At 39.1% G+C, this 57,671-nt stretch carries 48 protein-coding genes and 1 riboswitch (1 of these 49 only partly in view); of the genes, 30 read left to right on the top strand and 18 right to left on the bottom strand.

The window, feature by feature from the left end; all coding sequences use genetic code 11:
• Positions 1–300 precede the first annotated feature (300 nt).
• Both GJS40_RS09020 and recU read right to left on the bottom strand, forming a co-directional pair.
• Positions 301–3,000 (bottom strand): PBP1A family penicillin-binding protein, encoded by a 2,700-nt coding sequence (locus GJS40_RS09020; protein ID WP_270897544.1) that lies wholly within the window; start codon positions 2,998–3,000, stop codon positions 301–303.
• 86 nt (positions 3,001–3,086) lie between these two features.
• Positions 3,087–3,692, bottom strand: a complete 606-nt coding sequence (gene recU, locus GJS40_RS09015) for a Holliday junction resolvase RecU (protein ID WP_270897543.1) — start codon at positions 3,690–3,692, stop codon at positions 3,087–3,089.
• Between the two features lie 156 nt (positions 3,693–3,848).
• On the opposite strand from recU, the gene GJS40_RS09010 reads away from it, so the two are divergent.
• The 3 genes from GJS40_RS09010 to GJS40_RS09000 all read left to right on the top strand — a co-directional run bounded on the left by GJS40_RS09010 (position 3,849) and on the right by GJS40_RS09000 (position 5,058).
• A complete protein-coding gene (locus GJS40_RS09010; RefSeq protein ID WP_377901948.1) occupies positions 3,849–4,091 on the top strand; it encodes an extracellular matrix/biofilm biosynthesis regulator RemA family protein in 243 nt (80 codons plus the stop codon).
• Between the two features lie 134 nt (positions 4,092–4,225).
• Positions 4,226–4,684 (top strand): helix-turn-helix domain-containing protein, encoded by a 459-nt coding sequence (locus GJS40_RS09005; protein WP_270897541.1) that lies wholly within the window; start codon positions 4,226–4,228, stop codon positions 4,682–4,684.
• A gap of 23 nt (positions 4,685–4,707) precedes the next feature.
• Entirely contained in the window at positions 4,708–5,058 is a 351-nt protein-coding gene (locus tag GJS40_RS09000; RefSeq protein ID WP_270897540.1) for a YppE family protein, read from the top strand.
• Between the two features lie 50 nt (positions 5,059–5,108).
• Here GJS40_RS09000 and GJS40_RS08995 read toward each other — a convergent pair whose 3' ends face one another.
• The 3 genes from GJS40_RS08995 to GJS40_RS08985 all read right to left on the bottom strand — a co-directional run bounded on the left by GJS40_RS08995 (position 5,109) and on the right by GJS40_RS08985 (position 7,426).
• On the bottom strand, positions 5,109–6,785 hold the full coding sequence (locus tag GJS40_RS08995; RefSeq protein ID WP_270897539.1) for an ABC1 kinase family protein: 1,677 nt from the start codon (positions 6,783–6,785) through the stop codon (positions 5,109–5,111).
• A 29-nt stretch (positions 6,786–6,814) separates the two neighbouring features.
• The gene (locus GJS40_RS08990; protein WP_270897538.1) at positions 6,815–7,126 is read right to left on the bottom strand and encodes a phasin family protein; all 312 of its coding nucleotides are present in this window, start codon (positions 7,124–7,126) and stop codon (positions 6,815–6,817) included.
• A 126-nt stretch (positions 7,127–7,252) separates the two neighbouring features.
• Positions 7,253–7,426, bottom strand: coding sequence for a hypothetical protein (locus tag GJS40_RS08985; protein ID WP_270897537.1), 174 nt, complete (start codon positions 7,424–7,426; stop codon positions 7,253–7,255).
• Between the two features lie 207 nt (positions 7,427–7,633).
• Between GJS40_RS08985 and ilvA the strand changes: the two genes are divergently transcribed.
• Genes ilvA through GJS40_RS08965 form a run of 4 tightly spaced genes read left to right on the top strand, consistent with a single transcriptional unit; the run spans position 7,634 to position 10,436 of the window.
• The gene (gene ilvA, locus GJS40_RS08980; protein WP_270897536.1) at positions 7,634–8,881 is read left to right on the top strand and encodes a threonine ammonia-lyase IlvA; all 1,248 of its coding nucleotides are present in this window, start codon (positions 7,634–7,636) and stop codon (positions 8,879–8,881) included.
• A gap of 15 nt (positions 8,882–8,896) precedes the next feature.
• On the top strand, positions 8,897–9,673 hold the full coding sequence (locus tag GJS40_RS08975; RefSeq protein WP_270897535.1) for a DUF3891 family protein: 777 nt from the start codon (positions 8,897–8,899) through the stop codon (positions 9,671–9,673).
• Positions 9,673–10,026 (top strand): thioredoxin family protein, encoded by a 354-nt coding sequence (locus GJS40_RS08970; RefSeq protein ID WP_270897534.1) that lies wholly within the window; start codon positions 9,673–9,675, stop codon positions 10,024–10,026. The genes GJS40_RS08975 and GJS40_RS08970 overlap by 1 nt, the downstream gene beginning before the upstream one ends.
• Positions 10,014–10,436, top strand: a complete 423-nt coding sequence (locus GJS40_RS08965; protein ID WP_270897533.1) for a TlpA disulfide reductase family protein — start codon at positions 10,014–10,016, stop codon at positions 10,434–10,436. The genes GJS40_RS08970 and GJS40_RS08965 overlap by 13 nt, the downstream gene beginning before the upstream one ends.
• 337 nt (positions 10,437–10,773) lie before the next feature.
• On the opposite strand, the gene GJS40_RS08960 is transcribed toward GJS40_RS08965, so the two are convergent.
• Positions 10,774–11,499: a metallophosphoesterase family protein gene (locus GJS40_RS08960; RefSeq protein ID WP_270897532.1), complete on the bottom strand. Its 726-nt coding sequence runs from the start codon at positions 11,497–11,499 to the stop codon at positions 10,774–10,776.
• A gap of 163 nt (positions 11,500–11,662) precedes the next feature.
• On the opposite strand from GJS40_RS08960, the gene GJS40_RS08955 reads away from it, so the two are divergent.
• Genes GJS40_RS08955 through GJS40_RS08945 form a run of 3 tightly spaced genes read left to right on the top strand, consistent with a single transcriptional unit; the run spans position 11,663 to position 14,689 of the window.
• Positions 11,663–12,802: a conserved virulence factor C family protein gene (locus GJS40_RS08955; protein WP_270897531.1), complete on the top strand. Its 1,140-nt coding sequence runs from the start codon at positions 11,663–11,665 to the stop codon at positions 12,800–12,802.
• Positions 12,799–13,284 carry a PH domain-containing protein gene (locus GJS40_RS08950; RefSeq protein WP_270897530.1) on the top strand — a complete coding sequence of 162 codons (486 nt, stop codon included), beginning with the start codon at positions 12,799–12,801 and terminating at the stop codon, positions 13,282–13,284. The genes GJS40_RS08955 and GJS40_RS08950 overlap by 4 nt, the downstream gene beginning before the upstream one ends.
• Positions 13,277–14,689, top strand: coding sequence for a PH domain-containing protein (locus tag GJS40_RS08945; protein WP_270897529.1), 1,413 nt, complete (start codon positions 13,277–13,279; stop codon positions 14,687–14,689). The genes GJS40_RS08950 and GJS40_RS08945 overlap by 8 nt, the downstream gene beginning before the upstream one ends.
• Before the next feature lie 20 nt (positions 14,690–14,709).
• Here GJS40_RS08945 and GJS40_RS08940 read toward each other — a convergent pair whose 3' ends face one another.
• From GJS40_RS08940 to GJS40_RS08925, 4 genes are all read right to left on the bottom strand, one after another.
• Positions 14,710–15,723, bottom strand: a complete 1,014-nt coding sequence (locus tag GJS40_RS08940; protein WP_270897528.1) for a DUF2777 family protein — start codon at positions 15,721–15,723, stop codon at positions 14,710–14,712.
• A 94-nt stretch (positions 15,724–15,817) separates the two neighbouring features.
• Positions 15,818–16,765, bottom strand: coding sequence for an MBL fold metallo-hydrolase (locus GJS40_RS08935; protein WP_270897527.1), 948 nt, complete (start codon positions 16,763–16,765; stop codon positions 15,818–15,820).
• 19 nt (positions 16,766–16,784) lie between these two features.
• Positions 16,785–17,696 carry a hypothetical protein gene (locus GJS40_RS08930; protein ID WP_270897526.1) on the bottom strand — a complete coding sequence of 304 codons (912 nt, stop codon included), beginning with the start codon at positions 17,694–17,696 and terminating at the stop codon, positions 16,785–16,787.
• 15 nt (positions 17,697–17,711) lie between these two features.
• Complete coding sequence (locus GJS40_RS08925; RefSeq protein ID WP_270897525.1) at positions 17,712–18,737, bottom strand: toxic anion resistance protein; 1,026 nt, start codon at positions 18,735–18,737, stop codon at positions 17,712–17,714.
• Positions 18,738–18,875: 138 nt separating this feature from the next.
• On the opposite strand from GJS40_RS08925, the gene GJS40_RS08920 reads away from it, so the two are divergent.
• Together GJS40_RS08920 and kapB are read left to right on the top strand one after the other, a co-directional pair.
• Entirely contained in the window at positions 18,876–19,652 is a 777-nt protein-coding gene (locus GJS40_RS08920) for an NRDE family protein (RefSeq protein ID WP_270897524.1), read from the top strand.
• Positions 19,653–19,755: 103 nt separating this feature from the next.
• A complete protein-coding gene (gene kapB, locus GJS40_RS08915) occupies positions 19,756–20,127 on the top strand; it encodes a sporulation phosphorelay system protein KapB (RefSeq protein ID WP_270897523.1) in 372 nt (123 codons plus the stop codon).
• Between the two features lie 21 nt (positions 20,128–20,148).
• Here kapB and GJS40_RS08910 read toward each other — a convergent pair whose 3' ends face one another.
• Positions 20,149–21,867 (bottom strand): PucR family transcriptional regulator, encoded by a 1,719-nt coding sequence (locus GJS40_RS08910; protein WP_270897522.1) that lies wholly within the window; start codon positions 21,865–21,867, stop codon positions 20,149–20,151.
• A 208-nt stretch (positions 21,868–22,075) separates the two neighbouring features.
• Between GJS40_RS08910 and GJS40_RS08905 the strand changes: the two genes are divergently transcribed.
• The 5 genes from GJS40_RS08905 (at position 22,076) to GJS40_RS08885 (ending at position 28,772) form a co-directional block, all read left to right on the top strand.
• Positions 22,076–23,275 (top strand): M20 metallopeptidase family protein, encoded by a 1,200-nt coding sequence (locus GJS40_RS08905; RefSeq protein WP_270897521.1) that lies wholly within the window; start codon positions 22,076–22,078, stop codon positions 23,273–23,275.
• A gap of 34 nt (positions 23,276–23,309) precedes the next feature.
• Complete coding sequence (locus GJS40_RS08900) at positions 23,310–24,755, top strand: aldehyde dehydrogenase family protein (protein ID WP_270897520.1); 1,446 nt, start codon at positions 23,310–23,312, stop codon at positions 24,753–24,755.
• 73 nt (positions 24,756–24,828) lie between these two features.
• Entirely contained in the window at positions 24,829–26,046 is a 1,218-nt protein-coding gene (locus tag GJS40_RS08895) for a M24 family metallopeptidase (protein WP_270897600.1), read from the top strand.
• Positions 26,047–26,455: 409 nt separating this feature from the next.
• Entirely contained in the window at positions 26,456–27,814 is a 1,359-nt protein-coding gene (locus GJS40_RS08890; protein WP_270897519.1) for a hypothetical protein, read from the top strand.
• 19 nt (positions 27,815–27,833) lie between these two features.
• The gene (locus tag GJS40_RS08885) at positions 27,834–28,772 is read left to right on the top strand and encodes a DMT family transporter (protein ID WP_270897518.1); all 939 of its coding nucleotides are present in this window, start codon (positions 27,834–27,836) and stop codon (positions 28,770–28,772) included.
• Here the strand turns inward: GJS40_RS08885 and yidD are convergent.
• On the bottom strand, positions 28,763–28,996 hold the full coding sequence (gene yidD, locus GJS40_RS08880; protein ID WP_270897517.1) for a membrane protein insertion efficiency factor YidD: 234 nt from the start codon (positions 28,994–28,996) through the stop codon (positions 28,763–28,765). The genes GJS40_RS08885 and yidD overlap by 10 nt on opposite strands.
• A 78-nt stretch (positions 28,997–29,074) precedes the next feature.
• Positions 29,075–29,962, bottom strand: coding sequence for a 4-hydroxy-tetrahydrodipicolinate synthase (gene dapA, locus GJS40_RS08875; RefSeq protein WP_270897516.1), 888 nt, complete (start codon positions 29,960–29,962; stop codon positions 29,075–29,077).
• A gap of 150 nt (positions 29,963–30,112) precedes the next feature.
• Positions 30,113–30,300, bottom strand: a riboswitch (Lysine riboswitch).
• Between the two features lie 260 nt (positions 30,301–30,560).
• Between dapA and GJS40_RS08870 the strand changes: the two genes are divergently transcribed.
• Together GJS40_RS08870 and GJS40_RS08865 are read left to right on the top strand one after the other, a co-directional pair.
• Complete coding sequence (locus GJS40_RS08870) at positions 30,561–30,827, top strand: hypothetical protein (RefSeq protein WP_270897515.1); 267 nt, start codon at positions 30,561–30,563, stop codon at positions 30,825–30,827.
• Between the two features lie 65 nt (positions 30,828–30,892).
• Positions 30,893–31,276 carry a type II toxin-antitoxin system PemK/MazF family toxin gene (locus tag GJS40_RS08865; protein ID WP_270897514.1) on the top strand — a complete coding sequence of 128 codons (384 nt, stop codon included), beginning with the start codon at positions 30,893–30,895 and terminating at the stop codon, positions 31,274–31,276.
• Positions 31,277–31,436: 160 nt separating this feature from the next.
• On the opposite strand, the gene GJS40_RS08860 is transcribed toward GJS40_RS08865, so the two are convergent.
• The gene (locus tag GJS40_RS08860; RefSeq protein ID WP_270897513.1) at positions 31,437–32,477 is read right to left on the bottom strand and encodes a 2,3-butanediol dehydrogenase; all 1,041 of its coding nucleotides are present in this window, start codon (positions 32,475–32,477) and stop codon (positions 31,437–31,439) included.
• Positions 32,478–32,516: 39 nt separating this feature from the next.
• Positions 32,517–33,632, bottom strand: coding sequence for an LLM class flavin-dependent oxidoreductase (locus GJS40_RS08855; RefSeq protein ID WP_270897512.1), 1,116 nt, complete (start codon positions 33,630–33,632; stop codon positions 32,517–32,519).
• Positions 33,633–33,987: 355 nt separating this feature from the next.
• Between GJS40_RS08855 and GJS40_RS08850 the strand changes: the two genes are divergently transcribed.
• The 3 genes from GJS40_RS08850 (at position 33,988) to GJS40_RS08840 (ending at position 36,724) form a co-directional block, all read left to right on the top strand.
• A complete protein-coding gene (locus GJS40_RS08850; protein ID WP_270897511.1) occupies positions 33,988–35,106 on the top strand; it encodes an alpha/beta hydrolase in 1,119 nt (372 codons plus the stop codon).
• Positions 35,107–35,382: 276 nt separating this feature from the next.
• The gene (locus GJS40_RS08845; protein ID WP_270897510.1) at positions 35,383–36,075 is read left to right on the top strand and encodes a hypothetical protein; all 693 of its coding nucleotides are present in this window, start codon (positions 35,383–35,385) and stop codon (positions 36,073–36,075) included.
• A gap of 340 nt (positions 36,076–36,415) precedes the next feature.
• Positions 36,416–36,724 (top strand): hypothetical protein, encoded by a 309-nt coding sequence (locus GJS40_RS08840; RefSeq protein WP_270897509.1) that lies wholly within the window; start codon positions 36,416–36,418, stop codon positions 36,722–36,724.
• A 391-nt stretch (positions 36,725–37,115) separates the two neighbouring features.
• On the opposite strand, the gene GJS40_RS08835 is transcribed toward GJS40_RS08840, so the two are convergent.
• Complete coding sequence (locus GJS40_RS08835) at positions 37,116–38,432, bottom strand: YjiH family protein (protein ID WP_270897599.1); 1,317 nt, start codon at positions 38,430–38,432, stop codon at positions 37,116–37,118.
• Between the two features lie 160 nt (positions 38,433–38,592).
• Positions 38,593–39,390, bottom strand: coding sequence for an HAD family hydrolase (locus tag GJS40_RS08830; protein WP_270897508.1), 798 nt, complete (start codon positions 39,388–39,390; stop codon positions 38,593–38,595).
• A gap of 398 nt (positions 39,391–39,788) precedes the next feature.
• Here GJS40_RS08830 and GJS40_RS08825 point away from each other — a divergent pair, with 398 nt between their 5' ends.
• The 6 genes from GJS40_RS08825 to GJS40_RS08800 all read left to right on the top strand — a co-directional run bounded on the left by GJS40_RS08825 (position 39,789) and on the right by GJS40_RS08800 (position 55,712).
• On the top strand, positions 39,789–42,614 hold the full coding sequence (locus GJS40_RS08825; RefSeq protein WP_270897507.1) for a 2-oxoglutarate dehydrogenase E1 component: 2,826 nt from the start codon (positions 39,789–39,791) through the stop codon (positions 42,612–42,614).
• 16 nt (positions 42,615–42,630) lie between these two features.
• On the top strand, positions 42,631–43,890 hold the full coding sequence (odhB, locus tag GJS40_RS08820) for a 2-oxoglutarate dehydrogenase complex dihydrolipoyllysine-residue succinyltransferase (RefSeq protein ID WP_270897506.1): 1,260 nt from the start codon (positions 42,631–42,633) through the stop codon (positions 43,888–43,890).
• 144 nt (positions 43,891–44,034) lie between these two features.
• Positions 44,035–47,520, top strand: coding sequence for a helicase-exonuclease AddAB subunit AddB (gene addB / locus GJS40_RS08815; protein WP_270897505.1), 3,486 nt, complete (start codon positions 44,035–44,037; stop codon positions 47,518–47,520).
• A gap of 2 nt (positions 47,521–47,522) precedes the next feature.
• Positions 47,523–51,191 (top strand): helicase-exonuclease AddAB subunit AddA, encoded by a 3,669-nt coding sequence (addA, locus tag GJS40_RS08810; RefSeq protein WP_270897504.1) that lies wholly within the window; start codon positions 47,523–47,525, stop codon positions 51,189–51,191.
• An 11-nt stretch (positions 51,192–51,202) separates the two neighbouring features.
• The gene (locus tag GJS40_RS08805) at positions 51,203–52,396 is read left to right on the top strand and encodes an exonuclease SbcCD subunit D (RefSeq protein ID WP_270897503.1); all 1,194 of its coding nucleotides are present in this window, start codon (positions 51,203–51,205) and stop codon (positions 52,394–52,396) included.
• Positions 52,359–55,712, top strand: coding sequence for an SbcC/MukB-like Walker B domain-containing protein (locus GJS40_RS08800; RefSeq protein ID WP_270897502.1), 3,354 nt, complete (start codon positions 52,359–52,361; stop codon positions 55,710–55,712). Before GJS40_RS08805 ends, GJS40_RS08800 begins: the two co-directional genes overlap by 38 nt.
• Positions 55,713–56,024: 312 nt before the next feature.
• Here GJS40_RS08800 and GJS40_RS08795 read toward each other — a convergent pair whose 3' ends face one another.
• The gene (locus GJS40_RS08795; protein ID WP_270897598.1) at positions 56,025–56,360 is read right to left on the bottom strand and encodes a CHY zinc finger protein; all 336 of its coding nucleotides are present in this window, start codon (positions 56,358–56,360) and stop codon (positions 56,025–56,027) included.
• A 331-nt stretch (positions 56,361–56,691) separates the two neighbouring features.
• On the opposite strand from GJS40_RS08795, the gene GJS40_RS08790 reads away from it, so the two are divergent.
• Entirely contained in the window at positions 56,692–57,126 is a 435-nt protein-coding gene (locus GJS40_RS08790; protein WP_270897501.1) for a hypothetical protein, read from the top strand.
• 164 nt (positions 57,127–57,290) lie between these two features.
• Positions 57,291–57,671, top strand: the 5' portion of a protein-coding gene (locus tag GJS40_RS08785; protein ID WP_270897500.1) for a hypothetical protein. 108 nt of this gene lie beyond the right edge of the window; only the first 381 of its 489 coding nucleotides appear in the window; it begins with the start codon at positions 57,291–57,293; its stop codon lies off the right edge, out of view.

The raw sequence follows: 57,671 nt of genomic DNA, 5'->3' as shown, positions 1-57,671 counted from the left end.
AAGCACTAAAATTTCCTTGGAACCATTTTTGTAGGATGTTTTCCCTTCTTCTATGATTGGATTATTTGTCTAACGGTATATTTCCTTAAGTTTTCCGCCAGAAGTGCATTTCCCTTTTATTTCCAATTCCAATCCTCTTACGACTACTCGTGTTCGGATTGTACGAAAAAAGTGTCGCATGACCAGTTCACACGACACTTTTTTCATCATTTTCTTTTTTAAATGTTCTTTGTACTCAAAAAGAGAGACTCACCAAGTTTTGACGATGAACTGAAGTTTTGTCCCATTCTTGTTCACCGTTTATTCTGTTGGTGCAGCGGCGTCATCAGGTCGAACGGAATTTGCATTTGCTCCATTGTCATTTCCATTTTCGGAACGGTTGTTAGATCCATTGTCATTCGCATTTCCATTGGAAGACGTATCATCATTCGGATCTGGCTGAGTTGGTTGATTGTTCTCTTCATCTTGCGGTTGTTCCGTCTCTTCTGGTGGTGTTGAAGGTTCTTCTTCGTTGTTGCTTTCTTCTGATGTGTCACGACCATTTTCTTTTGTTTCGTCTTGTTCTTCACCAAGATGATTTTCATCCGTTTCTTCGTCTTCCAATTCCTCTTCTGTCTCTTCTTCTTCGATTGCTACTCCGACTTGGACTTCTCTTGAAGTTGATTCTCCATCAGGTCTTGTTGCGGTGACTCGGAAATAATGGGTGGCATTTTTTTCAGGATTTGTCAAAGTAAATTGCATCTCACTTTGACTTTGTATCGTCGTGTAGTTCCCGTCATTTGTTCGATGGTCAATTTGGAAAGTAACGGACTCATTTTCTTCACTTTCATAATTCCAAGAAACGTAGATCGCATCCGCTTCTTCGTCGTATGTTGCTTGTAGCCCTGTAATTTCGTGAAGGGAGGTTTCTTCTTCCATCGAGATTGGTTCCGGACCGGTACCTTTCACGAACAATTCTACTGTCCGTGCACTATCAGGGGTGCCAGCGTGAGCCCGGCGTCCTGTATAACGATCAAGAACAATTTCTACGACGGAATCCGGTTTTTCAAAGTCCGGTGTGTCGATATTTTGAGACACATGACTCATCGTCAAGCGAAAAATTTCTTTGGCGATGTCTCGTTCTTGGCCGATCAAGTAATTTTCCCCTCGTTGACCACTAAATCCAGTCCAAACAGCTGCAGTATATTGGGTCGTATATCCACTAAACCAAACATCCGGTGCTCCACCTTGTGGAATACCAAAACGTTGTCTTTCATTGTCATCAAAGTTTGTCGTTCCTGTTTTTCCTGCCAGTGGAAGATTTGGAATGTTGGCTCCAGTTCCTGTTCCGCGAGTGACGACATCTTTCAACATATCGGTAATCATATACGCAGTATAGTCGCTCATGGCACGTTTCGATTCTGGTTCTAAAGTTAATGTACGCCCGTCCGGGAATTCAATTTTTCGAACGGCATATGGTTTTGTGTACATTCCATTGTTTCCAAAAGCGGCATAGGCACCTGCCATTTCCAAACTTGATACTTCCACTCCTCCACCAAGGGCAGCCGATTCATAAATTTCTCCTTCCATTGGGAGACCTAGCCCGCTAGCAAAGTTTTTTGCTTTCTCTAATCCCGTTGCTTGTAACGCTTTTACCGCTGGAACGTTAATAGAGCGAACAAGGGCTTCGCGCATGCTCACGGAACCTGAATGGGTTCTCGTGTAGTTACGAACCGGTGTCCCATCGGAATAAGTGTGAGGGCTGTCGTCAATTTGATGGAAGGTCGACCACTGATGATGTTCAATCGCCGGACCATAGTCCATAATTGGTTTAATGGTGGAACCAGGACTCGCTTTCGCATTTGCCGCATAATTGAAGCCACGCGCAACGTCTTGATTTTGACGATTCCCTACCATTGCTTTAATTTGTCCGGTTTTCGTATCGAGTAACGTAAAACCGACTTGAAAATCTTCGCTGTCCGGGTAGTAGCTAATATAGTTATTCGTTTGAATCACTTCTTCCGCGAAGTCTTGCGCATCACGATCAAGGGTGGTGTATATTTTTAAACCACCATTATAAAGGTCAGAGGTAGTAATCCCGTCAATTTCTTCAATTTCTTGTTGTACTTGGGTAATGAATGAATCATAGACCACTTCGTCTGGACGAGGATTGTAGTTGATTTGTTCTTCGATCGTGACTTCTTTCGCACGATTGCGATCCTCCTCTGATATAAATCCATGTGTATGCATCAGGTCGATGATCATATTGCGACGCTTTAAAGCGGCTTCCGGATTTTGAATCGGATGATAGTAGCTTGGACGTCTCGGAATAGCCGCAAGCAGTGCAGCATCTTCAATCGTTAATTCGGAAACTTCTTTATTAAAGTAAACACTTGCTGCTTCCCCAATCCCGTAGGATCTTTCATTAAAAAATATCATATTTAAATAGATTTCCAAAATTTGGTCTTTTGTATACATTTGCTCTAGTTTGATTGCTAAATATTGCTCTTGTATTTTCCGCGTTAACGTTTTGTCGAAGGTTAAAAAAGCATTTTTTACAACTTGCTGTGTAATCGTACTTGCACCTTCTGCACCGAAGCCATCGGTGATATTTTTCACAATCGCACCGAAAACTCGCTTAATGTCAATGCCAAAATGATCATAAAAGCGAACATCTTCCACTGCGATAAAGGCATTTTTGACATGATCCGGCACTTCTGTAATATCTACTAAATCTCGATTTTCTTCCGATTGGAGGCGGGTGACGAGCTCATCATTTTCATCATAAATTTCCGCTGCTTGGGATAATACGAGTTCATTTGGGTCAAGCTCAGGTGCTGATTGAATGATGACCGCTGCACTAATCGCACCTCCGGTGACAAGCAACAAACATAAAACAATAAAGGTGATCAGTATTTTTTTCCATAATGGAAATTTGTTTTTTGGAGTCGCTTTTTTACGTTTATTTTGTTTTTCTGCTCGTTTTCTTTTTTCCATTCGTGAACGATATTTTTCGCTCATTGTTTTCTTCCTTTCTTCGCTCTCATCAACAGGAATCATTTTTCAAATGATTAGACGCACGGGGAAGGAAAAGGTTACATATATAGCTATTGGTGAAAGTAGACATCTTCAACTACTTGTAAATAGTGAAGACGCGGAGCATAACTTTCTGGAATCAAATAACCCTCCGATTCAATGGCTTTCAAAGGAATAGATTTTCTCTGATGTTGAAAAAACCACGGTACAAAGTGCGTAACATCATATAAATATGTACGTTGTAACGTGGAAAATCGGACAATAAGAAACGAGATTCCCCCGTGTTCATGAACGGCTTGCATATGTTCTACTTGATGGGTGTGAAAGTTATTGAGCGGAATCGACGTTTTGTTTTTCGTTTCTTTTGCTTCAAAATCGATATATTTTCCTCGATAAATGCCGTTGTAGTCCGTCGTTGATGGTTGTTTAAAATAGGCTTCCGTAATTTTTGCGCTGCTTCTTTGCGGATAATCAACCGAAACGACTTGAATAGGCGTCGGTTTTTTATGAATAATCGCTTGATTCGTTGCGCGATAATATTTGTTCGATTCATTAATGTCTTCTTCTAATGTCATTCCTCTCTTTCCATGGGTAATCGCTGGAAAAGAGGAGCGGTTTTTATTTGCTTTCGTGATATTTGGTGTATATTTTTTTCCGTTTGGATAGTGAAATGTCAACGTATCATTCCCCTTTCTTCCTCTTCTCATCATTTCATATTAACATAAAAAGAGGAAAGATGGTGGATTTATCCCGCGCAGCGATCTCTCAAATCATTGATGACTTTAAAAAAAGGGAAGTGAAATGATATGATAGAAGCTAACAAAGGAGGGGTGATGTTGGCTGAAAAATCGATCAACCTTGGCTTTGGTAATATGATTCCTTCCGGGCGTATTACCACAATTGTAAGTGCCGACTCCTTGCCAACAAAGCGAATCATTCAAGAAGCACGTAAACAAAATAGACTGATTGATGTCACCAATGGGCGAAAAACAAGGAGCATTATTATTATTGATAGTGCACATGTCCTTTTATCAGCGATTCCTCCAGAAACAGTCGCCGAACGATTACATAACTAAAAACGTAGAACGTGTAGAATTGTTGCTAAAATCCTCTTTCTTATTCGATATATCACTAGTTTTGTCAAGTGAGAAGGGCTTTTTCTATATTAGTAAGAAGTGATATATACGATTTGAGAAGGAGGAGTATACACGTGACGACTGAACGGTTAAAAACAAAAGAAGTGGCAAAGGCATTAGGTGTTTCTCCGAGCACTGTGTTAAATTGGGTGAAGAAATATCACATTCCATATGAATTAAATGAAAACGGTCATTATTTATTTACTGAAACAGAACTGTCCCAATTGCGAGACATTCAAAATGAGAAAGCAGCAAAGCCTAAGGAAGAACCTCCCGTATCTGCCCAATATGTGGAAGAAAGACTAGCGAAAATGGAAGAGAAAATAAAAATTTTGGAGGCCATTGTTTCGAATAAAGCTGATGATATTGTCACTTTTCAACTGGTGGAGCATCGGAAAACGGTTCGTGACATTCAATCACGTCTCCAAAAAATAGAAGCACAAATGGTAAAATGGGAAAGTGAAAAGTCAACAAATAAAGAGGCAAAACAACCAAAAGAGAAGCCTTTTCTTGCTAATTTATTTTCGTTGTAACATGAAGAAATGGGGGAGAGACGATGGATGTGGAACGTTTACGTGAAAAAACAAAACAATTACAACAGTTGAATCAAGAAGCATTACAAATCTATGAAGAGACGATGAAGAAAAACCAATCCCCCGACTTTTATACCGAAGTAAAACCTTTTGCTGATGAAGTAAAAAAACATGCAGATGAATGGAAAGAGTTAGCGGAACAATGGATCATTCAATCTCACCCGAAATATTTCTACGTAAAACAAATTCAAGATACGTATGACAATATATTATATGCCTCCGTACTGGCATTTCAAACAGATACAAAAAAGAAACGTTTTCACGAAATGATTCAGTCAATTGACTATATTTTAGAAGGCATCTTGAAAGAATGAAAGACGTGACAAAAAAACAGGGGTGGCTTAAAAAACAGCCATCCCTATGGCTAAAACCTTCCTGATTTAAAAATGGCATAAAGTAGCCATAAAAACATCAAAAACGAAACAATAAAACTTATTTCAATAACAGGAAGACGAACGAGAAGGGAAGTTGAATCGCCAAAGGTAGAACCGATAATTAAACCAACCATAATGATACTGAAAGCAAGTAAGATGACACTAAAAGACAAGCGATTGCTAATTCGATCTAATTTATTTAAGAAAATCGATACTTTCGGCATATTGAGTTCAATGCCAATTCGTTCTTTATTTATTTTGGCAAGCACATCTCGAAGTTCGCGCGGGAGATCTAATAAATATTCTTTCTGTTTATTCCCTTCTTCGATCCATTCTTTTATTTTTGATTTCGGGTGCCATCGTTCTTTTGCAAGAATACGTCCATATGGCTCAGCAATTTCTAAGATGCTAATGTGTGGATCTAAATGTTCAACAACACTTTCTAACGTAATAATCGCTTTTGCAAGCATTGCGTATTCTTTATATATTTGTATGTCATAACGGTGAGCCGTAAAAAAAATATCATTCACGGCTTCCCCGAAACGTACATCTTGAAAAGACCGATCATAATATTTACTTAATAAATATTCTACATCTTCAGCAAATTGCTCATTGTCAATCGTGTCGGGAACGTGAGCCATTTCCCGAATCACTTGGGCTACTTGATAGGCATCATATCTTATTAGCGCAATCACAAAATCGATAAACTGTTTTCGCATCCTTTTATTTAAACGTCCCACTTGCCCAAAATCGATAAACGCCACTTTTCCTTTGTTCACAAATAAGAGATTGCCCGGATGAGGATCGCTATGAAAATAACCATCCATTAATACTTGATGTAAAAAAGCATCAATTAACGTGCGAGCTAATCGTTTCTTTTCTTCCGATGTATATTGTTCTTCGACTTCGGCTATTTTAAGCCCTTCGACAAATGACATCGTTAACACTCGTCGACTGCAATACCCGTCAATCGTTTCAGGAATGAACACATTGGGAACTTCCGTCATATTGTTTCGCATTTTTTCTGTATTTCTTGCTTCAATATAATAATCAATTTCATCGCGAATCGCTTCCACATATTCTTCGACAATGTCTTGTAATTGATAATATTTTGCCCACGAAAACCGTTGCGTGAGCAGCTTGGCTAAATCTCGAAGGATGTCAATATCCCGCTCAACGTCTTCTCTAATATTTGGACGCAACACTTTGACGGCTACTTTGGTATGATCGGGAAGAGTTGCAACGTGGACTTGACCGATGGAGGCAGCAGCTAAAGGTTCTTTATCAAAATGTAAAAAAAGTTCATCGATTGTATCATCTAAATCCGATTCAATCGTTTCTTTGACGATGTCGAATGAAAAAGGTTCTACTTCATCTTGAAGTTTTTCCAACTCTTCAATGATTTGAGGAGGGAACAAATCTTTTCGCGTACTAACTAATTGACCAAGTTTAATATAGGTTGGACCGAGTTCTTCCAAGACTCGTCGGATTCGCTTTCCAATCGAATGAACTTGGAACTCTTCCGTTGCGGTGGCGATGCGTTTAGGTAGTGATAAAATATGAAAGAGTCCCACTTCTTCCAATACGTAGCCAAAACCGTGCCTTGCCAATGTTGTGACGATTTTTCGATAACGATTAGCATGTTTCAACCCTTGTTTAAGTGCCATACTTTATTCCTTTCTTCCTCAAAGACTCTTTAATTTGAAGGTGGTTGTTCCTCTAATTTTCGTTCGATTTCTGCTAATCGCTCTTCAATTCGGTGAATATCTTTTTCGGTAGCAAAACCTAGCTCTTTTAATGTCCGTTCTATTCGCTCTTTCGTTTGTTGGGACCATTCTTCTTCCGTTTCAAGCCCTTTTTGGATGAGTTCTTCTTTCCATTCTTCTGCTTCTCGAGGGGTTATTTTACCGCGTGAAACGAGGTTATCTACATATGTTTGGATTTTTTCCTTACTGTATGCAGCTGCACCAATCCCAAGGAGAAATCCTCTTTTTAACATTTCATTCATTTTTCTTACCTCCTTTATCTTTCTACTCGTTATTTTACCAAAGTATTCTCTGGAACACATCATTTGTTCTTATGCGAGTTGTGTTTCAAAATAAAGAAGGGCCGTCAGAGACAGCCCAAAAATGAATTAATGATTTCGAATCATAGAAAAAATAAAATATATGAGAGACACAATGGAAATGATAGAAAGAACGACAAGGAAAAGCGGCTCTGCATCGCTCCAGGTAGCTTCCGCTGCAAATGCGGTGGAAGGGAAGAGAGCAAAGAGTGCCATCAGTAGAAAGATGCCCCATTTTTTCATCTGAATCCCCCTCTTTTTATGATAGTATGTAACAACAAGAATGGATTGTATTCGTTCCGCCATCATTATATAATTTGTTCTTAAAATAATCAATGCGTGTGAATGGATGACGATTCCTGTGGTATAATGGGTTCCATGAAAACTGTCTTAAAGCGAACTTTTTTCGTGCGAACAGTGGAAGTTTTAGAAATAGAAAGGAAAGTCTAAATGAGTAAGATACCAATTGAGGATATCATAATCGCAAATCAAACGTTAAAAGATGTAGTGACCCATACACCTCTGCAAAAAAATGAAGAGCTTTCAGAAAGATATGAAGCAAATGTGTACTTAAAAAGGGAAGATCTTCAAGTAGTTCGCTCCTTTAAAATTCGGGGTGCTTATCATTTAATGCACAGTTTGGAGGACGATCAGTTAAAAAATGGCGTTGTTTGTGCAAGTGCAGGCAATCATGCCCAAGGGGTGGCATATTCTTGTAAGGCTCTTAAAATATACGGAAAAATTTTTATGCCGACAACGACGCCAAGGCAAAAAGTGAATAAAGTTCGCTCCTTTGGACGAGAGTATGTGGATGTCATTTTAACCGGAGATACTTTTGATGATTCTTATCATGAAGCGATATCTTATTGTGAAAAACACAACATGGCGTTTATCCATCCCTTTGACAATGAGAAAATTATTGCTGGACAAGGGACGGTTGGGTTAGAGATTATGAATGATATTGAAACTCCCATTGATTATCTCTTTTGTTCGATCGGAGGAGGGGGATTGTTATCTGGCGTTGGTACGTATATCAAATCCATCTCTCCATCGACAAAAATTATTGGAGCGGAACCTGCAGGCGCACCGGGAATGAAAGCGTCTCTTGAAAAGAAAGAAGTGGTAGAATTAAAGAAAATTGATAAGTTTGTTGACGGTGCAGCGGTGCAGCGAGTGGGGGATTTAACGTTTGAAGTTTGCCAAACGATTTTGGATGATATATGTCTCGTACCTGAAGGAAAAATATGTACGACAATTTTAGAGTTATATAATGAAAATGCCATTGTGGCGGAACCAGCAGGAGCGATGCCAATCTCTGCTCTTGATTTTTATAAAGAAGAAATAAAGGGGAAGACGGTTGTTTGCGTGATTAGTGGAGGAAATAATGACATCGGTCGCATGGAAGAAATGACGGAGCGGTCTCTACAATATGAAGGCCTTCAACATTATTTTATTGTCGATTTTCCTCAACGGGCAGGAGCATTGCGGGAATTTCTCCATGAAGTGCTTGGACCGAATGATGATATTACGCGCTTTGAATACAATAAAAAGAACAATAAGCCGAATGGCCCTGCTTTAGTTGGAATCGAGCTCATTGATCCAAATGATTATAAACTTTTAATTGAGCGAATGGAGAAAAAAGGATTTCATTATCAAGAAATTAATAAAGAAGAGAGTTTATTTCACTTTCTCATCTAGGGAGGTGAGGTTTGGATGATTGTCAATGACCGTGGTGATTACTTCGAATGGATTGACCAACACGAACACGCTCGAATTAGTGGTCTATTATTTCTCGAATGGAAAGATCCGGAAATAGAAAGCTCATCGCTCAGGGAAGTGTTGTACCATGCCATTCGTTATCATGATCGTGCTTGGATCTCGTTAGACCGAAACCCAAAGTGGAATGAGTTAGAAAATCGGCCTTATTCTTTTATTGACTATCCGGAAAAAGAGAAATTGAAGGCGTACGAACGCGGAATTGATGAATCAACGAAAGAGCATGTTTATTGTGGATTGTTATCGAGCAGACATTATGTGTCTTTTTTTCCACATCCGACCTCCACATTCGCGCAACAATTTGTAAAAAGAGAAAAAGAAAGACAACAGTTATTAAGAAAGAAAGTGCCTATTCCTTTAGAGGAAGAAGAGCAACATTTCAAATTACTGCAATGGATGGATGATATTTCTTTATATATGTGTATGAATCAGCCTGGCGCAACGAAAGAAGAAGAGATTTCTTGGTTTCGACACGGTTTTCGTCATACGTTTCCTTTTTTAAACGAACAAATGATCATTGCGTCATTTGTATCAGCGGATACGATTCAACTAGAACCGTTTCCCTTTCAGAGAAGCGGAATACACGTGACAATAGAAACAGCCCACATCGATAAAAAAACGATACAACAAGATTCCTTTCACAGTGCTTTTCGGGAAAGAAAAAAAGAAAAGCGGGCGTTTCAACTCGTCTCTTCAAGGAAGGAGGCGTTGTAATGGAAGAAAAAAGTGAGGAAGAGTTAAAGGAAGAGATGTCAAGCCAAAACTCTTTCGTTTTGTTTTTATATTCTCCTTTTTGTGGAACGTGTCAATTGGCGGAACGAATGGTGGAGGTACTCGAAAAATTGTATCCATCCATTCCGTTTGTAAAAGGGAATGTAAATCTTTTACCTGCATACGTACACACGTATCAAGTAACAAGTATTCCTGCCTTACACGTGTGCCAGGATGGAAAAGTGGTTAAAAAAATTTACGCTTTTCATTCTGTCCCTTCTCTTATGATGCGACTAGATTCTTTTTTACACCTGAGCGAAGCAGATAGAAAGGAGGGCAATGGATGCAAGCGATGAAATTCTCATTAAAAGAGATGAACAACGATCACATCGTTCATTTGGAAGATTTGAAAGGAACGCCCATTCTTCTCACATTTTGGACTTCTTGGTGTCCGGACTCCGCTTTCGATTTAATGAAAAAACAAGCATTGTACGAGCATATGGATCCAAATCGACTGAAAATGCTCATGATTAATGTGATCGGAAGAGAACGTGAAGCAAACAGTCCACAGAAGTTTATTGAAAAGAACGGTTTTACTTTTCCAGTCGTAATGGATGAAGGGAGAAAAACATACGATGCGTACGGTTGTGAAGGGGTTCCTTCTACGTTTATTTTAAATGAACGACTGGAAATTGTTCATTCCTACGGAGAAAAAGCCACTTTTATAGAAATAATGGAAGGGGTCAATCAGGTCATAAATACGTAAACGTGTGTGAAATGAGGCTGAGACAAAAGTATATGACTCATAAAGAAATCCGAACTATCCATTAGCTCGGATTTTCTTTTTTAGAGCAGTTAACCTATACTAGCGTAGGCAGAATGCGCAGACTTCTGCGTGTAGGGTAAATGGAGACGGACTAAAACCGCGACGTCTTGTCGCAACGTCCGCTACTCACACGTCCTGTGCGTCGGAAGACCCAAAGAGCGGTGGTTTCCCGCGGGAGGCCGTGTCCGCGGAAGCGAAGTATTCTGCCGAAGCGGTAATCATTGTTCGTATTTTGATTGGAATGATTTCGTTATGTCCCAACCACAATCGTTTATTGTTAAGACGGTTGTCTTCCGTTTTGTAAAATGCTTTTCATTTGATCACTATTGGGATAATCGTTTGCTTCATACTGTCGAACCACTTTACTAATATCGTAGGAAACACGCTCAATGGAAGCTGTAACGGATTGTTCTTCAATTGTTAGTAAGGCATAAGAAGGTCGAGGATCTCCATCAAAAGGAAGTCCGACGCTCCCGGTATTAATAAACGTACGTCCATTTACTTTGCGGATAAACGGCGTGTGAATGTGACCGTATACAATGACATTTGCGTCACTGTTCGTTACGAGCTGTTCTAATTCTTCATCGGAGGCAGAAGATAACACTGTTTCAAATAAGCTACGTGGTGTTGCGTGAAAGGCATGCATTGTCACATGATCGGTGAACTTTTCATAAAACGACTCTGGTAAGTTTTCAAGATAGTGAATATCGTCCGAAGTTAATCGCTCTAATGCCCATTCACGTTCTTGTCTCATTAAAGGCAATAAATGTTCTGGCGCTTCTCCTTTTTGGATTCCTCGCACGATCCATTCATCCGCATTTCCTTTTAATACTTTCGCCGGAATCGAACGAATCGTCTCTAAAGTGTTTTTCGGCTCGGGCCCTCGATAACAAAGGTCACCAAGAATATAGACGTGCCGGATATTTTTATCTCGTATATCTTTTAACACGGCTTTTAACGCCCGAGCATTCCCGTGAATATCTGATAGTAACGCAATTTGCACGTTGAATCCCCCCTTTGTCCATTCTCTATTATACAATATTTCAGAAAAGAATGAATGCTTTCTCAATCATTTTCCAGAACTCATCTAACGCGAACTGTTATTGAATATGATACAATCACAAGTAAAAGAAGATCGGAAAAGAGAAAAGGAAGGAGTGATGGCGATGAAAATTGTCGCTATTGAACCGACACCGAGCCCAAATACGATGAAAATCACTTTAGATAAAGTACTTCCTTCAGGAAAAAGAAACAATTACACAATGAAGAATAAAGAGGAAGCACCAGCCCTTATCCAAGCGATTTTAGATATAGAAGGTGTAAAGGGGGTTTATCATGTCGCTGACTTTATGGCCATTGAAAGGCATCCTAAAGCACAGTGGCAGAGCCTCTTACAAGAAGTGCGTTCTTTATTTGGAGAAGAAACGGAAAGTACCAGTAGTCCTATAACAGAAGAAGCTTTTGGAGAAGTACAAGTGTTTATTCAAATGTTTCGCTCCATTCCAATGCAAGTAAAAGTCGTTTCTGGCGAGGAAGAATTTCGCCAAGGATTACCGGAACGATTTCAAACGGCAGTTTTCCAAGCAGAAAAATTTGGTGGAAATATTGTGATGGAACGAAAATGGAAAGAAGCCGGTGTTCGCTATGGTAGTGATTTGAAAGAAATCGGGGAGGAAGTCAAAGAGGAAATTGCTGCAGCTTACCCGGAAGATCGCTTAGAACGTTTAGTGAAACTCGCAGAAAAAGGCGAAGACGCGCGTAAGACAGAGAAACGCTTTAAGAAAGTCACTTTGGAGATGTTCGACCAACCAGATTGGAGAGAACGATACGCGTTGTTAGAACAGTTGGATCCAACAGAAGATGACTTACCGTTACTGGAGAAAGCCCTTGAAGACGAAAAATCGTCGATACGAAGATTAGCAGTTGTTTATTTAGGAATGATTGAAAAACCAGTTGTTCTTCCACTCTTACGAAAAGCATTACAAGATCCGTCGGTCACCGTCCGGAGAACTGCAGGAGATTGTTACTCCGATTTAGGAGATCCACGAGGGATTCCTGATATGATCGAAGCGTTAAACGACAAAAATAAGCTCGTTCGCTGGCGTGCTGCCATGTTTTTATATGAAGTAGGAGATGAATCGGCAATACCTGCTTTAAAGAAAGCCGCAAACGACCCAGAATTTGAAGTGGCCATGCAAGCGAAATTAGCGTTAGAGCGAATAGAACGTGGTGAAGAAGCAAAAGGTTCAGTTTGGAAGCAAATGACAGAGCATTTAGAAGAAAGCAGACAAGGAAAGGAATCGTGACAGTGCGTGACTTACCATCGGAACGGATCTCCAAAAAAGCTCTTTCTGTGTGGAGAATAAAAGCAGCGTTAGAAATATGTGTGTTACTCGTCCTTGTTGTCGTCTTGTTTATCTTCACGCTACGTTTTGCGTGGCCCCTTTATCTTCCGTGGATTGGCGTTATCCTTCTTTTGTTGTTTTCTTTTTGGCATGTCGTTATTTTTCCTCAGTGGAAGTGGAGAAAATGGCGCTATGCCGTGTATGAGAAAGAAATTGAACTGTTGAGAGGAATTTTTATCGAAAAACATACGGTGATCCCGATGAATCGGGTACAACACGTTGACACGGAACAAGGGCCCATTTATAAAAAGTTTGGCTTACGAGCGGTGACGATATCTACCGCAGCCGGCGTCCATGAAATCCCTGCATTAACGGAAGAGACGGCACAATCGTTGCGGGATAAAATTGCAACTTTAGTTGGGATGGATGAAGAGGATGAATGATTGGAGCAGACTTCCTGTAATCGCTCTTTTGTTTATGTTTTTGTCTCGAATCAAAGAATTTATTGTTCCCCTAATCATTAGTTTGTTTGCGGGTGGAACGAATCCAACGATGACATTTACACGCTGGCTGTTTCCGTTTTTGATCACCATTCTTCTTCTTCACAGTGTTTTTTATTGGTTGTTTTTTCGCTATCGCCTTGATGATCACCAATTGATTGTAAAACAAGGTGTGTTTATTAAAAAGAATCGCTATATCAAAAAAGAACGAGTCCAATCGGTTGATATGACCTCCAGTGTGTTACATCGCTTATTTCGCGTCGGAAAATTAAGTATTGAAACCGCTGGAGGAGGATTGGAAGCAGAAGCGGTGTTTCCGGCCATCGGTCAAGGTGAGGCAGAGAAAATTCGTCGCTATTTCCATGACGAAAATTTTTTACAAAAGTCGGAAGAAGACGGTGAAGAAGGAAGAGAGGAGTGGACATATCGGGTACCGACGAAAAACATCTTCCTTGCTGGTCTTACCTCTGGTAAAATCGGAATTGTCGTATCTGCCGGAGCAGCCTTTTTAACCCAAGTGGATCAGTTTATTTCTGATGATTTTTATGAAAGAACGGCTGGAATGATGATGGCTTTAGGGATGACACTGATCCTTGTGATTGCCCTCTTCCTTCTTTTGATTACTTGGCTCGTCTCGGTCTTGTTAACAGTAATAAAATATGGAAATTTTACCATTACGAAACGTGAGAATAAAATAACGATTACGCGAGGTTTATTGGAAAAGCGCGAATTAACGTTGTCTTTGGAGCGAATAACGAGTGTGCGTTACTTGACCCATCCGCTTCGACAAATATTTGGTTGGTGGAGCATTTATGTTGATAGCGCCGGCGGGGGAAAAGAAGAAGAGATGTTATCGACCTTACTTCTTCCTCTTGGGAGTAAAGAAGAAGCACAAACATTGATGAGACAACTCATTCCGGAAGCGACAATGCCAGAAACAATCGTACGACTTCCAAAACGAGCAAGGGAGCGATACATTTTTCGCACCTCGATTATCCCGTGGCTGCTCGTTCCAATTGCTTTCTGGCTTCCAAATGGTTATTTTTATATAGTTGTTCCGTTTTTGTTTATGTATCTTGGATATCGTCGCTATAAGGATTCCGGGTATGAGTTGTTCAATGATCGCGCGGTCGTACAAAATCGCAACTTCCAACTTAGTGTCAGTATATTACCACGTCGTTATATCCAGTCCATGTCCCTTTCGCAAACATTTTTTCAAAAACGAAAGGAATTGTATACGTTAGAGATGAGGATTCTTACTTCCAGTGGAGGACGAATGTTTCGTTTAAAGGATATGGAACGAATGTCAGCAAAAGATCCATTTCAATGGTATAGAAAAAAACAATAGCGAGATGGTTCGCCATTTCGCTATTGTTTTTTATCTTTTGTGTATGAGTTCGTGTAGGTAGCGATGGACCGTTTCCCTGTGTCCGTTGTGCATTCAAAGCGATCGTACACATAATCCTCCCGCTTTGGATACAGAATTCGTTCATAGTGATGTTGTACATGTAACGTTTCCGTTTGGTTTTGTAACGTGATGAAATTCACACCACGGAACGTCGTCGTTCCTTCGGCAGCTAGCAATTCAAGGAGAAGACGATTGTGACAGTAGACAACATGAGAAGGATCGAAACCAAACTTTTTTAACTCATACAGTAAACTTTTCTTTGCGGGTACTTCTAATTCATTTAACATCATCGTAAACGGTTCGAATTGTTTTTGATGGATACGAACCCAATCATTTAGCTCGAGTTCGTAAGTCTTTCCTTTCTTATCAATGAATTGTAAATCGTTTTTATAATGAACACTCACCCATCCTTTGTCTTTATGATAGACTTCAAATTCAAAAGGACAACCTTCCAACACAAGTGTTTCTCCACTTCTAGGTTCCAATAAAAACACGATATCGTCATCTGAGAGAAGGCGGTAATATGTGTATGGCTCTTCAATTTCTTCTCTTTTTTCCGTCATGCTTTGAAGAGTTAGCTCTTGAAAAGGTGATGCAAGCGTTCCGTATTGCATGCTGATTTTTAACCATTCTTCTGCTTCTTCTATTTCATCCATCGTTTGGTCGTACAAATGTTGGATTTTCGTTTCTATTGCTCGTAAAACAGATTCCTCATAGGTGAGATCTTCTAAAAAATGATCTGTTGCATGAATCTGACTACCGCTTACGATCTGATCTGTATGTTTTATCTCTTGTAGTGAATCGACCGCATCAATATGAGGTACATGTACCACTCCTTGAATGTGTACTTTTCCTGTCCAAATTTTTCTAGGAGGGGTATTCACTTCTTCTAAACGTCCATAATATACCCCTTCTTTTCCTTTGTCTACAATGACCGTATGACCGATATGTTTTTTTGCTTCCGTACGATTCATGGAAACCCTCACTTTAAAATATTTTCGCTATTACTTCTAGATGCATTTTAACTCTTTTCATTATAAAGAATGAGAGGATAAAAAAACAATACATTCACGCACGTTGCTTGGCTAAGTAATCAAGAATCCCCATCGAACATATGAGCATATCGCTGGAAATTGCTTTCATTAACAAGTCATCTTCTTCCACGTGGTTTATTTTGTAATAGGCTTTAATTTCTTTGATTAGTTCCTTTGCTAAATCTTCATGGTTGCGACCTTGTTGCTGTATTTCTTTTCCTTTCTCAACGAAAATAGGAAGCCAATAAGATATTTGTTTCCGCACATTTTCCACGTTGCTACTTGCGCTGTAATGTCCGAAAAAAATGCGAGATGGCTTGTAAGACAAAATGGAGGAAAGAGAATTGGTCATTGCTTCTGGATCAAATTGATTGGGGGAAGTGGAAGGAAGATAGATTTCTCTCCCATGTTTCCATGCTTCTACGTAATGAACCCCAATCGTATCTCCAACAAACATCCCGTTGGTTCGTTTATCAAAAATACTAAAATGATGTTTCGCATGACCAGGTGTATCAAGGAAGACAAGGGTGCGTCCGCTAGGTAATGTTAACGTTTCTTCATGGTCTTTTTGAATGACTTTCTCTGCTGGAACAGGTACGACCGGTTCAAACAGATCATCAAATACTTCCCCATACACTGCTCTTGCACCTTGCGTCAAACGGCTTGGATCGATTAAATGTTTTCCACCACGAGGATGCACGACTAGTTTAGCGTTTGGTGCTTCTTGTAAGAGAAGACCTGCACCGCCAGCATGATCAAGATGAACGTGTGTCACAATGACGTATGTAATGTCTTCTAAACTTTTCCCTAAACTAGTGATAGCTTTTTTAATATGAGGGACGGAAATGCTTGGTCCTGTGTCAATGAGAGTGACTTTTTCTTCGTTAAAAATGTACGTACCGGTACGATTTGGCATGTGCAAATCAAAACCATCGGCAATCCAAATATTATCTGTAATAAGTTCTAATTTACTTCCGCTCATATCAATACCTCCAGTTTTACTATTTATCTTTCAAAGCATCTTGGCTGTATCTTTTTTCTGTTAATTTTAGCAATTGGTCCATTTTTTCAACTTTCACGCGTTCACTTTCATGACGAAGCTTTTTTATCGTCACTTCCATATGGACAAGCGCTTCGTATACTTTCTCAAAACGCTCTTGTTGGTGATTTTTGGAAAGAGAAAGATACGTTTCGATCAGAGACGGAATGTCTTGTTGTAGCATTCTTTTTATCATGTAACGTTCTTCAATGTCAAAGTAATGATAGACCGGTTCCACTCGTTTCATTTCTTCCAATAGCTCCGTTAAACGGTTCGTTAACATGTCATCTAATGTTTGCCACTCCATCGTTAGCTTGTTCTCTAATGAGTGAACGAGTGAGAAAGGGTGTTCCCCGTCCTTTGACTCCGTTTTTTTGGCCGGTGTGCTAGATGGAGGAGTGGCACTGATTGCTCTTCCGAATAAGGCATCATCCAATATTTCAAGCTTGTAAAACACGGTTTGAAAGTGAGAAGAATGTTTAATACTACGGATGTACGTTTGTCCATTTTTTAAATATTGAACCGTTGCGTCCTTTAAACGGTTTTTCCTTTTGTTTGCGTCGATTCCTTTCCGCAAATAGTCTATTACAATACGTTTTTTAATGGCTGCTTCGGAAGACGGAGTTTCGTAAGCTAACATTTTCATTCGTTTTCTATTCACTTTCAAACGAAAGCGGAATGTTTTCCCGTTTTTTTTAAATTGTTGGGCATGTTTGACCCGTTCTGCATGTTCAATTAACCGGTCAAGCGCGCTTTCAATTTCCATGACGATATCAAGACCATGTGCCTCGGTGAAAATATGATCTTCTACTGGTCGCAAGTGATCTGGAAGCCATCTTTCAATCCACGGATGTGTGAGCCAGTCTTTAGCCAAAGAGATCACCTATTTTCATTCTAACAATTTTCTTTTCATCTGTTCATTTAATTGATCTAATTCCGCAATGAATTTTTTTCCTGTTTGTACGATTCGTTCATTTGATTCTTCTGTTAATTGGATCGCACTGTAAACATCTTCATATGCTTTTTTAAAGGTCTCAATCGCAACAGCTGGTTCTTCCAATGTTTTCAACGTATCTTCTGTATTGGTTTTCAACATTTCTGCGTTTTTCAAAATCATATTTTCGGTCGTTTCATTGACGTTTTGCACAGCGGTAATCACTTTTCGTTGATTACCGAGAGCAAGCTGAATGGAGGCTGTCACGGTAATAATATTTTTCGTCATGGTGATCGCATTAAAGATAGCTTCTTCTAACTTTTCGTTATTGTCAAGGATTAAATCGACGGATGCAAGGGATTGTTGCAACACCATGACAGCTTGGGTCATGTTTTTAATACGAGAAATTACTTTTTCTTGTCCTTTTTGAAGGGCAGTTGGATGATCGCGCCACTCTTCCTTTGTCATTTCTTGTTCTAACATCTCGTTTAACGTCTTACCCGTTTCAATTTGTACTTCTAAATCTGCAATGCGCTTTTTGGCGGTTTCTTTTAATTGCTCTAACATGATGTTGTCTTCTTGCAATTTATCTTTACCGGCAAGTAACGCTTCAATAATATTTTCGACCTGTGCTTCCACCGTTTCATATTTTTGGGCATATTGCTCGATAGGACTTCGGCGTAAAATTTTATTTAGTGCTTGTCTCCATTTGCTTTCTTCTAAAAAGTCAGGTTCTAACTCGCCAACTACTTCTTTTAATTCGTGCAATTTATTAGGTAACTCATTATCTTTTTGATGAAGCATATCGCGAATGGGTGTCTTTAAAGCGGCTAATGAATCGCCTGCGCGCTCTTGTTCCACTTCACCGAGACTTCCAAGGGCGGACAGAAGCGAATCGGTATCTTTTAACTCTTTAAACTGCTGAAAATAACTTTCAGCTTTTTCTTTCGCCGCTTCCGATTGATTTTGTTCTTCTCTCACATGTCTTCCTCCTTTGGGTCATTTTTCTTTCCATTTCACCGATGGTTCTTTATAATTTACTATTATAGCATTTCTCAACATGATTCGTATTTAACAACACTTTGAAAGTGAGAAAAAAGATAAAGTGAGGGGATAACCATGTGTTTAATTACGTTTGCATATCACGTCCATCCAGATTATCCGCTCATCTTAGTAGCGAATAGAGATGAAGTACGTCATCGACCAACAAAGTCGCTTCATCGTTGGGAAGATGCAGATATCATTGGGGGGAGGGACTTAGAAAAAGGAGGAACGTGGCTAGGAGTCACTTCTACCGGTCGGTTTGCAGCCGTGACGAATGTGAGAAATCCGATGGAAAAAGAAAAAGAACGTTCTCGTGGTGATATCGTCACAGGATTTTTACAAACAGATCAGCCGGACGAATTTTTAGCGAGAATGAACGAAGAAAGAGAACGATACGGAGGTTACAATCTGTTATGTGGCGATGAAAAAGAATTATTTTATGTCACTAATCAAGATCGTATCGAAAAACATCCCCTTGCGCCAGGTGTTTATGGATTAAGTAACGCCACTTTAGATACGCCATGGCCCAAAGTAGTGAAAGCTAAAGAACGATTGTCCTCGCTCATATCCAATCGTGCGCCTTTTCGTGCCGACGATTTTTTCGCTTTTATGTCAGATCGCGAAAAAGCGAAGAAGGAAGAGCTCCCGGATACCGGGGTAGGGGAAGAACTCGAAAAAGAATTGTCTTCTTTGTTTATTCATATGGAATATTATGGCACCCGTTCTCAAACGTTCCTCCTACTTGAAAAAAACGGGACAGTAACGATAGAAGAGCGTACCTTTGAAAAGAATAACGCTTTGGGACCTCGGACGAAAATGACTTGGAATACGCGGGCGGTTCCCGCGGAGTAATGGACGACAGCAGTCGTTCCTCTCCACTATAAAATTTCACGTACCATATTTAATTATTAATAAAATTTTGTTACAATGATAGCCAATAGGGAGGGGCATGAAGATGGAACAACAAATTAAAGTCGCGCCGTATAAATCAGGAAGATATATCGGAAAAGTGTTAGATAATAAAAATGATCGCTCGTTATTTGAAGTGCTATCAGTCTTAAAACATCCGAATCAAGGAGACCTTCATCATCCAAAACAAGTAGAGGGAGTATATTTTCATGAACGAAAAGCTCTTGCTTATCGAGAGAAAGTGTGGATTCCAAATCAATTGTTACAGCCTTATGATAGAGAAATTCCGCCATATGAGGAGTCTTTGAAAGAAGCTGTGAATGCTTTACGAGACGAATTAGAAAAGATGAATAACGATTACGGAAAGAAATCATTAGAAACGTTAGCGAAAGTAGTGGAGAATTATTCTTTCGAATAAAAATCATCCTCACCAACAACGTCAAGTTGGTGAGGATGATGGGTACTTATTTGCATGTTGAAATGAATGAAGACGAATGGCTAATTCCATTAAAAATAAATCATCGGCATGGTCAAGTTTTAATCCAGTTAAACTTTCAATTTTTCTCAGGCGATATGATAATGATTGTCGGTGTAAATTAAGTGCTCGCGCCGTTTTACTTACGTTACAATTATGGTGACTATACACTTGAAACGTATGAATTAAATTAATTTTTCGTTCGACCGAATATTTTAATAATGGTGCAAGCAGCACTTCGGTCATTTTTTTTAACTCATCATTTTCTAATAGCGCAAGCAGCGCGCGGTCGAGCTGGGTATCTTCGTACGTATGAATAAACCCTGCATGATGATGTCTTCTTCCTGATTCTAAAGCGGCCGTCGCTTCTTCATAACTTGTATGGAACGCATATTTTTCGCATGTTTTTGCAATCCCCCAAGAAAGTAAGAGATGGGGATTTTTTTGATGGAGTCGATATTGGAATAACTCGATGAATGGATAGGCAGACTCCATCGGATTATTCGCCATGACTTCCAAAAAAATGATTAACTGGTGATGTTGAAACGTGGACATCGTTTGCATATGGAGTGTTCGTCCGGCTAGATACACTTCTTGTTCGAGCGTTTTACTCCATTGATCGAGCCAATCGTCAAAGGAAAAATATTTTCTTTGTTGCTGTTCGTAAACAGTTTCTCCATTTTCGATCGTGGCGACAATACATAAATACGGGATATTTAATCTGTAACCAAAGGACTTGGCCCGCGTAATTGCTTCTTTATGGGAATGATACTTTCCTTGCGCTAAATTCCATACGAAATCATCTTTGAGCCGTAATTCGGTTTCTTTGGCTGTCTTGTCATGGAGGAAACAAAGCGCAAGAGAGGTAAGCGCGTGTTCAAGTAAGGTAAAAGTTTCTTCTTCGATCCCTCCTTGTTCTTGTTTCGGGTGAGGCCATTCAATGACAAGAAATCCTAAAACTTCCCGAGCGCTTTGAATCGTTAATTGTAATAAAGTGGATTGTTCTCTTGCGATCCAGTGCATGTTCATATGATGAAGGGGAGGAGAAGCAGTATTTTTTTGTTCTTCCACATAATAGAGAGGATCCCCGTATCGCAGTAAGTGAGCATTCCATCGGTCGGCGAAAGAAGGGGAGAGGGCACTTGTTGTCACGATCACCCCTCGGCGATCTGTCACAATGGTCGGTAATTGCAACGATTGTTCTACATAAGAAGCAATTGCCTGAAATCCTTCACCATTTAAAACAAAGTCGAGTAATTTTTTTCTTACCTTATCGGACGATTGAACAATTTTTTTCTCCTTCTCATTTAAAGCAACGGAAATTGCATGACTCACATCAGCAAAGCGCACGTACCATGGAATTGTAATTAACGGAAAGTGATGGCGTTCGCAAAAAGCAATGAGAGAGTTCGGGATGGTTTGCACGTAAAGACCTGTGGCGATGACGAGCGCCGCTGCTCCTGATGCAATGACATCTTTCGTAAAGTCGAGACATTTCTGTTCATCGTGTTGAAAAGCGATACCGAGAGTTAGCACACACTCATTTTTCCGCACAAAATTTTTCCCGGCCGTTTCAACGATAGAGGCCCATTCAACCGGGTTTTGGAAACCGGCCTGTGTGAGACATTGGGCTTCTTTCATGATTGGAAGTTGAAGAACATCTCTCACTGTTAACCCATGCAAGTCCGTTCTCTCCCTTCTATTTTTTTCTATTTATTATATCATATGAGCAATTTTCAAAACTTTACAAACTGTCGTGAAAGATAAGTTCAAGTTCATACAACTTGATGAATGTTTATTTGTGTGGATTTTCATATGATAAGAGTAGTTGTCGTTTGTTTAATGTGAAGGCGGGAAAGGAATAGCATCAATAGGATGAGGAGGTGGTCGCTTGAGATATGAAGTTCCACTAATGACAAAAGCCCGTGCATTACATTCCCACTTAGTCGCATGGAGAAGGTATTTACATCAACATCCGGAGTTAAGTTTTCAAGAAAAAAATACGGCACAATTTGTAAAAGAAAGATTAAACCAAATAGAAGGAATGCGAGTTCTCTCGGGAAAAGAAGCAACAGGGGTAGACACAGGTGTCGTTGGTATCTTAGAAAATGGCCCGGGACCGGTAGTATTACTTCGTGCCGATATGGATGCGCTTCCGATTCAAGAAGAGAACGATATCCCTTACAAGTCCATGTATGATGGCATCATGCATGCTTGTGGTCACGATGCCCATACTGCCATTTTATTAGGATGTGCTTACTTGTTGTCACAACAAAAAGATATTCGGGGAACGATGAAATTTTTGTTTCAACCAGCGGAAGAAGTTACTGATAGGTTTGGAAAGTCTGGTGCTTCCTATGTTGTTGATAGCGGTCTTTTAGATGATGTTGCAATTGCTTTTGCCCTTCATATGGACCCAGATATGACGGTCGGTCACGTAAAATTGCATCCGAAAGAAAGCATGGCAAATGTAGATACTTTCCAGGGAAAAGTGAAAGGAACGGGTGGACACGGTGCATATCCTCATCATGGAACGGATCCGATTTGGATGTCATCCTTTGTCATACAAATGATTCAAGGGATCACAAGTCGCAACATTTCTCCTTTATCCAGAGCAGTGGTGAGCATTGGCGAAATAAAAGGAGGAGCGAGCACAAATGTTATTCCAAAAGAAGTATTTATACAAGGAACGATGAGAAGTTATGATCAAGAAACGAGAAAACAATTGGAAAATGAACTTCGCCGTGCGCTGTCTATTGTTGAAACGATGGGCGGTACGTATGAATTAACGGTCACAAAAGGAGAACCAGCATTATACAACGATGAACAAGCAATTTTTCATCTTCAACAAGCGATTGAAACATTGTATCCAACCTTTACGATTCACGAAGAACCGTATGGACTGGGCGGAGAAGATTTCGGTTATATTGCAGAAAAAGTTCCTGCCGCGATGATGTTTATCGGGGCTGGCTTTCCTGACAAAGAAAAGCGAGGACTGCACATGCCCCGTTTTAATATAGATGAAGAAGTGCTTCCAAAAGCTGTAGCAATCTTATCTCATGCAACTGTAAGTTATCTGAGTCATTTTTAAGCGGACCAACTTATCTGAAAGGTGGCGGATCGAAATGACGATGAAAATTGCAGGGAAAAAAATGCTACTTGGTGGGCAATGGGAAGATAGAGAAAATAAAATAAAAGTGTATAACCCTGAAAACAACGATTGGATTGACTCCGTTCCCGCGGCAACGAAAGAAGACGCAATAAAAGCAATTAAAATTGCTAATCAAGGTCGCAAAATAGCAGAACAATTAACGGTTTATGAGCGAATGAATATATTAAATCAAGCAAGTGATTACATTGAAAAACATCATGAAGAATATAGTTCACTGATCGCGTTAGAAGGGGTAAAAACAATCAAGGAAGCACGCAAAGAAACGACTCGCGCGATTGAAACGTTACGATTAAGCGCAGAAGAAGCAAGAAGACTTACAGGTGAAACGATTCCTTTTGACCAAATGCCCGGGAATAACGGTCGTTTTGGTTATTATTATCGTTTCCCAATCGGTGTGATAGTGGCGATTACTCCTTATAATGATCCATTAAATCTAGTAGCCCATAAGCTTGGACCTGCAATTGCCAGCGGGAATGCAATTATTTTAAAACCTGCAACAGAAACGCCATTGAGCGCTTTAAAAATGGCTGAAGCTTTCGTACATGCAGGTCTTCCAGAAAAAGTATTAACCGTCATTACCGGACGTTCCCGGGATATTGGAGACGTTTTAATAGAAAGTAAGGAAGTACACATGATTAGTTTTACAGGTGGGCTTGCGACTGGAGAAGAAATCTCAAAAAAAGCAGGAATTAAAAAATTATCGATGGAACTCGGTTCAAATTCTCCGGCCATTGTACGAAAAGACGCCGACCTTCCTCACGCTGCACGTGCCATTTGTTCCGGTGCTTTTTCCGCCGCGGGACAAAATTGCCTGAGTGTTCAGCGCATTTATGTTGAAGAAGACGTCTATTCTGTTTTCAAAGAAAAATTACTAAAAGAAACAGCTCAACTTCGGCTAGGAAGTAAATTGTCGGAAGAAACAGATATCGGACCACTCATTAATGAACAAGAAGCAGAAAAAGTGGAAGCGTGGGTGAATGAGGCAGTGGAAAAAGGAGCAAACGTGTTAATCGGTGGGATGAGAGATAAAACGACCTATACGCCGACGATTCTTGAAGACGTACCGAAAGAGGCTACCATTCATGATGAAGAAGTGTTTGGTCCTGTCGCTATGTTATTTCCGGTAAAAAATCTCGAAGAAGCGATTCAACGAGCAAACGATGTAAATTATGGCCTTCATGCGGGAATTTTCACACGGGATATGGAGTCCGCTTTCCAAGCAGCACATTCCTTGCAAGTGGGAGGCGTCATGGTGAACGATAGCAGTGATGTTCGCATTGATGCGATGCCTTTTGGTGGTGTCAAAGGTTCCGGACTCGGCCGGGAAGGGGTTAAATATGCCATGAGAGATATGTCAGAAGAAAAAGTAGTTTCCTTTCAATTATCGAATGAATCATGAATAGTTAAGCATCGCTTCCCTAGGAATGGAAAATGCGCTCTGTTCGGAAAAAGGGGTGATGACATTGGAACGTATTTTTGCGAAAGAAGAGTATTTAATGCGATTAAATAAAACGAAACAAAAAATGATGGAGCATGGAATTGAAGTGTTACTCATAGCGAATCCATCCAATATGTATTATTTGACAGGATATAATGCGTGGTCATTTTACGTCTATCAAATGCTCATTGTAATTATTGATGAAGATCAGCCACTTTGGATTGGAAGAGAAATGGATGCTCCTAGTGCGGTCGCTACGACGTGGTTAGATGAACATCACATTATACCGTATCCGGATGAATTTGTTCAATCGACAATAAAACATCCGATGGATTTTGTCGCAAATATTTTATCAGAAATTGGTCAAGGAAACCGTAAAATAGGGTTAGAAATGGACTCTTTTTATTTCACGGCGATGTCTTATGAACGAATCATACAAGGACTTCCTTATGCAGAGTTTAAAAACTTAAGCACTCTCGTTAATTGGGTCCGTCTTATTAAGTCGGAAAAAGAAATTCAATGTATGAAAAAAGCGGCCAAAATTTTAGAAAATGCAATGAATGCTGCGTATCATTCCGTCGATATTGGGGTACGAGAAAATGACGTCGTCGCTGCGATTAACCAAGCGCAAATTAGCGGAACAATGGATTATGGTGGAGATTACACATCGATTGTACCGATGATTCCAACAAACGAAAATACAGCAAGTCCTCATTTAACTTGGACAGACAGACGCTACCGATACGGGGATTTTATGACGATTGAAATCGCTGGATGTTATCGTCGTTATCATACTCCGATGGCACGAACAATGGCAATCGGGAAAGCACCAAAAAAAGTGACAGACTTAGCTAAAGTCGTGATTGAAGGGATCGAAACAACATTAGAAGCGATCAAACCAGGGATGACCGCAGAAGAAGTTGAAAATATTTGGGCGAAAACTATCGCAAAACATGGATATTATAAAGATTCCCGACTCGGTTATTCTATCGGATTAAGCTATCCACCTGATTGGGGAGAGCACACCGTTAGCTTTCGTAAAGGAGATCGTACCATTTTACAACCAAATATGACCTTTCATTTAATGCCAGGCATATGGATGGATGATTACGGAGTAGAAATTACCGAATCCATTCGAGTGACTGAAAAAGGATGCGAAGTATTTGCCAATGTCCCCCGCGATGTGTTTATTAAAAAACCGTCAAACATTTCAACAATGACACTGCAAAACGAAGATCAAGTTGGTTCATAACGACTTACTTCCGAAGCTGGCAAAAGTATATTAATCATAAAAATCCGAACTATCCATTAGCTCGGATTTTTCTTTTTAGAGTGATTCTAGCGTAGGCAGAATACGTAGACTCCGGCGTAGGGTAAATGGAGACGGACTAAAACCGCGACGTCCTGTCGCAACGTCCGCTACTTACACGTCCTGTGCGTCGGAAGACCCAAGAGCGGTGTTTTTCCCGCGAGGAGGCTGAGGCCGTGCCTGCGGAAAGCGAAGTATTCTGACGAAGCGGTAATTATTGTTCGTGTTTTATTGAGTCTTCGTTTTTCTTGTCATTGGCTGATTCGTTCATGTTGTTCATATCTTTTGCAAGATTTTTCACAAACATGATAGCATAATAATATTAATGGTCTTCAGAAGGAAGGCGACAGGAATGAAGGAAACATTATTCGGAAGACTTACTTTCCTGACAGTGTTACTTTATTTAACGAGTTTATTTTATGACAGTGCCTTTATCACGTCCCTTTATAGTGGATTAGCATTTTTGTTATTAATCGCTGCTTTAGTAAAAACAAATCGAGCGAATCGCATGGTGTTAACCCTTCTTCTCGTTGGAGGAGGTGTTCTTTTTTTCTGTTATCGTGTTGACTGGCTCACTGTGTTACATAGTTTTGGATCGAACTTAAACTTAATCACTTTATTTGCCTTAATTCCGCTATTTGGTACGTTTTTATCAAAAGCAGGATATTTAGAATCGTTGCAACACGTGTTATTCAAAAGAGAAAAAGCAAAAAAGGGACATCCTTATCGATTAGGTTTTATTTTGACCGCTTCGATTGGATCGCTTTTAAATTTAGGGTCCATGCCGCTTGTACACAAAATTGGCACCGAAAGTTTTTCTTCTTTTCATAACAAAAGATTTAGCATGATGATTTTTAGAACTTTTGGCTTTTGTATGCTTTGGTCGCCGTATTTTGTTAACGTAGGACTTGTGTTATCTTTATATGATTTATCTTGGCAACAGATCGGAGTCTACGGTATCGGAGCTGCAACTCTTTACGCATTCGCAATTTGGTTCTTTTTCCCAAAAACGACATTTGAGACAGATGAAAAAATTGTAAATACGAGAATGAAGCATGATCACAATGAAAAAGTGACATTGCGTCCTTTTATTTTATATGCTTTCTTGCTCATTATTCTCTCTGTCATCTTAGAATTCACGTTACCATTTTCCATGTTAACGATTGTCTCACTTCTTGCGATTATCTATCCACTGGCTTGGGCAATTTTCATACGGATCAGTCATTCTTATCTCCAAGAAGTGAAAGAGTATGTCACAACTTCTTTTCGTCATTTATTCAATGAAATTGGTATTTTCGTGACGGCAGGTTTTTTTGGAGAAGCACTGGTTCAAAGTGGCTTAGGGGTAAATTTGGCGGAAATGGTCGTTTCATTTTCCAAAGGCATTCTTCTTCTCGTTATTTCGTTATTTATGATGATGATTATTCTTTCTTTTATCGGAATTCATCCAGTCATCATTGTTTCGGTATTAGGAACTTCTTTTGTTCCCGAGTCGATAGGAGTGACTCCAGAGTTTATGGCTATTTTTCTATTATGTGGCTGGGTATTATCCACGCAATCAACGCCATTTTCTGGTTCTGTCTTAATGGGGTCGCATTTAATGAAAGATTCCCCGTGGAAAGTATCAAAGAAAAATATACCGTTTGTTATAGGCATTTTTGTCTTGTTTACTTTGTACTTAACATTTGTGCATACATTCTTCATGTCATAACAAATAGAAAGGGAGTAGTATGAATCGTAATCAACTATTATTTAATTATTTCCTTGTTTTTGTTGTCATGATGATTTGGGGGCTGAATGTCGTTTTATTAAAAGTGCTAGTGGAACATATGCCACCAGCAACGATGCAAGCCTTGCGAATTTTTACGGCAGGTGTTGTCCTCATTCTTCTGATTGCAGTGAAGCGAGAATGGACTCGTTTTCAAAAACAAGAAATGAAAAACATGCTACTTGCTTCCATTTTTGGTGTGGTAGGACATCATTTCTTTCTCGCGTTCGGTCTCATGCATACGACAGCGGTGAATGCCTCATTAATTTTAGCATTAGTTCCATTAGCAACGTCGCTATTTGCGATGATATTGCTCGGTGACCGCATCACGAAATGGCGTTTATTCGGTATTTTTCTCGGATTGATCGGTGTGTTTTTTATTACAGCTACAGGAGAAGAAGTAGAGTGGGGACGGTTAAGTTTAGGAGATACATTCATTTTTTTAGCAGTCATTACCCAAGCCATTAGCTTTATTTATATACGGAAAGGGACGAAAACCATTTCAACTCGAGTATTTACCGGTTACATGTTTATCATCGGTTCTGTCATCTTATTTTTGATTAGTCTCATCATGGAACCAGGAAGAGTAAATGAAGTCTTTCAAGTGCCTTGGGAAGTGTGGAGCGTGTTTCTTTTATCGGCAGTGTTTGCCACTGCCATTGGACATCAAGTGTTTAATCGTTCCATTCAAATTATCGGTGCGGGAGAGACCGCTGTCTTTAATAATATCGTTCCTTTTTTTGGGTTAGTCAGCGCAGCCATTTTTTTAAAAGAATCCATTTATCCCTTCCAATGGCTCGGTTTTCTCATTGTCGTTATCGGAGTTTTATTTGGAACGGGTTATGTGGAAGAAAAAATGTTGCAAAACCGTCAAATGAAACAAAAACGAACTCATTCATGATGAGATTCTTTTTTAGGAGGAACTTTATCCACTCCTCCTGGATGAAAAGGATGGCATTTCACGATTCGTTTCACAGTGAGCCATAACCCTTTCCATACCCCAAAGCGTTCAATTGCCTCTAAACCGTATTGGGAACAAGTAGGATAAAAACGACAAGTAGGGGGAGTGAGAGGAGAGATCCATTGACGATAAAATCGAATCAGCGCTAGAAAAATACCTTTCATTGGAGACTCCTTTCAATCCAAGCAACAAAATGAAGAGACTGTCGCTTGAATGACAGTCTCTTTTTATTATACGACACATTAGCTAATGAAAAAAGTTTGTTTTGTTTGCAGTTGCGTTCGTAATGTATTCGTTTCTTCTTCATTTAAGCGCACCATTGGTAAGCGAACATTTCCAGAGATGATCCCTTGTAACTCCAGGGCTGCTTTGACAGGTACTGGATTTGCCGCCATAAACATTGCTTTCATTGTTGACAGTAAGTGACGATGAAGTTTTGCTGCATAATCATGATGACCGTTTAAAAAGCTTTGAATCATGTCTTGCATTTCTCGCCCAATAACGTGAGAAGCAACAGAAACGACTCCTTTTCCACCAATAGAAAGAACTGGAAGCGTTAAGCTATCGTCTCCTGAATATAAATGGAAATTATCTGGTGTATGTTCAATGATGGTGGCCATCGCATCTAAGTCACCACTTGCTTCTTTTACTGCCGTAATATTTTCCACTTGAGATAGACGAATAATGGTTTCCGGTGTCAGTCCAACGGCTGAACGGCCTGGTATGTTGTAAAGCATCACAGGAAGATCGGTCGATTCAGCTACTTTCTTAAAATGTTGATACATTCCTTCTTGAGAAGGCTTGCTGTAATATGGAGTAACAAGCATAATACCGTTAACACCGGTTTTTTCCGCTCGTTTTGTTAACTCGATGGAAGCTCTTGTGTTATTGCACCCTGTTCCTGCAATGACAGGAACACGTCCATCGACAGTTTCAACTACATGTTCAAACAATCGTATCTTTTCATCCACAGATAACGTTGGAGATTCACCAGTTGTTCCAGCAACAACAAGACTATCCGTTCCATTGGAAATTAAATGATTTACGAGCTTTGTCACTGATGTAAAATCTACTTCTTCCATTTCATTAAATGGAGTCACCATCGCTGTACTAATTCTACCTAAATTCATGATTCATCACCCTCTTAAAAAATTTCGACACTCGTCAACGATCGACAAATGAGGGCTGGTTCAAGCTGGAATGCTGTTTTTTCTTTAAAAAAAGCAATGAGGAAAGGGCCTCATTGCTGCTTAACGCTCCAGTAACTTATAGAACCGATTAAGCGTGCTAGCCCTCCATATAGTAAAGTTCCTTTACTATATGACAGTTCCGTACCTATTCGATACGAAACCAGCTTCCAACTTATGAGGAGTTGAAAGCTTCGGCAAATCCCCCTTTCAGCAATGTTCAACGGATCTCATAACTCCTCGCATTGCTTACTCATGGTCATTGCACCTCTAACCACACTTCTCAAAAGAAGTAGGATATTTCAATTGTTCGCTACTGTAACCATATCAAACAAGCTAAAAAAATGCAATGAAAAGACAATAAAAAGTATAAAAAGTGAACGAGTTGAAAGTGATGTTATTTTCGAAATACAAGAACGGTTACTACCATGGACAAAAAACGTCGAAAAATAGAGAGATAAATCTACAAATGGAAGTTATTTGTGTTACAATCAAATCAATAAGTATAAGAAAACATGGTTTTGGAGGGGGCCGTCCAAGTATGTCTCAACTACAACAAATTGAGTTGACATTACCGAAACATTTGTACTCGGAGATTGAACATTTATCCGAACAAGAAAAAAATTCTTTTTTTCATAAAGTCGTTCAAGAACAGATTCATAAGCAAAAAAAGCAATATATCCGTAATCAAATGAAAGAAGGATATTTGGAAATGGCTCAATTAAATATAGAGATTTGCAGGGAATTTGCCTTCGTTGAAGAAGAAGCTTTATGTATAGGAGAGCGTACAATTTATTCGAACAAATAAGAATATACGCCTCCTTTTTGACATACCTTATGAATAGGGACCGAGAAAGGAGGTGAATAGATGAGTTGAGTGATTCGAACCACAATCATCAATCAAAAAAAGTAGTAAAACGGGGGGATGTTTTTTTTGCTGATCTTTCACCGGTCGTCGGGTCAGAGCAAGGTGGAGTGAGACCCGTGTTAGTGATTCAAAACGACATAGGAAACCGCTTTAGTCCGACAGTTGTCGTCGCAGCTATCACTGCTCAGATTAAAAAGGCGAAACTGCCCACCCACGTTGAAATCGATGCAAAAAAACATCATTTTGACCGCGATAGCGTCATTTTATTGGAACAAATTCGTACGATTGACAAACAACGCTTGACAGATAAGATTACTCATTTGGATGAAGAGACGATGGAACGGGTTAAAGAAGGCTTGGAAATTAGTTTAGGGTTAAAAGAAGTGTAATAGCTACGAGATGATACATAATTATTTCTCATCAAGTGGTGAGAAGGGAAAATTGGCTTTAGCATACGTGCATGATGCTAAAGCCAATTCATTTTTTTAAGGAAATTTAATTGTTGACTTTGGAGTGGATAGAGTGGAATGGAAAAGAGGTCATTGGATATTAGTTAGGACGAACCAATATTTTTGATTGGCTTTTATCCTTGACTAAAAACTCTAATCCGTCTTCCACAAGATTGTTGAGGTTAATTTCTTTCGTTATGATTTGTTTCGCATCGATGAATTGATGTGCAATGAGTTCTATTACTTCTTGATATTCATTTGCATAACCACGGCTAAAAAAGATTTTACCTTCTTTTTCAAATAAAATATTAGGGTCAAAAGGAACCATACTTTCATAGATGGCAATCACGGAAACTGTGCCACCAGGTTTAATACTCGTTATCGCATTAGTGAAAGTTTCTGAAACACCTGCTGCTTCAAATGCGATGTCTACACCATTTCCAGTGATTGATACAATTTTTTGCACCGCATCTTCGTTCATAGGATGAATGATGTAGCCAGCTCCTAACTCCTTTGCTTTATTTAAACGCTCTTGAGAGATATCGACCACAAAAGTTTTTGTAGCTCCAGTTGCTTTTGCTGCCAATAAAGTGAGAAGACCGATTGGACCTGCTCCAAATATAGCTACAGATTCTCCAACTTTTAAACCACTTTGCCTTACTGCGTGTACCGCTACTGCGACAGGCTCTACCAGCGCCCCTTCTTTCAAAGACATGTTCTCGGGCAACTTATGAAGATAACGAGCGTCGGTGACACAGTACTCAGCAAATCCACCATCGTCGTTCACACCTAAAGAGCCAAAAAATTCGCAAAAATTATAATTCCCTTTTTTACAATATTCACAAGTACCACAGTAAATAAAGGGTTCAACTGTAACTTTATCTCCTGGGGAAACATTTGTTACGCCTTTACCGATTTCAACTACTGTACCTGAAAATTCATGACCAAGAATAATTGGTGGTTTTTTCTTTGATAAGGGATGTTCTTCTTCCAGCATAGCTCCGTCATGATAAATGTGAAGATCACTTCCGCATATTCCAGCGTACGCGATTTCAATTTTTGCTTTTCCTTTCGTTACTTCAGGAACGGGAACACTCTCAATTCGGAGGTCTTTTTTACCATAAATTAAGCCGGCTTTCATAGATTAACAACCCCTCATTTCATCATCATAATGAACTGTTTAGGAAGTGACTTTTATTCTTTTTTGCAATGCTTGTTCTAAGGACGCTTTTCTTACTCCGGTGTTTTTAAACGCAGGCATTACTTTTCTAGCAAATAGCTCGATGGAGCGGTACCATTTATCTTCCGGCACCCAATCTCGACTGTTAATAAAGAAATAGCCAAATCCACCCGTTTCTTTTTCCAACTGTTTTATTTGTTCAATGCAGTCTTCTGGACTTCCGATAATCCATGGCATCGCTTCAATCATGTATTCCATCGTAACGTCTTCATCTCTCATTTTGTCGTTCACTTTAAAATAAGGAGTGAAGCCCATTTCGTGAAGGTATTGATAGGAGTCGTGAACCCCTTCACGAATATCTTCAATGGCTTGCTCTCTACTTTCCGCAACGTACACTTCTCGAATAATGCGCCATTCTTTTCTCACTTCTTTTGGATCGCGACCAGCGCGAATCGCTCCTCGGTCTAAAGCAGCTGCTTGATCTTTCAAGCTAGGGAGGGTATTTTTTCCTTCTGAGTGGATAGGAGTATGGAAAATACTAATTGGATAAAATCCTTTTTCAGCCGCTAGTTCAAAGCTGCTGACAGAAGTTACTGCTGCCATCCCAATCGGAACATTTTCTTGATAAGGACGAACTTGAATGGAACGTTCGTTATATTTCCAGAATTCACCCTCATGTGCAATTGGCTCTTCGGTGTTCCAATATTTTTCCAAAATTTCAATTCCTTCTAACATTCGTGGCTTTGACTCAGCTGGATTGACCTCATACAATTTACCATCTGCAGGCATCCCAATCGCCCCTATTCCGGCAATGAGACGACCGTGTGTTAATTGGTCTAAAAATGCAAGTCGTTCTGCCACTTGAAAGGGATCGTGAATTGGCATACTTACAACCCCTGTTCCAAGTCTAATCTTATGTGTTGAGGCAGAAGCTTTTGCAATCATGTATTCAGGAACAGGAACATTTTCGTAATCTCCGGTATGGTGTTCGTCAATCCAAAATTCGTCAAATCCCATTTTTCCAGCATAAACGATTCTGTCAATATCTCTGTCATAAGAGAGAGTCCAGTTTTCCCAAGGATAATGTTCTGGCATGGCAAAAAAACCAAACTTCACAAAAATTAACTCATTTTTTAATTTTTAAATACAAATATAGATTATGTGAATTAAAATTAAAAGTCAAATATATTATAATATTTAAAAAATTAAATAAATGGATGAAAATATTGTTCATTTACACATTTATTTTTGAAATATAAGTAATTGGATCATTCAAAAAGATGAAATCTCCAATATTTTTTAATAATCCATCATTGCACATGGCCAATCCAATTATGTAAAAATGTCAAAACAATATGTGTAAAATAGTAAAAATGTATAAAAGTTTTTGATATACTAAAAGAAAAGGAAGTTTCATAGGTGAGGAGAGAACACAATGTGGCGGAAAATAGGCAAAATCGTGGTAATATGTTTGAGCATCTTAACAATTGTGATTGTTTGGTCAATGGAAAGTTGGTCCAGAACTGTACATGGTAAACTTCCTTCTAAAACAGCAGTCATCTTACATGCAGTGAACAATAATTTAGTCCCTTTAAATTCCGATATTCAACCTCCGCGTTTCTTACTTTCAAATGAACATGCCCCGAAAAGAGCGTTACAAGAAAAAGATATCATCATAGAGATGAAGGATGGAGCCGGTATTCCAGCGAGAATTTATCGTTATGAAGATGCAACTGATGTGCCCGTCATTTTATATTATCATGGTGGAGCGTTTTTAGAAGGATATGGAAATATAGATACTCATCGGAATATTACGAGAGCGTTAGCGAAAAGAACGGGAGCGGTGGTCATTAGTCCGGGATATCGATTGGCGCCAAAACATGTTTTTCCAACGGCAGTGGAAGATAGTTATCGTGCGTTAGAGTGGGCATATGAGAATGCGAAAAAATATGGGGGAGATCCGAATCAAATTGCAGTCATGGGTGACAGCGCCGGAGGGAATTTAGCAACAGTCATGGCGCTAAAAGCTCGTGATCAAAATGGACCGCCTCTATTTGCTCAAGTGTTATTTTACCCACTGACGACGTTTCAAGATATAAAACTGGAGTCCCGAGAAACTTATGATAGTGGTTACTATTTTTTATCTCGTGATGTCATGCTAAAGGCGAGAGAAGCATATGCTCCGGAAGAGGAAATGTGGAGTAGTCCTTATGCTTCGCCCCTGCATGTGGATGATTTGTCAGGTTTACCTCCTACACTCATCATTACGGCCCAGTTTGATCCATTAAGAGATGAAGGGGAATTATATGGAGAAAGGTTGCATGAAGCAGGTGTTCCGGTAGAAACCGTTCGCTATAACGGTGTAATGCATGGCTTCGTTTCATTGTTTGAGATGATGGAAAGTGGGGAAATGGCGCTTGCGCAAGCGACTCAGTTTTTAATGAATGAAAATAAAAAACAAGTGCCGGATGATTACCAATGGAAAGTTCAACATGCACCTCAAGGAATCGTCCGTTTAAAAGAAGAAGCAGAATCATTTTTCATTGCAGCATTTTTACTTTATCAAAGCTTACGAATCTCATCGTCCTAATGAAACGTGCTTTCATTTCAATTACGTATTGTAGCTGTCTCAAGAGTTCATTGATGATGACTTTTGAGACAGCTTTTTTTCAGAAAATAATAAAATTTATCGTGATATTACTCCATTATTACGGATATGAGCTGATATAACTCCGTATGACTCTCTCAGAATCTAATAGTTCTTAAATATTCCAAAAAACTTTCATATGCTCTATTTTCATTTTTGAAACGATATGATACACTCTATGTGAATCAGACAAAAAAATGGATGGAGGGAGGCTTTCCAATGTTAAATAAAATCAAATCTGCATTTGATCAACAACGGGAAAGATGGTCCAGAGAAACGAGAGAGCGAATAAAAGCATATGAAGAAGAAGAAAAAATGAAGTCGATTCAGCGAATGAAAAAAGAAGAAGCAATGAATCAGCTCCTTCATCGAGAAACAGAGAAATATTTAGAAACGATTCATCCATCTTATTTGCTTCATCCTGATGCAGAGAAAATTCTTCGTCAAAAGTTGATTGCTTATGGGGAAGGCCGTTCATACTTTACTTTTTCTCTAAATAGTGAAGTACGATTAACCCAAGATTTCTACAAATCAGATTTAATTTATTTTATTCGTTTACTAGAGAAAAAAGGTTTTGTGATGAAAGGAAATGAAGAACGTTTTGTAACGACGCTTTTAAATAAATTGAGTGAAAATAATTATTTAATGTATTTAGATCGTTATGGAAATTTCGTCAAAGAAAACGATACGCTTCAAAATGCATTATACAAATATTTAGAGCTCGTAGAAGAAGGTCATACGTATGATAGTGGCAGACTGGACTTTTTAAACAAATATCTCATTTACAAAGGTTTGCTTACACCTGATTTTACGAAGAAAAAATTAAAGAAAATGATAAAACAGCTTGAGAAACAATATCATGACCAATACAAGTTAACGCGACTAGAAAAACGAATAAATGATATTAGTTAGAATACAAATTCGAGGAGATATATATGATGACTCTACGAAAAGTGTGAAACCGTTTCTTTTCTTCCACATTGAAGAAAAGGAAACGGTTTCTTTTTTAAATAGGTATCATCATAAAAACAAAAGTTTTTATCATACTATGTTACATAGTAAGTTCTCTTCCATCTGTTTTTAGCGGCCAAAGATTCATGTATAAAGACGCGCTTCAATACTTGGATGGAATATTAAAAATATTCGATATCATGAAATTTTTATTAAACTTTTATAAAGTAAAATCATATTTCTTTTCCAATGGAAGATTATATGGCACAATGGTTATTAAATAATAAAGGGAGGGAGAAGCATGAGAGATATCCCTGAGTTTTTTAAGGAGAAACTGCAAGAAGCAAAAGTACAATTCGAGCGTACCATTGACTGTAAGCACACGGAATTTGACGATCTTTACCCATATATGAGTGAACAGCCGCAATTCTTTTGGTATAAAAGATATGTTGCGTGGCAAGAACTTCTTACAATCGTAAAACTGGCGGATGAGTTAGGTCTTTCATGGAAAGATCAGTTTGAAGAGTCTCAACTGGCGTTTATCGAGAAGAAAGTATTAGATGCAAAAGTCCTTGACGAGTGGTATGGAAAAAAACGAACAGAGGCATAAGAAACGGAGCTGTCCAAAAAGTCATGATTGGTGACTTTTTGGACATTTTTTGTGACCGCTTCATCAAAAATTGCTTCTGGAAACGCGTCTCTTGGCCGAATAGGCATGTTTCCAACACCAAATGGTTGATGGAAGTAAGCCATGGATAGTCATGCCATCGTTTCATCAAAGTATTGCTTGTGGAAGCAACCCATAGATGGGTCATGCTATCGTTTCATATAAAAATAGCGAATGGAAGCAAGTCATGAATGACTCATAACACTGTTTCATTCAAAAATGTCTGATGAAAGCAAGTCATGGATCGCTCATGGCACCGTTTCAGCGCTAAATGATTGTTGAAAGGAACGCTCGATTTATTTTTCAGAACTTATTAGACAGCCTCGTTTCTTCATCAAAAAATAAAGTGGGCACATAAAATAATGATTGGCAGTGTAATAATCGTACGCTCGAGAAAAATAATGACTAAATCTAAAAAAGTAACTGGTAATTTTGAAGCAAGTAGAATTCCACCAACTTCTGACATGTATATCAGTTGCGTAACTGATAAAGCAGCAATGACAAACCTCGTTAATTCACTTTCAATTCCTAATCCTAAAATGGCAGGTAAAAACATATCCGCAAAACCAACTAACATCGTTTCTGAAGCTGCTTTTGCTTCTGGAACATTCATCCATTCTAACAGCGGCACAAATGGTGTGCCAAGGTAAGAAAAGAGAGGGGTTGTTTCAGCAACGACAACAGCTACTGTTCCAAGCGCCATGACGACCGGAATGACTCCAATCCACATATCTAAGACATTTTTAAACCCACCGCGAAAAACTGTAGAAAGCTTTGTTTCCTTCGCGCGTTCCGAAGCTTGTATGATCCCCCAATGGAAACTATTCATTCCTTTTGGTGGCGTTGTCGTTAAAGGGAGGATGTCATCACGTACGTATTCATCTTTCTTACGGGAGAGGGGGGGAATACGAGGCATAATCACGGCAGCGACGAAACCAGCGAGTAAGATCGTTAAATAATAAGGAACGAAATAAGAGGTTAATTCCATTTCCTCCAAAATAACGATACTAAATGTAATGGACACAACAGAAAAAGTCGTTCCAATGACTGCTGCTTCTCGCTTCGTGTAATAGCCTTGTTCATATTGTTGGTTCGTTAATACTACACCAATGGTTCCATCTCCCATCCAGGAAGCGGCGCAATCGATCGATGAGCGACCGGGCAAAGTAAAAAGAGGCCTCATAATCGGTGTGAAAATCGCTCCGACAAACTCCAACAGCCCGAAACTTAATAAAAACGGTAAAAAGAAACCAGCAAATAAAAAGACTGTTAGTAAAAGCGGAATGAGATCATAGAGTAATAGCCCGCCTGTTTCTTCTGCAATTAACCATTCTGGCCCAAAATCAAATAGTACTAAAAAAGAAAAAACGAGTCCTAAAAGACGTACAAAGAACCAAGCCCAACCTACGTCAAATAAAGAACGCAGAAAGGAATGAAGATTCGCATTGGATATTCGCACAAATAATGTGCCAAATGTGGCTAGAAGCATCATGAACGCTGCAAGTTCAGGTAACGCTTCCACGGTTAATTGCTCTAGCCAGTTTGCGAGTAGAGCAACCGGAATGGTCCATTCTCCGTTCGATTGAATCGGAATCATAAAAAGCACAATACCTATCATAGAAGGGATTACAAATTTCAACAAATCCCGCATCTCAATATGAAGTCGTTTCAATTCATTCACCCCATCATTAACAAAACCACCAACATTGCAAAAAATACTTGCCAAAGTGGTTACACTCGTTTAAAAATAACATTCATTTTGACTTTTGGAAAGGGGGAACGCAAGAAAAATAGAAATTTCACGTACCGTACTATTTGCTTCTTTGAATTTCCTTTAACAAAGGGGGGATTTCTGAAAGAGATTCTACTTCCCAATGATAAGGGATGTCACTGTTTGTTTGGCCGTCTCGGTTAATCCAAATATTTTTCATCCCCACTCGATTGGAACCTAAAATATCAGTATTTAAATTATCGCCAATCATAATTGCTTCTTCTTTTGTCACAGAAAGTAACCGCAGCGCATGTTCAAAAATGGAAGGATCCGGTTTACCAACTCCAAAAGCACCGGAGACGAGTATGTATTCAAAAAATGGAACGAGCTGTGGTGACATTTCCAATTTTTCATTTTGTAATGTCGGTGAACCATTCGTAAGTAAAAATAAGCGATAATCCTTTTTCAGTTCTATCAAAACGTCCATCGTATCTTCATATAAAAAAGGGAGCTTTTTGCGAAAGTATCGAAACCGTTCTGCTAAATATTTTCCATATGATTCATCAAATATGTCATGCTTTCTTAACGCATTTGTCCAAGCATTCTGTTGATAATCAAAAATAACCGCATTCATTTGACGGAATCCTATATCCGTTTTGTCTGTAAATGTTCCCCAAAGACCTTCAAATGGATTAATTCCAATTTTTTTAGTGAAGGGAAAAATATCTAATTTCGAGTATAACTGCCTCGCTTCTTCTCTTACGGTCTCTTCAAATACTTCGTGGAAAACCCCTGTTTTCTCTTCCGCTTCTAAACAGACTGCTCGAAAAGATTCTTTTACACTTTTCTTATCCCAAAGTAACGTGTCGTCAAGATCAAATATAATTGCTTTTATCATCATCATCTTCTCCTTTCATCGGTATTATAACTGTAATGGAAAAATAAATCATCGAATTTTTTTCTTCCTCTTTTAATCTTCAATAATTGTTGTACAATAAGGAGTAGTGTCACAATATCGACACATTCTGACACTTATATTTTTACTCTTTATAGAAAATATTTCTATCCTCTACATCCCTTTGTTGTATTTGTGAAGATTTTGTTGCAATTTTTTTGAGAACATGCGACGAACATGTTAAGATAATATTCGGGGAAAGATAGGATGTAAGAAGGGATAAACAGCTTGAGAGGAGTGGTTGAAACGAACGCATCGATGAATCGTTGATTTAAATATAGATGTACATAACTGTTTTCAACCTTAACAAATATTAATTATGCAGTTGGAGGTATTCCTAGATGGAAAAAAATGCAGCCAATCATGGCGCACCTTGGGAAGAATTTTATGGGCCAAACTTAGGTTATATGATGGACCTGTATGATCAATACAAAGAAGATCCAGAATCCGTCTCTTCGGAAATGAGAGAATGGTTTGATCGCTATGGTTCACCAGAACAAGTTGTTGCGAATGGACAAGCACAAACAAGCGACGTTGCTATACCAATCGGACAATCAGTGAACAAAATAGCAGCTGCTGTGAAGCTGGCGGAAAATATTCGTATCCATGGTCACTTATCTGCAGATATTAATCCATTACAAAAACCGACCGGAGAAACTTCCTTTTTAAAAATTAGTGAATACGGTCTAACGGAAGAAGATTTAAAACAATTACCGGCGGAGATTATTTCACCTGATGCGCCTGCGGAAGTAACCAATGGACTTGAAGCCATTAATCATTTGAAAAAAATGCATACACAATCGATTGCGTTCGAATTTGATCATGTTCATGATGTAGAAGAACATAGATGGTTAAATCAACAAGTAGAATCCGGTCGTCTTTTTCGCTCCTTATCCAAAGAGAAAAAAAGAGGGATTTTAAAAAGTTTAACCGAGGTAGAAAGTTTCGAACAATTTCTGCATAAAACTTTTGTCGGTCAAAAACGTTTTTCCATTGAAGGAGTCGATGTCCTCGTACCAATGATGGATGAGTTTACGCAAAATTCCATTCAAAATGGTGCGCAAAATGTGCTTATTGGAATGGCACATCGCGGGCGGTTAAGTGTACTCGCCCACGTTCTTGGAAAACCGTATGATCTTATTTTCTCTGAATTTCAACATTCACCGAATAAAGACTTGGTTCCTTCTGAAGGGTCTATCGGTATTAACTATGGTTGGACCGGTGACGTAAAATATCACTTAGGTGCTGATAAAAAAGTACCACAGGAAGCGTTTGAGGCGCGGATTACACTTGCCAATAACCCAAGCCATTTAGAGTTTGTGAACCCTGTCGTGGAAGGATATGCAAGAGCTTCTCAAGAAGAGAGAACGCAACCTGGTTTCCCGCGACAAGACACTTCAAAAGCAGTTGCTCTTTTAATTCACGGAGACGCTGCTTTCCCAGGAGAAGGGGTCGTCACCGAGACATTAAATATGAGTCGGATTAAAGGGTATCAAACAGGTGGTACACTGCATATTATTGCCAATAACCAAATTGGTTTTACGACGGATTCATCCGATTCGCGTTCTACTACTTATGCAAGTGATCCGGCCAAAGGATATGAAATTCCGATTGTGCATGTGAATGCGGATGATCCGGAAGCTTGTATGGCGGCGGTGAAACTTGCTTATGAGTACCGCAACAAATTCAACAAAGACTTCGTGATTGATTTGATTGGATACCGTCGTTACGGTCACAATGAAATGGACGAACCGTCTGCGACACAACCACAATTATATGAAATCATTCGTAAGCATCCGACGGTGAAAGAGATTTATGCGGAAAAACTGATGAAAGAAAATGTCATTACAGAAGAAGAAATAAAAGCATTGAAAGAAGAAGCAGAAAAGAAATTATCCGAACAATATCAAAAAGTATCGAAGTTTAAAATCGATGAACCAGAAGAAATTGAAATTCCGGAAGAGGTAGAAAAACCACTCCCGCAAATAGATACAGGCTATCCTTTAGATGATTTAAAACAAATTAATAAAGAGTTAATTACTTGGCCTGACAATTTTAATGTCTTTCCAAAATTAAAACGGATTTTAGAGCGTCGGGCAGACGTATTTGATAAAAATAGTAAAATAGACTGGGCCCATGCAGAAACGTTGGCTTTTGCGACCATTATTTCGGACGGAACGCCAGTGCGAATTACGGGACAAGACTCTGAACGTGGAACGTTTGCTCAACGCCATATCGTTTTACACGATTATAAAAACGGAGATATTTATTCACCGCTTCATACGCTCTCAAAAGCAAAAGCATCTTTTTCTGTTCATAATAGCCCGTTGTCTGAAACGGCCATTGTCGGATTTGAATATGGATATAACGTCCATGCACCAGAGACACTTGTTCTTTGGGAAGCACAATTCGGTGACTTTGCTAACGTGGCTCAAGTCATTTTTGACCAATTTATTTCTGCCGGAAGAGCGAAATGGGGACAAAAATCCGGGATTGTTCTACTTTTACCGCACGGTTATGAAGGACAAGGTCCAGAGCACTCTAGCGCAAGATTGGAACGTTACTTAACCCTTGCTGCTGAAAATAACTGGAACGTTGCGAACCTTACGAGCTCAGCGCAATATTTCCATATTTTACGTCGTCAAGCTGCCATCTTAAACACTGAAGAGATGCGTCCGCTTGTGCTCATGTCACCAAAAAGCTTGTTACGTAATCAAAACGTTGCCTCTTTACCAGAAGAATTTACAAATGGACAGTTTAAACCAGTTTTAGAAGATCCTAAAACCGGGAAAGAAGAAGATAAAGTCACACGTCTTATCTTCGCCACTGGTAAAGTTGCCATTGACTTACACGAAGCATTAGAAGAAAAAGATACAGATTGGTTGCATATCGTCCGAGTGGAAGAGCTCTATCCATTCCCAGGAGAAGAGTTAAAAGCCATCATTAAGCGGTTTAAAAATGTAAAAGAATTCAAATGGGTACAAGAAGAACCGAAAAACATGGGTGCTTGGAATTACATTGAACCACTCTTGTGGGACATTGCGCCAGAAAACGTGGAAGTCGGTTACATCGGTCGACGTCGTATGTCTAGTACGTCAGAAGGTGACCCTACTACACACAAGAAAGAACAAAATCGTATCATTCATGAAGCTTTAACAGGAAAATAATAAGGAGGACTCATCCATGGCCGAAATTAAAGTGCCGGAACTTGCGGAATCTATTACAGAAGGTACGATCGCAGAATGGTTAAAACAACCAGGAGATACGATCGAACAAGGAGAAACAATTGCAGAACTTGAAACAGATAAAGTGAACGTAGAAATCAATTCAGAAGAATCAGGGGTCATTCAAGAGCTTCTTAAGGAACCTGGAGATACGGTAGAAGTGGGTGAAGTAATTGCCATTATCGGGGAAGGAAGCGGAGCCCCAGCCAAAAAAGAAACACCATCAGAAGAAAAAGAAGAACCAAAACAAGCAGAAAGCGCACCTGAACCGGCGCAAGCAGAAGATCAAGAAGCAGAAACAGATCCGACAAATCGTCCAATCGCTTCGCCTGCAGCTCGCAAGCTTGCTCGTGAAAAGGGACTTGATCTTTCTCAAATTCCAACACGAGATCCGCTTGGAAGAATAAGAAAAGAAGATGTAGAGAATTACGAACAAAATGCACAAAAAGCAACAACAGCGGCTCCAAAAGCGGAAACAAGTCAACCAAAAGCGACTTCATCAGATGAATTTAACGGAAAACCAGTGGAGCGCATTCGCATGAGCCGTCGTCGTCAAACCATCGCCAATCGACTTGTGGATGTACAACATACAGCTGCAATGCTCACTACTTTCAACGAAGTAGATATGACCGCAATTATGGAAATAAGAAAAAGAAGAAAAGAAAGTTTCCAAGAAGCTCATGATGTCCGTCTCGGATTTATGTCTTTCTTTACAAAAGCAGTCATTGGCGCATTGAAACAGTATCCACTTCTTAATGCAGAAATTCAAGGGAATGAAATTATTAAGAAAGAGTTTTACGATATCGGGGTGGCCGTTTCTACAGACGAAGGACTTGTTGTTCCTGTTGTTAGAGATGCCGACAAAAAGACCTTTGCTGAAATCGAACAAGAAATTGTTGATTTATCGACAAAAGCACGGGAAAATAAATTATCTTTGAACGACTTAACTGGTGGTACGTTCACAATTACAAACGGCGGAATCTTTGGTTCGCTCTTATCCACTCCAATTTTAAACGGACCACAAGTTGGTATATTAGGAATGCATAAAATCCAATGGCGTCCTGTAGCTATCGATGAAGAAAGAATGGAAAATCGCCCAATGATGTACTTAGCGCTTTCCTACGACCACCGAATTGTGGACGGAAAAGAAGCAGTAAGTTTCCTTGTGAAAGTAAAAGAATTGTTAGAGGACCCGGAAGCACTTCTGTTAGAAGGTTAATCGCAGCAAAACTTCCTCCATTTTTTGGGGGGAGTTTTTCTTATGGAAAGTCTTTTCCTTTTTCAATGAGTTCGATACAATATGAGTAATAAGGGAACATATGATTCTTATTCGGAATGAATACATAAGAAAAGGATGAAAATCATGGGGGTTCATTTTTTTATTGGTAGATCAAAAACCGGAAAAACAACGGCTATATATCGAGAAATTGTGACTGAATTGCATCACGAAATGGATCACCGATCGATTGTTTATTTAGTTCCTGATCAAATGACATTCCAAGCAGAACATGCTCTCGTTTCTCTATGTGGTGGGACGAGTCGAGCGCAAGTACTCAGTTTTTCTCGGTTAGCATGGCGAGTATTAAAAGAAGTAGGCGGCATTGCAAAAACAGTACTACAAAAAAGTGGTTTTCATATGCTACTTCGCAAAGTCATTGAAAAGGAAAAAGACAATTTTCGCCTTTATACAAGAACATCAGATAAACAAGGCTTTATCGAACAAATAGAGCGTATGTTAGTCGAATTCAAACGTCATCAAGTGTTTCCATCCCTATTAGAAGATAAGCTACGGGAATTGGAAGGGAAAGACAATAAAACGTCCCAAGAAGAAATATTGTCTGATAAACTTCACGACCTTATTCATATTTGGGATCAAATTGAAATGGAAATGGCGAATCAATATATAGGCAGCGAAGATTATTTACATTTATTAACTGAAGCAATTCCTCATTCTCGCTATCTGCAAGATGCCGTTATTTACGTTGATGGCTTCCATTCATTTACGCCACAAGAATTAGAAGTTCTTCAACAGTTGATGAAAATATCTTCTCATATCACATTTGCGTTGACATTAGATCAACCGTACGATCATGAGCCACCTCATCCTTTAGATTTATTTTATCAAACAGGAATGACATATCGAAAATTAGTCTCCCTTTGTGAGAAGACTACATGTGAGATAGAGGAAATAAGGACATTTACTCACCAAGGAGAAATGACTACCCTCCGTCATTTAGAACAACATTTTGAGAAACGACCTGCTCCGTCTGTCCATTCACATGATAATATTTTTCTATTTGCCGGGGTGAATCGACGAGCGGAAGTGGATGGGATAATGAGACAAATATTAAAACTTGTTCAAGAAAAAGCCTATCGCTTTCGAGATATCGCAATTGTAACAAGAAAAATAGAAACATATAATGAACTCCTTCAGACGACCGCAAAAGACTATAATATCCCTTTATTTATGGACGAAGCGCGTCCAATGCTGCATCATCCTGTGATGGAATGTATCCGTTCTACACTCGAAGCATTAACGGAAAATTGGCGATACGAATCGTTATTCCGTACTTGGAAAACGGACATGTTTTTTTCTATCGAAGAAGATTGGACAAAAGCGAGAGAAGAAGTAGATATATTAGAAAATTACGTACTTGCTTATGGAATAAAAGAAAAACATTGGAAACAGCGAAAACGATGGACGTTGAAACCTCGAACTGCAATAGATAAAGACAAAAAAGCCGATACAACAGAAGAAGAACAACAGATTCATCGATTAAGAATGAAACTATCCCAACCGTTATTAACACTTGAAAAACAGTTTACAAATGCCCAAACTATTCGTGATTACGCCGCGGTACTTTATCAATTTTTGGAAGACCTTCGAATTCCCCAAAAGATTGAGAAGCTCATCGATGAGGCAAAAGAACAGAACGATTTTGCCAGCGTGCGTGAGCATGAACAAGTGTGGGGAGCCATCGTCGAGTTACTAGACCAAGTGGTGCGTGTTGCAGGAGAAGAAGAAGTGTCGCTCACGATGTTTCGTCAAATGGTGGAAGCGGGATTATTATCCATGACTTTTAACATCGTACCTCCTGCCATCGATCAAGTCACTGTTGCGGACATGGAAAGATCTCGTTTATCTTCCGTCAAAGTTGTTTTTCTCTTAGGAGTAAATGAAGGAATCTTGCCGGCAACTTTTGAAGAAGATGGTCTATTAAACGACGAAGATCGCGAGTGGTTCGAAGAAGAAGGAATTGAATTAGCAGATAACTCCAGAAAAGCAATTTTAAATGAGCCTTTTTTGATTTATCGAGTGTTAAGTACCCCACAAAAAGAATTGTATTTGAGTTATGCATTAGCAGATGAAGAAGGTAACGCAATGCAACCGTCCATTTTGTTGCATCAGTTAAAAGAAATGTTTCCGAATATGGAAGAAAAGCTATTATTTAATGAGCCTCATGAATACGACGAAGAAGAACAATTGGAATTTATTGGCAATCATCAAAAAACATTATCATTTTTAACGACGCAGATGGAGCAATGGCAAAAAGGATACCCTATTTCATCCATTTGGTGGGATGTGTACAATTGGTATGTCGCGCAACAGACGGATGCGCCTATCGCTACTGTATTGCGTAGTTTATTTTATGACAATAAAGCAATGTCTCTTTCGCCGTCGTTAAGTAAACAACTATATGGAAAAAAATTAAAAACAAGTGTTTCTAGGGCAGAACAATTTGAAACTTGTCCTTTTTCGCACTTTATCACGTACGGCTTGCGGTTAAAAGAAAGAGACATTTATCAATTAGAAGCACCGGATATCGGTCAACTTTTTCACGCAGCGTTAAAAGATATCGCCCAAAAAATTCAATCGATAGGAAAACAATGGGGCGAATTAAGTGAAAAGGAATGTCATGATATCGCGCGAGCAAGTAGCCGCTCTTTTACACCATTTATTCAACGAAATATTTTCCAAAGCTCATTTCGTTATCAGTATCTCGAAAAAAAATTAGAACAAATCATTATTCGGGCGGCTCAAGTTTTACGAAAACAAGCTCATATTTCAGGTTTTGCACCAGTGGGATTAGAGTTAGCTTTTGGGGAAAGAGAAGAGTTACCGCCTCTTCGCTTTACGTTAAATGATGGGACAATCATGGAGATTGGCGGAAGAATTGATCGCGTTGATAAAGCCGAAAACAAACATGGCGTCTATGTGAGAATCATTGACTATAAATCTAGTGACAAAAATATTAATTTTGAAGAGGTATATTTTGGACTTTCTTTACAAATGCTCGTTTATCTAGATGTCATTCTTACATTTTCGGAAGAATGGTTGGGAGAAAAAGCGAAACCAGCAGGAATGTTATATTTTCACGTTCATGATCCAATCATTCAAAGCAGCAACAAATTAACAATGGATCAATTAGAAAAAGAGTTGTTAAAAAAGTTTAAAATGAAAGGGCTACTGTTAGAAGACGAAGAAGCGATTCGATTGATGGATCAATCGTTACAACCAGGAAAAGGAAGCTCTCTTTACATTCCAGCTGCATTTAAAAAAGATGGAACTTTTGATAAGCGCTCTCAAGTGTTATCTTCGGAACAGTTTGAGGCATTGCGTGCATTTATCCGAAAAAAATTAAAAGAAATTGGCGAAAAAATTGTACACGGGGAAACCGAGATTCAACCGATTAAACAGAAGCAACAGACAGCATGTACGTACTGTCCGTTTCTATCGATTTGTCAATTTGATACAAACTTTTCCGGGAATGAATACCGCCATTTACACGCAACCAAAGAAGAATTAAAAAAAGAATTGTTCGAAAGAAATGCAGGAGAGAGGGAATAACGATGACAATTCTGCGGAAAGAAAAACCGAAAGAAGTACAATGGACAGATAGTCAGTGGGAAGCCATCGCTTCATCCGGACACAATATCCTCGTTTCCGCTGCAGCAGGAAGTGGTAAAACGGCTGTACTAATTGAACGTATTATTGAAAAGATTACCGATGAAACAAATCCCGTAGATATCGATCAATTGCTTATTGTCACATTTACAAATGCCGCAGCAATGGAAATGAAAAATCGCCTAGCAGAAAAACTGGAAGAAAAAATGCAACAACATCCCGGTTCTTTACGATTAAGAAGACAAATTGCGCTTTTAAATCGCGCGAATATCTCTACACTACATTCTTTCTGCATGAAACTTGTACGCAAATATTACTATAAAATAAACGTAGATCCTCATTTTCGCATGTTAGATAACACAGAAGGAGAATTATTGAAAGAAGAAGTATTGGAAGAAGTGTTAGAAGCAAATTATGGTAAAGAAAACAATGAAGCTTTTCTCGATGCGGTTGACCGTTTTAGTAATGACCGTAATGACAATGGTTGGAAAGAAGTCGTTTTAAAGTTGTACGATTTTTCTCGTTCCCATCCCGATCCTACACGTTGGTTGGATGAGGTGAAAGACATGTATCATCTCTCGACGGATACTCCCATTGAAGAGCAACTGTGGGGAAAAATCGTGTTCACTGAAGCAAAAGCAACTCTTACAGAAGCGATTCAATCCTTGGAACAAGCAAAAGCGATCGGAGAGGAAGAAGGAGGACCTTATCCTTATATCGAGACGATAGAAAATGATTTATTTCAGCTCCAAGAAGCCCAATCGTTGGAAAGATGGGAAGATTTATATCATAAATTAAAAAACATTTCCTTTGGCCGTCTCAAAGCAATTCGTTCAAAAGACGACGTGGATGACTCATTAAAAGAAAAAGCGAAACAATTACGAAATAAAGCAAAAGAGTCTGTCACAAAGATGGTGCAAGAAACTTTTTCTGAATCACCGGATACGCTTTTACAAGACTTAAAACAGATGTATCCGGCCATTAAAGTGCTTACTGAAACAGTAAAAGAGTTTTCAAATGCCTTTCAATCATTAAAAGAGGAAAGGGGAGTCGCTGACTTCTCTGACTTGGAACATTACGCGTTACGCATTTTACAAGAAGACGCGGAAGTCCGTGAGACGTATCGTTCCCAATTAAAAGAGATATTAGTGGATGAATACCAAGACGTGAATTTGACGCAAGAGACATTATTACAACAACTATCTCGTGGCGATAACTGTTTTTTTGTCGGAGACGTAAAACAAAGCATTTATCGCTTTCGTCTCGCCGAACCAACGTTGTTTCTCGATAAATATAAACGGTTTAATAGAACAGACGGAACACCAGGTTGGAAAATACAGTTAGATAAAAATTTTCGCAGTCGTAAACAAGTGTTGGATGCGGTGAATTTTTTATTCAAACAAATTATGGACGAAAAAATTGGTGACATTCATTATGATGACCAGGAAACATTAAAAGCAGGAAATGAACAATATCCAGAAGTAGAGAAAGAATATACAAACACAGAGATTGTTATTATTAATAAAGGGAACCCATTATCCGGAGAAGATGAAGATGACCCGGAGAAAGATCTTGAAACAGGGCAACTAGAAGCAAGATGGATGGCACGACAAATTAAAAAAATGATTCAATCAAAACACCCAATCTATGATAAACAAATAAAACAAATGCGACCGATTACGTATCGTGACATTGTTATTTTAATGCGTTCGATGTCTTGGGCGAACGTGATCATGGAAGAATTCAAAAATGAAGGTGTTCCGCTCTATGCAGAATTAAACGAAGGGTACTTTGAAGCAATGGAAATCAATGTGATGTTGTCATTACTTAAAACGATTGACAACCCGTATCAAGATATCCCTTTAGTTGCTGTCCTTCGTTCTCCAATTGTCGGTATGAATGAAGAAGAGCTTGCCCATATTCGCATTCAGAAGAAACAAGCCCCTTTTTTTGAAGCATTAAAGGAGGCAGTGAATGCGCCAACGAATGCATCTTGGCAACAAAAAGCAACCAAGTTTTACGAACAACTCCTTCTTTGGAGAGGACAAGCACGTCGTGAAATTCTATCCGAATTTATTTGGAAGCTATTCCGTGAAACAGGGTACTACGATTTTGTTGGTGGTTTGCCTAATGGAAATCAACGCCAAGCGAATTTACTCTCTCTCTATGATAAAGCAAGAGCTTATGAAAAAACATCGTTTCGCGGCTTATTTCGATTTTTGCGCTTTATCGAAAGAGTGCAAAGTCGAAAGGATGATTTTGGTTTGGCAAGAGCATTAAGTGAACAAGAAGATGTCGTACGAATGATGACGATTCATAAAAGTAAAGGACTTGAGTTTCCGGTTGTTTTTCTTGCTGGACTAAATAAACAGTTTAATTTTAATGATATCCGAGAAAAAGTTCTTTTGCATAAAGAGCTTGGTATAGGAGTTAAACATGTAGATGTCGAGAAAAGAATCCAAAAACCTACCTTATCTTATCGGGCAGTGAAACGTCGCATTTTAGAAGAGAATCTATCAGAAGAGATGAGAGTCTTATATGTCGCCATGACGCGAGCGAAAGAAAAATTGTTTCTTATTGGAACTGTCAATGACGCTGAAAAATCCATCGAGACATGGAGAGAAAATAGCAACGCTTCTGAGTGGATACTACCAGAAAGCGAGCGTCTTCAAGCGCTGTCTTACCTTGATTGGATTGGCAGAGCGATTTTTCGTCATCGCGCTCTTCAAAATTGGGTTGAAGAAAAAAGAGAAGATGAGCGATTCTATGACGATTCCGAATGGAACATTACTTTTGTGGAGAAAGGATCGTTAAAAGAGAATGAACCATCGCCATCTAAAGCAAATAACGACATACTTGCTCAAGTGTCTCGTTTAGAGCCAGTGGATATGAGAAGTCCATTTCAACAAGATATTCATCAAAAGCTTGGATGGCGTTACCAACACGAAGAAGCGGTGAATACCCGTTCCAAACAGACAGTCAGTGAATATAAGCGGACCTTTATGGACGCTTATAGCGAACCATTGTATAAGCCATCATTTCGTGCCGATGATTACGAACAACCAACTTTTTTAGAACAAACAAAAAAACCTTCCAGTGCAGCAAGGGGAACGGTTGTTCACACCGTCTTAGAACACCTTCCGCTTCAGCGAGAAATGTCGGCAGAAGACATTCACCGTTTTGTTCATGCACTTGTAGAGAGAGAAATCTTGACGGAAGAAGAAGGGAAACTGGTTGATAGCAATGAAATTTACACGTTTTTACAATCAAAGCTTGGAATGCAATTAAGAACATCCAATGAAGTATATCGGGAGATTCCTTTCAGTTATGCGAAAAAAGAAGAAGGACTGGCTGATTTTATCTTATTACAAGGAACGGTGGACTGCTTGTTTAAGGATGAAAAAAACCAACTCGTATTAGTAGATTATAAAACGGACGCTTTTATGCGACGCTATCCTACAAATCCGGAGAAAGCAACGGAAGTGATGAAAAATAGGTATCAAACGCAAATTGATTTATATAGAGAAGCGATTTCTCATATTTGGAAAGAAGAAATTAAACAAGCTTATTTATACATGTTTGACGGACATGTCATGATAAATATGATGGAGTAAGGGGGGAGAACGTGAGAATTCTTCATACAGCCGATTGGCATTTAGGAAAGACATTAGAAGGAAGAAGTCGGTTTCAAGAACATGAAGCTTTTTTTGATGAACTTGAACAGATTGTTCGGGATGAAAAAATTGATGTGTTGTTGATGGCAGGTGACGTATTTGATACGGTGAACCCTCCTGCCGCGGCAGAACAGTTATTTTATGAAAATATAAGTCTACTTACCGAAAAATACAAACTACCAATGATCATCATTGCCGGAAACCATGATCATCCCGACAGACTAACAGCAGCAAAACGAATGGCAAAAAATCAAGGAGTTCGTCTCCTTGGGTACCCGGGAATTCAGCCACAAACCATTCCGGTAAAAGACGAAATACTCGAGCTGGCTGCGCTTCCGTACCCATCAGAATCACGTTTAAAAGGATGGTTTCACGAAGTGCCCGAGGAAACATCGTTAAGAGATGCTTATAATAAAAAAATAAAATATTTATTTACTGAAATGACCAAAAATTTTTCAAAAGATGCAGTATCTGTCGCAATGAGTCATTTGTTTGTTGCAGGTGGGAGCACCTCCGACTCCGAACGACCGATTGAAGTAGGAGGAGCGTATACGATTCATCCGGACACTCTTCCTTCCGTTCAATATACTGCCCTTGGTCATTTGCATCGACCACAAGAGATCAACGGAAATCATCGCATTCGTTATTCCGGCTCCCCACTTGCTTTTAGTTTTTCAGAAGCAGGGTATACGAAGTCGGTGACCATTGTCGATGTCGCTCCTCACGAAGAACCGAACGTAACAGAAATTCCTCTTTCTTGTGGACGTCCTCTCGTTCGCTGGATTGCAAAAGAAGGGCTGAATCAAGTGAAGAAGTGGTTGGCAGAAGGAAAAGATGACAACGCTTGGGTGGACATAGAAGTACACGTGGAAGATACGCCATCCATCGAAGACATACATATGATTCGTCAAGCACATGAAGGAATTGTTCACATTCGGCCAGTTTTTATCGGGGAAGAGGAAGACAATAGCGAAGAGATAAAAAGAGCCCATATGCCCATTGACCAGTTGTTTCAAAAGTTTTATGAAATACAAACGGGAGGGGCAAAAGCGGACGAAAGTCTCGTTCGGTTATTTATGGACATTGTAGACAAGGAGGGACATGCTGGTGCGTCCGATAGAATTAACCATGAAAGGCCTTCATAGCTTTCGTGAAAAAGTGACGATTGATTTTTCGTCCCTCTGTCAAGGGGGAGTATTCGGTATCTTCGGACCAACCGGTAGTGGGAAGTCATCGATACTAGATGCAATCACTCTTTCTTTATATGGCCGAGTAGATCGAGTGACATCGCAAGCATACAGCATCATCAACCATGCTGAAAAGGAATTGGAAGTGACATTTACCTTTTCCTTAAAGGATAAAGATCGTTCCATTACATATAAAGTGGAAAGAGTGTTAAAAAGAACGAAAGAACAACGTATTCAAACAACGGTTTGTCGACTTATTGATGTGACAGTAAAAAGCTCTCCCATCGTCATCGCAGATAAAAAAACGGAAGTGGATGAAAAAATCAAAGAGTTACTCGGACTTTCTGTCGATGACTTTACACGGGCGGTTGTTCTTCCTCAAAATAAATTCTCTGAGTTCTTGAAGTTACGCGGAAGCGAACGTCGCCAAATGTTACAGCGATTATTTCACTTAGAAAAATATGGAGATGAACTCATTTATGAACTTCGTTTCCGCTTGCAACAAGTCAAACACGAACAAGAAAAAATTAGCGCCGAACAACAAGGCTTAGGAGATGTATCCCGCACCCGCTTACAAGCAATGAAAGACAGGCTTTTAAGCTTGGAGAAACAATGGGAATCCTTACAAAAACAACAAGAAGAAATAGAAAAAACGTGGAACAAAGCAAAAGAAATACGAGAATGGCAAATAGAACACAACGCTTCGATAGAAAAGTTACACCAATTAAAACAACAAGAAGATGAGATGAAACGTGCGATGCTCGCGCTAGAGCGTTCAGAAAAAGCAGAACAGCTATTACCGATCGCAACTGCATATTTAGAATCAAAAACAGAACTGGAAACGTGGCAACAAAAGAGAGAAAAAGCGATAAAGCAATACGAACAAAAGAAGCAAATATATGTTCATTTACAAAATGAATGGAAACAATTTGAAGAAGACAAAGAAAGACAACTTCCTTTATTAGAAGAAACGACAAGAATGATTGAAAAAGTGAAAGAGCTTCAAGAAGAACAAGAATCGTATGCATTAGCGTTTAAACACGTAAAAGAGAAAAGAAATCGTCTCCTTCAAGAGAAAGAGAAAGCAACAGTTGAGCAAAAACAACGAGATGAAAACGTAAAAAAATACACAAATATACTAAATGATTTAAAACGAAACCAAGCAGAAGTTAAAGTTTCAGCGGAAGAAAAGCAAAAAGTGTATCAAGCTCTCGAACATAAATATCGCATCGATGAGCTTTCTTCTCAATGGAATGAACGAAAACAAGAAAAAGAGATACAATACAAAAAAATAAATGAAATTGAACAACAAAAGAAAGAACTAGAAAGGAAGCAAGAAGCATATAAAAATAAATTAGAACAACGCTTGTCTCAATTCATGCACTGGTACAACAAAGCCAGTGATGATTATCAATGGCTGGAACGCTCCGTTTCTCTATTAGAACAACGAATAGAACAAAAACGTTTAGAGGAAATGGCACGAGAGTTAGCAACTACTTTGAAAGAAGGAGAGCCATGTCCCGTCTGTGGTTCAACGACGCACGATATGTCTTCTCATCACGGAAAAGAACAAACAAGGGAAAACGAACAATTTTTATTGACCGAACTTAGAAAAGAAGCAATGAAACAACTGACGCGATTACGGGAACGCATGTGGAAACTCGAACAAGCGTCTCAATCACTCCTTCCCATCACAAAAGAAGTTGCAGCCACCACCGAAAACCGTACTTATCCTGCAATGGAGGAGTTCACAAGAGACAGTTGGTCTGCTTACGAACAGATGTGGGAAAAAGAAGAAAAGACGATTTCACGTCTTCTTTCTCAGTTAGAAGAAGAGAAAAAAACGTACGAACATTGGATGGAAACTGCACAAAAAAGAAACTATGATTTCCAAGTCGCAAAACAACATTACGAAGAATTAAAAGAAAAGGAAACAATTCTTAAAACTCGCCTTCAAAAAGAACAAGAGGAATGGAGTAAAAACTTTCCTGATTTTCATATTCATACGATGGACGAGCGAAGAAAAAAAATAGAAAAACGCGAACAAGAATGGGAGAAACTTCATCATCGCATTGAAAAAGGAATGCAAGTCGTTGAAAAAGAAGAACAGGTCTTACGCGAAACGAATGAGTACCTCCAACAGTTACAAACAGAAGAAGCACGCATCGAACAAGAGTACAAACAATTACAAGAAACGCTGAAAGACATAGAACAAAAAGTGGCACAATTATTAGGAGAAATGTCGCTTGAACAACTGATACAAAAAACAGAAGAGAAACGGCTCGAAATCAAGCGAAAAGAAAACGAGTGGACAAAACGACTGGAAAAACATTCAAACGACTACACTTCTTCGGAAAAAGAAATGCATGTGGCCGTTCACGCCTATCACAATGCGAAAGAACGTTGGGAAAAAGCAAAAGAAGAGTGGGAGAAAAAGAAAAGGGACGATTTTCTACCAGAGGAAGTGGAGCGTTACATCCTTCCTTCCGAGAAAAAAGAAGAGCTTCAGAACTCCATCACTCAATTCGACAAAGAGGTTCACCATTGGGAAAAAAGAAAAAAAGACCTTGAAAAAAAGCTAGCAGGAGAGTCCATCAGCGACGAAGATTGGGATAATTTAGAAAAAACCCGAACAACAGTCATTCAACAATTGGAGAAAGTGCGCGAGGAACGAAGTATTCTCAATGATCATATTCGTCAACTAACAGAAAAACGAAAACGGTTTGATGAATTAGAAAAGAAACGGAAAGAATGGGAACACTTAAAAGGACAGCTCGAAAAATTAGATCATGTGTTTCGCGGCAAAGCGTTTGTTGAATTTCTCGCAGAAGAACAGCTCGTTCAAGTGAGTAAAACTGCGACGGAACATTTACAAATTTTAACTCGAGGTAGATATGCGATTGAAGTTGATTCTCAAGGCGGTTTTATCATTCGCGATGACGCAAATGGAGGAATTCGACGTCCGATATCTACTTTATCAGGAGGAGAAACGTTTTTAACGAGTCTCGCTCTTTCCCTTGCTCTTTCTACATCCATTCAATTAAAAGGGAAGTATCCACTTGAATTCTTCTTTCTTGATGAAGGATTCGGCACGCTAGATCAGGAACTGTTAGATACAGTGATGTCCGCATTAGAAAATTTACAAACAAAAAATATTTCTGTTGGAATCATTAGTCATGTTCCTGAATTAAAAGAAAGACTGTCCAGAAAATTATTTGTACGTCCGGCAGAACCTGGCGGAAAAGGAAGCAGCGTTCACTTTTCCCCTATGTAATTGGATAAAATAATATGATGTAAGAGATTGGAACATAACTAAATCATTCCAATCAAAATACGAACAATGATTACCGCTTCGGCAGAATACTTTGCTTTCCGCGGGCACGGCCTCAGCCTCCTCGCGGGAAACCACCGCTCTTGGGTCTTCCGACGTACAGGACGTCGCGGTTTTAGTCCGCCTCCATTTACCCTACGTTTGAGTCTCCGTATTCTGCCTACGCTAGAACCACTTTAAAAAGGAAAATCCGAGCTAATGGATTAGTTCGGATTTTTTATGATTAATTTACTTTTGTCCTAGTCTCTTTTCTTTTCAGTTGGTTGTCCATTCAAAATACAGGGGATAGTGAAAGCGACATCCCGGGTTAAAAGAGACATGACAGTGAGGACAGAGAAAATCACTATGTAAATATTCATGAATGGACATTTTTTTCCCACAACTTCCGCACAAAACGGCATGGTAATCAAACTTATCTTGAGGCCAGACTTGATGGGAATGGTCACACATATGTTTGTGACAGTCAAAACAAGCATAAAAACGCCGACAACAATAAAATTGAATGGCGATGCGATCAAACGTTGAATGGTAGTGAGCACACCGGGTTTCATCATCAATACGTACACCATAAACAGAAGTATGACCAATCATCCGCTTCACCGTTTCATTCTCCTTCCATGCATTATCTTACGTATGTTTTATCATAACATACATAAAATACATTAAAAGCAGGTTTCATCCTAGAAGAGTTAGGGTACAGTTAAGTTGAACTTGAAAAAAATCATTGACTTCCAAATCACAATTCGTTATAATTTAAACTATCTTTCAATTTTCCATGCATTTTGTGACAAAAGTTAGAATTTTCCTTCTATTCATCGACAAAGGAAAAGCGAATATGTTATATTGACAATAGAGCAATTTACTAATGTTGAAGGAGTTGGTTCATGACGAGTGGGACAATTTCTTTAAAGGAGGAATAAGCATGCATATTACTGAAAATCAAGAAACGTTAGTGAGATCAAAAGCAAAGGAACTCTGCAGTGCAATGGAACTAAAAGGGTGGGCGAGCACACAATTTGTACCGACGCCCCCGTATGGATATACACTAGTTAGCTCCACTGGTTGTCGCGCTTGGTTCGGAAAACGTTGGGGTATGATTTGCGATGATATGGATGATCATTTGAAAATTATTTTAGACTTACCTAATGGAAAACTTTCCTTGGAAAAAGTGAGCGAACAGATTGATCTGCCTATTTTAAACGGAGAGGAAGAAAAGAGCGGCATTGAACTCATTGACAACCGAGATCGCGATACCCTTGTTATTTATTTATACACGCCTGAATTAAAAGAGATCATTTTTAAAGAAAGTAAAATTTTAGAGTTAATTAGTGATATCCGCCGAATGTCTTGCCTGTAGAATTTATATATGATAAAAGTTAGCGTCACCCTTTCTTGCGGGTGCGCTTCATTTTTTTATTGGAAGGAAAAAATCAAGAAAAATAAACAAAAGTATAGGAATTGCGACGAAGAAATGATAGAATAACTAAAAAGCAAGACAAGTATAGAAAGACGGGGTGCGGAATGAAGACGTATCGTCGTAAATTTTATTATCTAGGTCCTAACCATCGAATGATGGAACCAGTGAGTATGGATCGGATTAGACAAGTTGGTTTTGACATGGAAATTTTAAAGGACGACTTACCTTACTTGATTAGTTTTTGTCGTGAATGGAGAGTATTTTTCGAAAATAAAGCGAAAACAATTCACCCATTATATCGCCCATACGTGGAAGAAGTCGCTCAATTTTTTGATGATCAAATAGAACAAATGACATTATGTACAGCCCCCCATTACGGGTCGAAGAAATATATTTTGCCGCTGACCGATTTAGTCTCATCACTGATGCTTGCTTATCACGCTTTTGATCAAGTGTTTGATGAGTATGCCCATATGCCAATGCAT

The sequence above is a fragment of the Aliibacillus thermotolerans genome, assembly GCF_027853235.1.
GTDB classification, from domain to species: Bacteria; Bacillota; Bacilli; order Bacillales; family Marinococcaceae; genus Aliibacillus; species Aliibacillus thermotolerans.
Note: the sequence above shows the minus strand (reverse complement) of the source record. Positions and strands in the feature narration are given on the sequence as shown.

Bases quoted from the DNA above. Each gene is read 5' to 3' on its own strand.
- GJS40_RS08990 (WP_270897538.1), bottom strand. From the start codon at position 7,126: ATGAATGAAATGTTAAAAAGAGGATTTCTCCTTGGGATTGGTGCAGCT.
- GJS40_RS08920 (WP_270897524.1), top strand. From the start codon at position 18,876: ATGTGTTTAATTACGTTTGCATATCACGTCCATCCAGATTATCCGCTC.
- addB (WP_270897505.1), top strand. From the start codon at position 44,035: ATGGGGGTTCATTTTTTTATTGGTAGATCAAAAACCGGAAAAACAACG.
- dapA (WP_270897516.1), bottom strand. From the start codon at position 29,962: ATGAATTTAGGTAGAATTAGTACAGCGATGGTGACTCCATTTAATGAA.
- GJS40_RS08995 (WP_270897539.1), bottom strand. From the start codon at position 6,785: ATGGCACTTAAACAAGGGTTGAAACATGCTAATCGTTATCGAAAAATC.
- GJS40_RS08825 (WP_270897507.1), top strand. From the start codon at position 39,789: ATGGAAAAAAATGCAGCCAATCATGGCGCACCTTGGGAAGAATTTTAT.
- GJS40_RS08790 (WP_270897501.1), top strand. From the start codon at position 56,692: ATGCATATTACTGAAAATCAAGAAACGTTAGTGAGATCAAAAGCAAAG.
- GJS40_RS08985 (WP_270897537.1), bottom strand. From the start codon at position 7,426: ATGAAAAAATGGGGCATCTTTCTACTGATGGCACTCTTTGCTCTCTTC.
- addA (WP_270897504.1), top strand. From the start codon at position 47,523: ATGACAATTCTGCGGAAAGAAAAACCGAAAGAAGTACAATGGACAGAT.
- GJS40_RS08835 (WP_270897599.1), bottom strand. From the start codon at position 38,432: ATGCGGGATTTGTTGAAATTTGTAATCCCTTCTATGATAGGTATTGTG.
- GJS40_RS09010 (WP_377901948.1), top strand. From the start codon at position 3,849: ATGTTGGCTGAAAAATCGATCAACCTTGGCTTTGGTAATATGATTCCT.
- GJS40_RS08885 (WP_270897518.1), top strand. From the start codon at position 27,834: ATGAATCGTAATCAACTATTATTTAATTATTTCCTTGTTTTTGTTGTC.
- yidD (WP_270897517.1), bottom strand. From the start codon at position 28,996: ATGAAAGGTATTTTTCTAGCGCTGATTCGATTTTATCGTCAATGGATC.
- GJS40_RS08870 (WP_270897515.1), top strand. From the start codon at position 30,561: ATGTCTCAACTACAACAAATTGAGTTGACATTACCGAAACATTTGTAC.
- ilvA (WP_270897536.1), top strand. From the start codon at position 7,634: ATGAGTAAGATACCAATTGAGGATATCATAATCGCAAATCAAACGTTA.
- GJS40_RS08965 (WP_270897533.1), top strand. From the start codon at position 10,014: ATGCAAGCGATGAAATTCTCATTAAAAGAGATGAACAACGATCACATC.
- GJS40_RS08840 (WP_270897509.1), top strand. From the start codon at position 36,416: ATGAGAGATATCCCTGAGTTTTTTAAGGAGAAACTGCAAGAAGCAAAA.
- kapB (WP_270897523.1), top strand. From the start codon at position 19,756: ATGGAACAACAAATTAAAGTCGCGCCGTATAAATCAGGAAGATATATC.
- GJS40_RS09020 (WP_270897544.1), bottom strand. From the start codon at position 3,000: ATGAGCGAAAAATATCGTTCACGAATGGAAAAAAGAAAACGAGCAGAA.
- GJS40_RS08935 (WP_270897527.1), bottom strand. From the start codon at position 16,765: ATGAGCGGAAGTAAATTAGAACTTATTACAGATAATATTTGGATTGCC.
- GJS40_RS08955 (WP_270897531.1), top strand. From the start codon at position 11,663: ATGAAAATTGTCGCTATTGAACCGACACCGAGCCCAAATACGATGAAA.
- GJS40_RS08900 (WP_270897520.1), top strand. From the start codon at position 23,310: ATGACGATGAAAATTGCAGGGAAAAAAATGCTACTTGGTGGGCAATGG.
- GJS40_RS08970 (WP_270897534.1), top strand. From the start codon at position 9,673: ATGGAAGAAAAAAGTGAGGAAGAGTTAAAGGAAGAGATGTCAAGCCAA.
- GJS40_RS08860 (WP_270897513.1), bottom strand. From the start codon at position 32,477: ATGAAAGCCGGCTTAATTTATGGTAAAAAAGACCTCCGAATTGAGAGT.
- GJS40_RS08890 (WP_270897519.1), top strand. From the start codon at position 26,456: ATGAAGGAAACATTATTCGGAAGACTTACTTTCCTGACAGTGTTACTT.
- GJS40_RS08845 (WP_270897510.1), top strand. From the start codon at position 35,383: ATGTTAAATAAAATCAAATCTGCATTTGATCAACAACGGGAAAGATGG.
- GJS40_RS08945 (WP_270897529.1), top strand. From the start codon at position 13,277: ATGAATGATTGGAGCAGACTTCCTGTAATCGCTCTTTTGTTTATGTTT.
- GJS40_RS08940 (WP_270897528.1), bottom strand. From the start codon at position 15,723: ATGAATCGTACGGAAGCAAAAAAACATATCGGTCATACGGTCATTGTA.
- GJS40_RS09000 (WP_270897540.1), top strand. From the start codon at position 4,708: ATGGATGTGGAACGTTTACGTGAAAAAACAAAACAATTACAACAGTTG.
- GJS40_RS08795 (WP_270897598.1), bottom strand. From the start codon at position 56,360: ATGATTGGTCATACTTCTGTTTATGGTGTACGTATTGATGATGAAACC.
- GJS40_RS08975 (WP_270897535.1), top strand. From the start codon at position 8,897: ATGATTGTCAATGACCGTGGTGATTACTTCGAATGGATTGACCAACAC.
- odhB (WP_270897506.1), top strand. From the start codon at position 42,631: ATGGCCGAAATTAAAGTGCCGGAACTTGCGGAATCTATTACAGAAGGT.
- GJS40_RS08830 (WP_270897508.1), bottom strand. From the start codon at position 39,390: ATGATAAAAGCAATTATATTTGATCTTGACGACACGTTACTTTGGGAT.